56 protein-coding genes, 3 pseudogenes and 2 riboswitches (1 of these 61 running past the window's edge) are annotated in these 57,671 nt (G+C 38.2%); of the genes and pseudogenes, 28 read left to right on the forward strand and 31 right to left on the reverse strand.

The window, feature by feature from the left end; genetic code table 11:
- The first annotated feature begins 375 nt into the window (after positions 1-375).
- From GH754_RS02670 to GH754_RS02710, 9 genes are all read left to right on the forward strand, one after another.
- Entirely contained in the window at positions 376-1,578 is a 1,203-nt protein-coding gene (locus tag GH754_RS02670) for a M20/M25/M40 family metallo-hydrolase (RefSeq protein WP_323741863.1), read from the forward strand.
- 181 nt (positions 1,579-1,759) lie between these two features.
- A complete protein-coding gene (locus GH754_RS02675) occupies positions 1,760-2,818 on the forward strand; it encodes a zinc-dependent alcohol dehydrogenase (protein WP_153727203.1) in 1,059 nt (352 codons plus the stop codon).
- Positions 2,819-2,843: 25 nt separating this feature from the next.
- A complete protein-coding gene (locus GH754_RS02680; RefSeq protein ID WP_153727204.1) occupies positions 2,844-3,848 on the forward strand; it encodes a thiamine pyrophosphate-dependent dehydrogenase E1 component subunit alpha in 1,005 nt (334 codons plus the stop codon).
- Between the two features lie 14 nt (positions 3,849-3,862).
- A complete protein-coding gene (locus GH754_RS02685) occupies positions 3,863-4,846 on the forward strand; it encodes an alpha-ketoacid dehydrogenase subunit beta (RefSeq protein ID WP_153727205.1) in 984 nt (327 codons plus the stop codon).
- Between the two features lie 38 nt (positions 4,847-4,884).
- A complete protein-coding gene (locus GH754_RS02690) occupies positions 4,885-6,042 on the forward strand; it encodes a dihydrolipoamide acetyltransferase family protein (protein ID WP_153727206.1) in 1,158 nt (385 codons plus the stop codon).
- Positions 6,043-6,182: 140 nt separating this feature from the next.
- On the forward strand, positions 6,183-6,749 hold the full coding sequence (locus GH754_RS02695; protein ID WP_194841265.1) for a TetR/AcrR family transcriptional regulator: 567 nt from the start codon (positions 6,183-6,185) through the stop codon (positions 6,747-6,749).
- A gap of 95 nt (positions 6,750-6,844) precedes the next feature.
- The gene (locus GH754_RS02700; protein WP_153727208.1) at positions 6,845-7,168 is read left to right on the forward strand and encodes a DMT family transporter; all 324 of its coding nucleotides are present in this window, start codon (positions 6,845-6,847) and stop codon (positions 7,166-7,168) included.
- A 145-nt stretch (positions 7,169-7,313) separates the two neighbouring features.
- Positions 7,314-9,197, forward strand: coding sequence for a molecular chaperone HtpG (gene htpG / locus GH754_RS02705; RefSeq protein WP_153727209.1), 1,884 nt, complete (start codon positions 7,314-7,316; stop codon positions 9,195-9,197).
- A gap of 118 nt (positions 9,198-9,315) precedes the next feature.
- Entirely contained in the window at positions 9,316-9,981 is a 666-nt protein-coding gene (locus GH754_RS02710) for an NUDIX hydrolase (protein WP_153727210.1), read from the forward strand.
- Here the strand turns inward: GH754_RS02710 and GH754_RS02715 are convergent.
- The 3 genes from GH754_RS02715 to GH754_RS02725 form a co-directional block, all read right to left on the reverse strand.
- A complete protein-coding gene (locus tag GH754_RS02715; RefSeq protein WP_194841266.1) occupies positions 9,970-10,800 on the reverse strand; it encodes an MBL fold metallo-hydrolase in 831 nt (276 codons plus the stop codon). The two genes, GH754_RS02710 and GH754_RS02715, sit on opposite strands and share 12 nt — an antisense overlap.
- Before the next feature lie 106 nt (positions 10,801-10,906).
- On the reverse strand, positions 10,907-11,836 hold the full coding sequence (gene thpD / locus GH754_RS02720) for an ectoine hydroxylase (protein ID WP_153727212.1): 930 nt from the start codon (positions 11,834-11,836) through the stop codon (positions 10,907-10,909).
- Between the two features lie 261 nt (positions 11,837-12,097).
- On the reverse strand, positions 12,098-13,063 hold the full coding sequence (locus tag GH754_RS02725) for a S8 family peptidase (RefSeq protein WP_153727213.1): 966 nt from the start codon (positions 13,061-13,063) through the stop codon (positions 12,098-12,100).
- A 140-nt stretch (positions 13,064-13,203) separates the two neighbouring features.
- On the opposite strand from GH754_RS02725, the gene GH754_RS02730 reads away from it, so the two are divergent.
- The 3 genes from GH754_RS02730 (at position 13,204) to GH754_RS02740 (ending at position 15,479) form a co-directional block, all read left to right on the forward strand.
- Positions 13,204-13,764: a DEAD/DEAH box helicase family protein gene (locus GH754_RS02730; RefSeq protein WP_153727214.1), complete on the forward strand. Its 561-nt coding sequence runs from the start codon at positions 13,204-13,206 to the stop codon at positions 13,762-13,764.
- 119 nt (positions 13,765-13,883) lie between these two features.
- Positions 13,884-14,669, forward strand: a complete 786-nt coding sequence (fdhD, locus tag GH754_RS02735; protein WP_153727215.1) for a formate dehydrogenase accessory sulfurtransferase FdhD — start codon at positions 13,884-13,886, stop codon at positions 14,667-14,669.
- A 33-nt stretch (positions 14,670-14,702) separates the two neighbouring features.
- Entirely contained in the window at positions 14,703-15,479 is a 777-nt protein-coding gene (locus GH754_RS02740; RefSeq protein WP_267206648.1) for a formate/nitrite transporter family protein, read from the forward strand.
- Positions 15,480-15,528: 49 nt separating this feature from the next.
- Here GH754_RS02740 and GH754_RS02745 read toward each other — a convergent pair whose 3' ends face one another.
- The 4 genes from GH754_RS02745 to fdhF are packed head-to-tail and all read right to left on the reverse strand — an operon-like array spanning position 15,529 to position 19,378.
- The gene (locus GH754_RS02745; RefSeq protein WP_153727216.1) at positions 15,529-15,669 is read right to left on the reverse strand and encodes a hypothetical protein; all 141 of its coding nucleotides are present in this window, start codon (positions 15,667-15,669) and stop codon (positions 15,529-15,531) included.
- 14 nt (positions 15,670-15,683) lie between these two features.
- Positions 15,684-15,905 (reverse strand): heavy-metal-associated domain-containing protein, encoded by a 222-nt coding sequence (locus GH754_RS02750; protein ID WP_153727217.1) that lies wholly within the window; start codon positions 15,903-15,905, stop codon positions 15,684-15,686.
- A gap of 16 nt (positions 15,906-15,921) precedes the next feature.
- Positions 15,922-16,413 (reverse strand): DUF1641 domain-containing protein, encoded by a 492-nt coding sequence (locus GH754_RS02755; RefSeq protein ID WP_153727218.1) that lies wholly within the window; start codon positions 16,411-16,413, stop codon positions 15,922-15,924.
- Entirely contained in the window at positions 16,388-19,378 is a 2,991-nt protein-coding gene (gene fdhF, locus GH754_RS02760) for a formate dehydrogenase subunit alpha (protein ID WP_153727692.1), read from the reverse strand. Before fdhF ends, GH754_RS02755 begins: the two co-directional genes overlap by 26 nt.
- A 200-nt stretch (positions 19,379-19,578) precedes the next feature.
- A riboswitch (cyclic di-GMP riboswitch) is annotated at positions 19,579-19,675 on the forward strand.
- Between the two features lie 150 nt (positions 19,676-19,825).
- On the opposite strand from fdhF, the gene GH754_RS02765 reads away from it, so the two are divergent.
- From GH754_RS02765 to GH754_RS02800, 8 genes and pseudogenes are all read left to right on the forward strand, one after another.
- Positions 19,826-20,287, forward strand: a complete 462-nt coding sequence (locus tag GH754_RS02765; RefSeq protein ID WP_153727219.1) for a hypothetical protein — start codon at positions 19,826-19,828, stop codon at positions 20,285-20,287.
- A gap of 110 nt (positions 20,288-20,397) precedes the next feature.
- Complete coding sequence (locus GH754_RS02770; protein WP_153727220.1) at positions 20,398-21,216, forward strand: hypothetical protein; 819 nt, start codon at positions 20,398-20,400, stop codon at positions 21,214-21,216.
- Positions 21,213-22,412: a beta-ketoacyl synthase N-terminal-like domain-containing protein gene (locus GH754_RS02775; protein WP_153727221.1), complete on the forward strand. Its 1,200-nt coding sequence runs from the start codon at positions 21,213-21,215 to the stop codon at positions 22,410-22,412. Before GH754_RS02770 ends, GH754_RS02775 begins: the two co-directional genes overlap by 4 nt.
- Positions 22,413-22,415: 3 nt before the next feature.
- The gene (locus tag GH754_RS02780; RefSeq protein WP_153727222.1) at positions 22,416-23,864 is read left to right on the forward strand and encodes a sensor histidine kinase; all 1,449 of its coding nucleotides are present in this window, start codon (positions 22,416-22,418) and stop codon (positions 23,862-23,864) included.
- 24 nt (positions 23,865-23,888) lie between these two features.
- Entirely contained in the window at positions 23,889-24,434 is a 546-nt protein-coding gene (locus tag GH754_RS02785) for a DNA-binding transcriptional response regulator (protein ID WP_153727223.1), read from the forward strand.
- A 66-nt stretch (positions 24,435-24,500) separates the two neighbouring features.
- Positions 24,501-24,902, forward strand: a complete 402-nt coding sequence (locus GH754_RS02790) for a nucleotidyltransferase substrate binding protein (protein WP_153727224.1) — start codon at positions 24,501-24,503, stop codon at positions 24,900-24,902.
- Between the two features lie 322 nt (positions 24,903-25,224).
- Entirely contained in the window at positions 25,225-26,433 is a 1,209-nt protein-coding gene (locus GH754_RS02795) for a S8 family peptidase (protein WP_153727225.1), read from the forward strand.
- Between the two features lie 135 nt (positions 26,434-26,568).
- Positions 26,569-26,680: riboswitch (SAM riboswitch) on the forward strand.
- A 102-nt stretch (positions 26,681-26,782) separates the two neighbouring features.
- A pseudogene (locus GH754_RS02800) lies at positions 26,783-27,231 on the forward strand (OsmC family protein).
- 450 nt (positions 27,232-27,681) lie between these two features.
- On the opposite strand, the pseudogene GH754_RS02805 reads toward GH754_RS02800, so the two are convergent.
- The 3 genes and pseudogenes from GH754_RS02805 to GH754_RS02815 all read right to left on the reverse strand — a co-directional run.
- Positions 27,682-27,801 (reverse strand): annotated as a pseudogene (locus GH754_RS02805) (ATP-binding protein); the annotation flags it as partial.
- 475 nt (positions 27,802-28,276) lie between these two features.
- Complete coding sequence (locus tag GH754_RS02810) at positions 28,277-28,579, reverse strand: hypothetical protein (protein ID WP_153727226.1); 303 nt, start codon at positions 28,577-28,579, stop codon at positions 28,277-28,279.
- Between the two features lie 85 nt (positions 28,580-28,664).
- The gene (locus tag GH754_RS02815; RefSeq protein WP_153727227.1) at positions 28,665-28,979 is read right to left on the reverse strand and encodes a hypothetical protein; all 315 of its coding nucleotides are present in this window, start codon (positions 28,977-28,979) and stop codon (positions 28,665-28,667) included.
- Positions 28,980-29,125: 146 nt separating this feature from the next.
- Between GH754_RS02815 and GH754_RS02820 the strand changes: the two are divergent.
- The 3 genes and pseudogenes from GH754_RS02820 to GH754_RS02830 all read left to right on the forward strand — a co-directional run.
- Positions 29,126-29,668 (forward strand): annotated as a pseudogene (locus tag GH754_RS02820) (tyrosine-type recombinase/integrase); the annotation flags it as partial.
- 660 nt (positions 29,669-30,328) lie between these two features.
- Entirely contained in the window at positions 30,329-31,525 is a 1,197-nt protein-coding gene (locus tag GH754_RS02825; RefSeq protein WP_153727229.1) for an MFS transporter, read from the forward strand.
- Positions 31,526-31,720: 195 nt separating this feature from the next.
- Positions 31,721-33,667: an AMP-binding protein gene (locus GH754_RS02830; protein ID WP_323741824.1), complete on the forward strand. Its 1,947-nt coding sequence runs from the start codon at positions 31,721-31,723 to the stop codon at positions 33,665-33,667.
- Between the two features lie 55 nt (positions 33,668-33,722).
- Here the strand turns inward: GH754_RS02830 and GH754_RS02835 are convergent, their stop codons facing one another.
- The 13 genes from GH754_RS02835 to GH754_RS02895 form a co-directional block, all read right to left on the reverse strand.
- A complete protein-coding gene (locus GH754_RS02835) occupies positions 33,723-34,493 on the reverse strand; it encodes a class I SAM-dependent methyltransferase (RefSeq protein ID WP_153727230.1) in 771 nt (256 codons plus the stop codon).
- Positions 34,493-35,623: a GerAB/ArcD/ProY family transporter gene (locus GH754_RS02840; protein WP_153727231.1), complete on the reverse strand. Its 1,131-nt coding sequence runs from the start codon at positions 35,621-35,623 to the stop codon at positions 34,493-34,495. The genes GH754_RS02835 and GH754_RS02840 overlap by 1 nt, the downstream gene beginning before the upstream one ends.
- A 90-nt stretch (positions 35,624-35,713) precedes the next feature.
- On the reverse strand, positions 35,714-37,243 hold the full coding sequence (locus GH754_RS02845) for an acyl-CoA carboxylase subunit beta (RefSeq protein ID WP_153727232.1): 1,530 nt from the start codon (positions 37,241-37,243) through the stop codon (positions 35,714-35,716).
- 22 nt (positions 37,244-37,265) lie between these two features.
- Entirely contained in the window at positions 37,266-38,045 is a 780-nt protein-coding gene (locus tag GH754_RS02850; protein WP_153727233.1) for an enoyl-CoA hydratase, read from the reverse strand.
- 3 nt (positions 38,046-38,048) lie between these two features.
- Positions 38,049-38,954: a hydroxymethylglutaryl-CoA lyase gene (locus GH754_RS02855; protein WP_153727234.1), complete on the reverse strand. Its 906-nt coding sequence runs from the start codon at positions 38,952-38,954 to the stop codon at positions 38,049-38,051.
- 32 nt (positions 38,955-38,986) lie between these two features.
- The gene (locus tag GH754_RS02860; RefSeq protein ID WP_153727235.1) at positions 38,987-39,199 is read right to left on the reverse strand and encodes an acetyl-CoA carboxylase biotin carboxyl carrier protein subunit; all 213 of its coding nucleotides are present in this window, start codon (positions 39,197-39,199) and stop codon (positions 38,987-38,989) included.
- Positions 39,200-39,214: 15 nt separating this feature from the next.
- Positions 39,215-40,558: an acetyl-CoA carboxylase biotin carboxylase subunit gene (locus GH754_RS02865; RefSeq protein ID WP_228550116.1), complete on the reverse strand. Its 1,344-nt coding sequence runs from the start codon at positions 40,556-40,558 to the stop codon at positions 39,215-39,217.
- A 14-nt stretch (positions 40,559-40,572) separates the two neighbouring features.
- Positions 40,573-41,715 carry an acyl-CoA dehydrogenase gene (locus tag GH754_RS02870; RefSeq protein ID WP_153727237.1) on the reverse strand — a complete coding sequence of 381 codons (1,143 nt, stop codon included), beginning with the start codon at positions 41,713-41,715 and terminating at the stop codon, positions 40,573-40,575.
- Between the two features lie 89 nt (positions 41,716-41,804).
- Complete coding sequence (locus GH754_RS02875; RefSeq protein ID WP_153727238.1) at positions 41,805-42,416, reverse strand: TetR/AcrR family transcriptional regulator; 612 nt, start codon at positions 42,414-42,416, stop codon at positions 41,805-41,807.
- Between the two features lie 99 nt (positions 42,417-42,515).
- A complete protein-coding gene (gene fabI, locus GH754_RS02880) occupies positions 42,516-43,295 on the reverse strand; it encodes an enoyl-ACP reductase FabI (protein WP_153727239.1) in 780 nt (259 codons plus the stop codon).
- A gap of 167 nt (positions 43,296-43,462) precedes the next feature.
- A complete protein-coding gene (parC, locus tag GH754_RS02885) occupies positions 43,463-45,916 on the reverse strand; it encodes a DNA topoisomerase IV subunit A (RefSeq protein WP_153727240.1) in 2,454 nt (817 codons plus the stop codon).
- Positions 45,917-45,972: 56 nt separating this feature from the next.
- On the reverse strand, positions 45,973-47,925 hold the full coding sequence (parE, locus tag GH754_RS02890; RefSeq protein ID WP_407690648.1) for a DNA topoisomerase IV subunit B: 1,953 nt from the start codon (positions 47,923-47,925) through the stop codon (positions 45,973-45,975).
- A gap of 246 nt (positions 47,926-48,171) precedes the next feature.
- The gene (locus tag GH754_RS02895) at positions 48,172-48,585 is read right to left on the reverse strand and encodes a CoA-binding protein (RefSeq protein WP_153727242.1); all 414 of its coding nucleotides are present in this window, start codon (positions 48,583-48,585) and stop codon (positions 48,172-48,174) included.
- 275 nt (positions 48,586-48,860) lie between these two features.
- On the opposite strand from GH754_RS02895, the gene plsY reads away from it, so the two are divergent.
- The 4 genes from plsY to yidD all read left to right on the forward strand — a co-directional run bounded on the left by plsY (position 48,861) and on the right by yidD (position 51,984).
- Positions 48,861-49,442, forward strand: coding sequence for a glycerol-3-phosphate 1-O-acyltransferase PlsY (plsY, locus tag GH754_RS02900; protein WP_153727243.1), 582 nt, complete (start codon positions 48,861-48,863; stop codon positions 49,440-49,442).
- A 78-nt stretch (positions 49,443-49,520) separates the two neighbouring features.
- A complete protein-coding gene (locus tag GH754_RS02905; RefSeq protein WP_153727244.1) occupies positions 49,521-50,693 on the forward strand; it encodes a CapA family protein in 1,173 nt (390 codons plus the stop codon).
- 97 nt (positions 50,694-50,790) lie between these two features.
- Positions 50,791-51,720, forward strand: coding sequence for a GTP cyclohydrolase FolE2 (gene folE2, locus GH754_RS02910; RefSeq protein ID WP_153727245.1), 930 nt, complete (start codon positions 50,791-50,793; stop codon positions 51,718-51,720).
- 24 nt (positions 51,721-51,744) lie between these two features.
- Positions 51,745-51,984 (forward strand): membrane protein insertion efficiency factor YidD, encoded by a 240-nt coding sequence (gene yidD / locus GH754_RS02915; protein WP_153727246.1) that lies wholly within the window; start codon positions 51,745-51,747, stop codon positions 51,982-51,984.
- A gap of 56 nt (positions 51,985-52,040) precedes the next feature.
- Here the strand turns inward: yidD and GH754_RS02920 are convergent, their stop codons facing one another.
- The 7 genes from GH754_RS02920 to acnA all read right to left on the reverse strand — a co-directional run bounded on the left by GH754_RS02920 (position 52,041) and on the right by acnA (position 57,011).
- Positions 52,041-52,340 carry a hypothetical protein gene (locus GH754_RS02920; RefSeq protein ID WP_153727247.1) on the reverse strand — a complete coding sequence of 100 codons (300 nt, stop codon included), beginning with the start codon at positions 52,338-52,340 and terminating at the stop codon, positions 52,041-52,043.
- Positions 52,341-52,763: an acyl-CoA thioesterase gene (locus GH754_RS02925; RefSeq protein WP_323741825.1), complete on the reverse strand. Its 423-nt coding sequence runs from the start codon at positions 52,761-52,763 to the stop codon at positions 52,341-52,343.
- 117 nt (positions 52,764-52,880) lie between these two features.
- Positions 52,881-53,111: a small acid-soluble spore protein Tlp gene (gene tlp, locus GH754_RS02930; protein ID WP_153727248.1), complete on the reverse strand. Its 231-nt coding sequence runs from the start codon at positions 53,109-53,111 to the stop codon at positions 52,881-52,883.
- A 14-nt stretch (positions 53,112-53,125) separates the two neighbouring features.
- A complete protein-coding gene (gene sspN, locus GH754_RS02935) occupies positions 53,126-53,269 on the reverse strand; it encodes a small acid-soluble spore protein N (RefSeq protein ID WP_153727249.1) in 144 nt (47 codons plus the stop codon).
- Positions 53,270-53,379: 110 nt separating this feature from the next.
- Positions 53,380-53,529, reverse strand: a complete 150-nt coding sequence (locus GH754_RS02940; RefSeq protein WP_194841267.1) for an FbpB family small basic protein — start codon at positions 53,527-53,529, stop codon at positions 53,380-53,382.
- A gap of 51 nt (positions 53,530-53,580) precedes the next feature.
- A complete protein-coding gene (locus GH754_RS02945) occupies positions 53,581-54,189 on the reverse strand; it encodes a redoxin domain-containing protein (protein ID WP_153727251.1) in 609 nt (202 codons plus the stop codon).
- Positions 54,190-54,305: 116 nt separating this feature from the next.
- Positions 54,306-57,011: an aconitate hydratase AcnA gene (gene acnA, locus GH754_RS02950; protein ID WP_153727252.1), complete on the reverse strand. Its 2,706-nt coding sequence runs from the start codon at positions 57,009-57,011 to the stop codon at positions 54,306-54,308.
- A gap of 223 nt (positions 57,012-57,234) precedes the next feature.
- Between acnA and GH754_RS02955 the strand changes: the two genes are divergently transcribed.
- On the forward strand, positions 57,235-57,366 hold the full coding sequence (locus tag GH754_RS02955) for a small acid-soluble spore protein P (protein WP_153727253.1): 132 nt from the start codon (positions 57,235-57,237) through the stop codon (positions 57,364-57,366).
- On the opposite strand, the gene selA is transcribed toward GH754_RS02955, so the two are convergent.
- Positions 57,352-57,671, reverse strand: the 3' end of a protein-coding gene (selA, locus tag GH754_RS02960; RefSeq protein ID WP_153727254.1) for an L-seryl-tRNA(Sec) selenium transferase. 1,096 nt of this gene lie beyond the right edge of the window; only the last 320 of its 1,416 coding nucleotides appear in the window; its start codon lies beyond the right edge, outside the window — the gene reads right to left on this strand; its stop codon occupies positions 57,352-57,354. The two genes, GH754_RS02955 and selA, sit on opposite strands and share 15 nt — an antisense overlap.

Genomic DNA, 57,671 nt, shown 5'->3' on the forward strand with positions numbered 1-57,671 from the left:
TTTTTTGCCAATGATCCATATCCTATGTTGCCATCTAAATACTCGGTGACAAGCTTCATTTTAAATTCTTCACTATATTTTGCCATAAAAAAACACCCCCGAAAGTTAGATTATTACTCTAACTTTCGGGGGTCGGTACCTTATCGTGATAGGCGTTTTTTTACTTCTTTTCGTCAGTATCACCGCTTACAACACATTCACATTAACATCCAAACAACCAACACCATCACCTACTACTATTTCCATAAATGAAGAGGAAGTCGTGTCTCGATTTTTGAATCTTTAACCTATCAAACGATATCCTATCAAGATCGTAAAAAATTTAATTTTGATGAGTTTGACCGCTTTTTAGCCTTTTTAGAGGAAAGTTTCCCGATTGTCTACAGTCAACAAGAATTTGAAACTGTCAATGACTATGCGCTAGTTTACAAATGGACAGGGACAGATTCCAACCTGAAGCCAATTGGACTAACCAGTCATTATGATGTAGTTCCCGTATTAGAACGAACGGAATCTGATTGGGAACATGGTCCCTTTAGTGGTACCGTATCCGATGGTGTCATTTGGGGACGTGGAACATTAGATGACAAAATAGGTGTGATGGGAATTCTTGAAGCTGTTCAACACTTAGTCCAACAAGGCTTTGAACCCAAGAGAGACATGTACTTTATGTTCGGTTTTGATGAAGAAATTGGTGGGGCAGAAGGTGCAAAGGCAATTGTGGACCTGCTCGAACAACGCAACATCACTTTTGAATATGTTCTTGATGTAGGCGGGGCGATTGTCGAGGAAATGGTTCCAGGTGTTAGTCAACCAGTCGGTGTTGTTGGTGTATCTGAAAAAGGATCTGCCACAGCAGAGCTATCTATTGAAGGAAGTGGTGGACACTCCTCACAACCAAATGATCAAACCAATATTGGCCGCATCGCAAGTGCCATTTCCAAGCTAGAGGAGACACAATTTAAGGAGGATTTACAAGGTCCTGGTGAAGACTTGTTTGAGTTTGTTGCACCTGAAATGAGTTTCGGGATGAAGTATGTATTTGCTAATAAAACGGTTTTTGAACCGATTATTGAAGAAATTCTATTGGATCAACCTGCTTCTGCAGCTTTAATACGAACAACGATTGCACCTACCATTTTTCAGGCAGGGGAACAATACAATGCCTTACCAGAAAAAGCATCAGCCATTATTAATCTCCGTGTAATGCCTGGTGATTCTCTTAGAGACATTAAGCAATTCATTGTAAATACGATTGATGATCCTGACATTCAAGTTACAATTACCGGAAGTGAAGCTACTAAAGTTTCAGCTTCTGATAGTAACGCATTTCAAAATGTACAGCAAGCCGCACGCAACGTACACCACGACTCTATCATTGCTCCTTATTTAATGTTTGCCGGTTCAGATGCCAAGCACTATGAACGTATTTCAGAGGACACATATCGTTTCTTACCTGCTCTAATTACATCAGAGGATTTACAAAGAATGCATGGAACAAATGAACAAATCAGTGTGGAGAATTACGTAAATGCTATAAAGTTTTTCATTGAATTAATTCAAGAATCGAATCATTAAATTCACGAAAAACACTGTTTCCGAAGCAGTGTTTTTTAATTTCCTGTCTTGCTTAGTTCTAATATTTTCTGAATATTAATACTATTTACTAAACCGGTATACAAATATAAGGAATTTAGAGGAGGTGTATTCAAGTTTAACGATCATAGTAGGCTACTAGTTTTAACGGGGGGGTGAATAGATGTCAGAAAATATGAAGGTGGCCGTCTATTACGGTCCACGAGATTTACGAGTTGAGAGAATACCCATTCCCGAAATTGGACCTCATGATATATTGCTTAAAGTTAAATATTGTGGCATTTGTGGTTCGGATGTCCATAGCTACAAAACAGGGCTTTACATAAAAGAAGGCCAAATCATGGGGCATGAATTTTCTGGTGAAGTGGTTAAGGTTGGGGATCATGTAAAAGAGATTGAGGTTGGTGAGCGAGGTACAGGCTTTTATGCGGGAGTCTGCGGAACTTGTTATTGGTGTAAAAAGGAACAATACATGCTCTGTCCAAAGCTGTTTTCGAATTCTACTGGCTACGGTCTACCAGGTGCATTTGCGGAGTACGTCAAAATATCAGATGCTACTTCTGGTGTAAACTACCACCGCATTCCAGACGAAATAGATGATATTTCAGCTGCAACGATTGAGCCTGTTGCCGTAGCAGCATTAACAGCAGAGCTTTGTGAACCGAAAACAAAGGATCAGGTGGTGGTTATGGGAGCCGGCTTAATTGGAAATGCCGTTATGCAGGTTTTTAAGGCCAAGAAAGTAGATAAAGTAATCGTGACAGAAGTATCCGAAAATCGCTTGCGAGCCGCAATCGAATCAGGTGCAGATACGGTTGTTCATGCGTATAAGGAGAATGTGTTAAAGAGGCTACAGGATTTAGTAGGCGTTGGACCTTATCATTTTCATGAAGGAGCCATGGGCGATATCGTGGTGGAGGCTTCTGGTGCGCCTTCCGCAGTAGAGCAGTCCTTTGAAATTATTCGCAGTGGAGGAACCATTGCCTTTGTGGGACTTCCAGAGAGAAAAGCGACAATCGACACAACGAAAATTGTCCATAAAGCTCCAAAAATTATCGGTGCACTGGGGGGAGACTTTTTTCAATCAATCAAATTACTTAAAACAGGAAAGGTGAAAACAGCACCACTCGTTTCTCACTTGTTTCCTTTAGAACACGTGAGAGCAGCTTTTGAAACGCAAATGAATCCTCAAAAGGCCATGAAGGTGATGATTGAATTTTAAGAGATTTACATTAGGAGGGATTAAATTGGCTGAAGTTTATCAGAAAGATATTCAGTTAGACGACTATAGCAAGGAAGATTTAGTTACGTTTTATCGCGAAATGGTGAAAATTAGGAAATTTGATGAAAATTTAATTCGGTTGATGCACGAAGGTAAGGTTTCTGGTTTCTATCATTCCGGTATTGGGTCGGAAGGTTTATCGGTAGGGTCCATCGTGAAAAACCTGCGTGATGAAGACTATCTTTACTACAACCATCGTGGCTGTAACCAAAAAATTGCTAAAGGGGTGCCTTTATCTAAGCTATATGGCGATTTCCTTGGAACAGTGGAAGGTACGACTAGGGGATTAGGGGCAGGAATTGTTCATAGTGCAGATACCTCAAGAGGTGTTTTAGGGCAAGCAGGAACGATTGGCTCTCAATTTAATATCGCAGTTGGAAGCGCTTACTCAGCAAAGCTGCAAAATACAAACAGGGTTACGGTTGTCTATTTTGGTGATGGGGCTGCATCAAGAGAACCCCTTCACGGCTCACTTAACTGGGCTGGCTTATATAACCTGCCGATCATTTATATTTGTGAAAATAATGAATACGCGATTTCGTCTCGTTGGGATGAAACCCACTCGGTTAGAGAACACATTGCAGACTGGGCATGGGGGTATGGAATTTCAAACTGTGTAGTCGATGGTAATGACGTGTTATTAATGAATGAAGTCACAAAGGAAGCAGTTGATCGTGCAAAAAGAGGGGAGGGCCCTACCTTTATAGAGGCCAAAACCTTCCGTCACCGTGGACACTTTGAAGGTGATACGTATGATTATGTGGACCAAGAGGAGCTAAAGGACTGGAAGGAAAATCGTGATCCGATTAAAAACTTTAAGAATCTATTACTTGAAAACAATATTTGCGTTGAGAATGAGTTTACAAGAGTTGATGAAGAGGTAGATCAAGAGATTCTCGAAGCGATTGCGAAAGCAGAGTCTTCACCAATGCCAGATGAGAAGAGAATTTATGAAGGATTATTTGCTTAAAGGGGGGACCATTTATGAGAAAAATTACGATGAGAGAGGCTATTATCGAAGGGCTACACGAGGAAATGGAGCGTGATGATCAAAAGGTTCTGTTTGGGGAGGATGTAGGAAAATTCGGTGGTATTAACGCCATTACAAGAGGTTTATATGAAAGATTCGGTGGTGAAAGGGTCTTTGATACGCCAATCGCAGAATCCACAATTGTGGGTGCAGCGTTAGGAATGGCTATAACTGGACTACGGCCGATTCCTGAGCTCCAGTTTGGCGATTTTGTCGGTATTGCTTTTGATGAAGTTTTCAATAAATTGGGTAAGTGGAGATATATGCATGGGGGGACTATGGAGGTGCCTGTCACTTTACGAGCACCAATCGGCATGGCAGGGGGAGCTGGCCCTGAACATTCCCAAAGCCCACAAGCTCTATTCATGCATGCCCCTGGTGTTCATATCGCCATACCTTCTACACCATATGATGCAAAAGGACTTCTAAAGACTGCAATTCGCGATAACAACGCGGTACTCTTCTTTGAGCATAAACTCTTATATGATACGAAAGGAGAGGTTCCTGAAGCTGAAGATGAATACTTAATTCCTTTAGGGCAAGCGGATGTAAAGCGAGAGGGTTCGGATGTCACGATTATTGCTACTGCCTTGCAGGTACAAACCTCACTACAGGCTGCAGAGAAGTTAGCTAATGAGGGGATTGATGTGGAAGTCATTGACCCACGTACACTTGCTCCTTTAGATAAAGAAACCCTACTGTCTTCAGTTCAAAAAACAGGTCGAGTATTAATCGTCCATGAAGAATCCAAAACAGGTGGTTCAGGTGCCGAAATAGCAGCACAAATTTCAGAGGAAGCCTTATTTGACTTGGAAGCACCCGTTAAGCGGATTGGAAGTCCAGACGTGCCAATTGCACAAAGTCTACATTTAGAACCATATTATCGTCCTAGTGAAAAGCAAATCACTGATGCCGTTCATGAATTACTAGAATACTAATGTTAATCATAGAAGATTTGATGTGAGGAGGGATAACGTTGCACGAAGTATTTATGCCACGATTAGGCGTAACGATGCAAGAGGGGGCCGTTAGCTCCTGGTTAATGGAAGAAGGACAGTACGTAGAAAAAGGTGATTACCTCTTTGAAATGGAAACAGAAAAGTCCAACGTAGAAATTGAGGCTCAATCTTCTGGAGTCTTACGGAAAATCCTCGTTGAAGAAGGTGAAGAGGTCCCGGTTAATACGGTTTTAGCCATTTTAGCTGAGGAAGACGAAGATATCACTACCTATTTGGAACAGCGAACATCAACTAACAAGGAGGAATCTCCTGAGGAACCTGAAACGGCCAAAGCTTCAGTAGCAGTTAAAGAGGAACCTAGCCCACAACGAAAAGCAAGAGTAGCTCCTAAAGCTAGAAGACTAGCAAAACAGCTAGGAGTCGACCTCGAGATGGTAACGGGCACAGGTAAAAAAGGTCTAATTACGGTACAAGATGTAGAGAAAGCGAAAGCAAGCACACTAAACATTAAGGAAAGTATTCCTTTAAATCATGTCCAAAAAGCGATGTCTGCCAATATGCTAGATAGCTGGAGAGGGATTCCGCAGTTTACCCAAGTGGTCAGTGTAAACGCAGAGAATCTGTTATCTATAAAAAGAGAATTACATGAGGTAACGATAAATGACATTATTGTGAAAGCTGTTGCAAATGTAGCGGAGAATCATTTGATTATTAACAGTAGCTTACAAGAACAAACCATACAAATTTATGAAGATATCAATGTTTCTGTAGCGGTCAGTAGCGAGCATGGACTGGTGGTTCCTGTCGTCAAGCAAGCCCAACAAAAATCGGTTCGAGACATATCGGGTGAAATCAAGAGTCTTTCCGAAAAGGCTCATCAAAACAAGCTTTCACCAGCGGATTATGCAGATGGTACCATTACCGTGTCCAATTTAGGTAGTTTAGGAATTGAATCCGGAACACCTATCATTAATAAACCTCAGTCCACGATTATTTTCGTTGGAAGTATTGAACGTGTACCAGCTGTAAATAAATATAACCAAATCGAAGTAGCGCCAATGATGAAGCTTTCTATCGCTTATGATCATCGTTTTATCGATGGCGTTACCGCAGCCAACTTTACTAATGGATTAAAGACAGCCTTAGAAGAATTATCCATTCATGAAATAGATTAAATTAGGCAAACCAATCCATAATGGGGTTGGTTAGCTTTTTGTCTTCATTGACAGATAAGGTAATTACTATTAGAATAGAATTAGAAACTAAAAGTAATATTATAGTTTTTTCATTTTACAGCTACCAAAGGGGTTATATAGTGAAAGAGAGAATTTTAAAAGCAGTCGTAGAAGAAATACAAGAAAGTGGCATGCGATTTACTGTTGATGATATTACACACCGTATGGGAATTAGTAAAAAAACCATTTATGAGCATTTTGCCTCAAAGGAAGAAATTATTAAAACGATTGTAGAGCGGATGTTGGAAGAATCAGATCAAAAAACAAATCAAATTTTTACTGACCAGTCTTTATCGTTTGTAGAAAAGATAAAAAATTTAATGCTGGTTTTACCTGAATACTACCAAATTTATGATCGGCCTGTATTAGATGGAATGAAACGGTATTATCCAAACTTGTGGCAAAAAATCAATGATTCATTACAAGAGGATTGGAATGATCTTGAACAGCTTATCGAAGAAGGGATTCAAAAAGGAGAGATTGTAAGTCATTATTCTATGATTATCATTATGAAGGTATTAAAGGAAACATTTAATACGACCTTTGATCAAAGCTTTTTCTATAAAAATAACATAACGGTTAGGGAGGCACTATCCCAAATTGTTGATTTATTACTATATGGAATGATTCCAGAGAATAAAAGGTAAATCCCTTTTTATTCTTTTCTTTTCCCCAAAATAAACTATATAAACATTTTTAGTTTATTCATTTTATCTATTTAAACTGTTTAAGAGGAGGGGTTATGATGGCATATGTAATCTTAGCTATTGCAATTGCAAGTGAAGTATTGGGAAGTTCGATGTTAAAACTATCAGGAGGATTCTCAAAGCTTTTACCATCAGTACTTGCCCTGGTTAGTTATGGAGCTTCCTTTTACTTTTTGTCACAGGCTTTAAAGCTATTGCCACTAAGTGTTGCCTATGCCATATGGGCTGGGGTTGGCACGGCACTAACGGCACTGATTGGGGTACTCATCTGGAAGGATTCGTTTTCAATCCAAACGTTATTAGGTTTAACTGCGATAATTTGTGGAGTAGCGGTATTAAATATGCCAAAGTGGACATAATCTTATCCAACTCAGCATCATTGGATTGGATTTTTCTTCGCAACTGTAATTGACAGGTCATTGAATATATGGTATTTAATGAATGGTAGGATTAGCACTCTATAACAGACAGTGCTAATTTAGATATTAGAAAGGAGAGGTAGACATGGAGAAAAAGCAGTTTCAGGCTGAATCAAAAAGATTATTAGAAATGATGATTAACTCCATTTACTCTAATAAAGAGGTCTTTTTACGGGAGTTAATTTCCAACAGTAGTGATGCCATTGACAAAATTTATTACAAGACATTAACCGATGATAATCTAACCTTTGACCAGGACAACTATTACATAAAAGTGGGTGCCGACAAGGAAAACCGCACCTTAACCATTAAAGACACAGGCATAGGTATGACGAAGGAAGAATTAGAAAACAACCTTGGAATCATCGCTAAAAGTGGAACGCTTGCCTTTAAGAAGGAAACTGAAATTAAAGATGGACATGATATCATTGGACAATTTGGCGTTGGTTTCTATGCAGCGTTTATGGTCGCTGATGTCGTTACTGTGATTAGTAAAGCGTTAGACAGTGATCAAGCCTTCAAATGGCAATCAGAGGGTACAGAAGGATATACTATTGAGCCTCATGAAAAAGCGGATGTCGGTACAGAAATCACTTTAAAGATTAAAGAAAATACTGAGGATGAGTCTTATGATGAATTCCTTGAAGAATATCGGTTGAAAGAAATTATTAAGAAATACTCTGATTTTATCCGTTACCCAATTAAAATGGATATTACCGAAAAACGACCAAAAGATGATAACGAGGAGGAGCTCGTTGATCATACGGAAGAGCAAACGATTAATAGCATGGTGCCAATTTGGCGTAAAAATAAAACCGAATTAACTGATGAGGACTATGAAAACTTTTACACCGAAAAGCGTTACGGGTTCGACAAGCCCTTGCAGCATATGCACATTCAAGTAGATGGTACCATCCGCTTCCATGCACTGTTGTTCATACCTGAAAATATTCCATTTGACTATTATTCTAAGGAATATGAAAAAGGACTAGAGCTATACTCAAACGGCGTTTTAATCATGGATAAATGCGCTGATCTACTTCCAGATTACTTTAGTTTCGTAAAAGGGCTAGTAGATTCTGAGGATCTATCCTTAAACATCTCACGGGAGATGCTTCAACAGGATCGTCAGCTGAAGCTTATTTCCAAAAACATTAGCAAAAAAATTAAAAACGAACTGAAAAAGCTTCTTAAAAATGATCGTGAAAAGTACGAGAAATTCTTTGATGCCTTTGGTAGACAGTTGAAGTTTGGCGTATACAATGATTTTGGAGCGAACAAGGACATGCTACAGGACTTGTTATTATTCTACTCCTCCAAGGAAGAGAAAAACGTCACGTTAGACGAGTATGTTTCAAACATGCCAGAGGACCAAAAATATATTTACTATGCAACCGGCGAATCCATCGATCGAATCGAAAAGCTCCCACAAACAGAATTAGTTAAAGATAAAGGCTATGAAATCCTATACTTTACTGACGAAGTTGATGAATTTGCTATCAAAATGATGCGTACCTACAGTGAAAAAGAATTTAAATCTGTATCAAGCGGGGACTTAGGCATTGAATCTGATGATGATAAAAAGGAAACAGAATCAGAGGAAATAGAAAATAAGGAACTATTGGATAAAATGAAAGAAATCCTTGCAGGTAAGGTCAAGGATGTAAAAGTATCTAACCGTCTCAAAAGCCATCCTGTTTGCCTATCTGCGGACGGTGAGGTATCCATTGAGATGGAAAAGGTATTAAATCAAATGCCAGATAATCAAAATATCAAAGCGGACAAGATTTTAGAAGTTAATACAAATCACGATGTATTTAAGTCCTTACAATCTACTTTTGACAGTAACAACGAGGAACAACTGAAATTGTATACGAACCTATTATACAATCAGGCACTATTGATTGAAGGATTACCAATCCAAGATCCAGTCGAGTTTACAAACGACATTTGCAAGGTTATGGCTTAACAAATAAGCAACAGCTCATTCTTTGGGCTGTTGTTTTCGTTTTCTAAAGGGATAAGAAGTTCTTTAGCGAATACATATATAACGAAACCTTTTTAGTTATTTATAGGGAGTGAACATTTTGACTGCCATACCAAAACCCGCTGCAACGGTTGTATTAATGGATGATGAATCTAAGGTTTATTTAACCCAACGTCCTAAGACAATGAAATTTTTAGGAGGCTATTTTGTTTTTCCAGGGGGATCGATTGATGAAGAGGATTACTCTTTTCTTATAGACTATATAAAATATGACCCACCATCTAATCATATTTCACTTGAATATTACATTGCAGCAGCTAGAGAATTATTTGAAGAGGTAGGAGTACTGCTCATTGACACCGGCGGAGAACCTCCCGTATTTCAGCACCAATCAGCAGAAGAATACCGAATGCAATTGATAAATAATGAAATTTCCCTTCTGAATATGCTAGAGGCAGAGGACTTTCGGTTAGATTTACACGATCTGCAATATTTTGGTCATCGTATTACACCGAAAACGAGTCCCATTCGCTTTGACACACGCTTTTTCATTGCTAAGTTACCAAAGGGGCAATCCCCTAAGCCTGATCAAAATGAAATAACCGAAGCCTATTGGACCACCCCTGAGGATGCTTTGTATGCCTATGAAAAAGGGGAATTGTCTATGGTACCTCCGACCATTGTCTCTCTACGTACAATTGCAAACTATGTAAACAAGGGAGGCTCTTTAATGATGCCAGACCGTGAAAATGAATCAAGTATTTAATAAAGAATATTGACCATTCTTGTTTTGGACAAGCCCATCTTTTTGCAGCTTAACAAGATGGGCTTCGATTGTTTTTTTCGCCACTTCAAATACACTAGGGTGAATTTGATCCTTGTAAATCCATGTCGTCAACTGCTCCGAAGATAATGACTGTTTATCTTTTAGAAGCTCTTTGATTTGGCTTTCTCGTTTCAACCGTCTCTTCATCACAAAATCAATTTTTTCATAAGGATTAAGCACCCAATCACCATGACCAGGACCGATTTTTTTCATATCAAATTGCTTCAAACGATTTAAGGTTTGTAAATAGTCACGCATATCCCCATCTGGTGCACCAATCCAAGTGGTACCATCAGACACTATATTATCCCCAGATAACAATACCTTTTCAGATGGAATATATAGACTCAAGTGACCAGCTGTATGTCCAGGTCCATGAATGATCGTGATATTCACACCATCTATTTGAATGTTTTCACCATCATGAACTGTTTGGATGTGGGTCAACGGATGAATCGCTTCTTTAATTTGTTCTAGTTCTTTTTGATGACAAAGAACAGTAGGGGAGAAGTGCTGTAACTGTCGTACTCCAGGTGCATGATCAGGATGGTAATGGGTGAGTAAAATCCTTTTGGGCGCTACCATGTCATGATCCTGAATGGCCTTTTCTACCTCGCGTATTGTATCCACTTGGTCATAGCCTGCGTCAACTAGAAGGGATTCCTCTTCATTTCCTATAAGATAGGAATTTGTTTCCGTATTGGGATATAAAGTTGGGGTGCTAATAGGAATGCGGATTATTCTTATTTGATTCGACACCTTTCTCATCCTTCCTTTATGTACCTTTCTCTACTATATTCACCAACGATATGAAAAATCCTGCAAATACAAAAGGGGGAAGGTCTAAGACCTTCCCCTTTGTTCACTAAGATAAATGAACAAGCTTTTTCGATAAATCGAATGCTTGTGGTTGTATTGGTTTTACATTTTCACGGTTAGCTAAAAACTCAGGTCGAGGTGATAGCTCGGAAAATGGCTGCTCAAGCTTATTTTCGATACTATTGAAAACGAAAAATACATTACTGCGTGGGAATGGTGAAATGTTACCACTAGACCCATGCATAATATTAGATTCAAAGAACAGAACAGATCCAGCCGGTCCTGTTGCACGGTCTATTCGACCATTACTCTTGCCTACTAGCCATTTGAGGCTATTATGGTCAGGCGTACCAAATTCTTGTTTTTTCAATGATTGTTCAAAGTGACTATCAGGTGTTCCTGAAGCACACTGTACATAATAGTTCTGAGAACCTGGGATAAGCATTAATGGTCCATTATATTCATAGTTATCGGTTAAGATAATAGAGCAGCTAACCGCTCTCATCCGTGGCATTCCGTCTTCCACATGCCAGGTTTCAAAATCAGAATGCCAATAAAATTCTTTTCCTTTAAAACCAGGTTTGAAATTAATTCTGGATTGATTAATATAAACCTGACTACCTAATAGTTGTTGGGCAATGTTGACCAACTTTTCGTGGGCAGACAGCTTTTGGAAGAACTCTGTATTCTTGTGGACATCAAAAATGGAGCGAATTTCATCACTACCTTGTTCACGAACAACATGAGGTTTGTCGACGGACTTATGATCATCCATCGTACCATCTAATTTCTTCCGTAAAACATCTACCTCATCATCTGAAAACAGTTTTTCAAAGAATATGTAGCCATTCTGTTCGTAGAAATCTAGTTCTTGATGCTTTAATGGACCAGAATCCTTTGAACCATACAGACCTGGATCCTTTCTTTCCATGATTGAAGGTGTCGCGCTTATTCTAGAAGGATAGAAATCTGTCATGTATACCACTCTCCTCTAAAATAAATTTGAAGAACACTTTCAATGCCCATTTTATGAAGTTAGCAGCATACAATCAAGTCTGCTAACAGGGGATGAGAGCCCTCTATAAGCGAAATAACGAAATAGACCCTAAACAACAGATATTTATCTGAATTTTGCTCTTTTTATCACTTTTTACCTTACTATAGCTAACTTACCTTATGTAATCTGTACAAATTTGAAAAGGGCAAGGAGCAACTCCTTACCCTTTTCTCGCACCTATTACGTAGTTAATTGTACACGTGCTCTGACATCCTCGAATATCGTTTGCAATTCACCCAGTAGAGGTAAATAAATCATTCCATTTCCTTCTGTCTGAGGAGGATGACCCAACGGCACGGTTCGCCGAATAAGTTGAGCATACAGCTCCGCCTCTGAAAGCTGACGTTCAAAATGCTTAGAAGCTAAAGTTTTAATTAAAGCAAGTGCTCCGGAAACATGTGGAGCTGCCATAGATGTTCCGCTTAATTTCGCATATTTTCCCTCTAAATAGGTAGAGATGATCTGCTCACCTGGAGCCACCAAATCTATCTGGTTGTTTGAATTAGAGAATTCTGAGGAGCTTCTTTCCAAGTCAACGGCCCCGACACTTATGACTTCATTATAGGAGCCTGGATAGGCTAGTTCATCAGTTTGATGTTTACCATCACCCTCATTACCAGCAGCACAAACGACTGGAATATTATGTTGAATAACTGCCTGTTGAATGGCATCATGGAGATCAGATACATCATTAGGGCCACCGAGGGACATCTGGATGATATCTACCTGCTGCTCAATCGCGTAATGAATCGCATCAATAATCCAATCATATTGACCAGAGCCATCCTTACCTAATACCTTTAATATCAACAGCTTGGCATCAGGTGCCACACCTACTACTCCTTGCTCATTTTGTTTGGCAGCAATTGTACCTGCAACATGGGTGCCATGTCCATTGTAATCCATGATGATGTCAGGATTTCCTTGATCGTCATTTGTGAAATTCCGACCGCCAATAATGTTTTCGTTCAATTCCAGATGGTTCACATCACAACCAGTGTCAAGAATGGCAACCGTGATGTCACTGGCTGTTGCATCCTTCCAAATCTCAGGTGCACCTATCAAGTCTACACCTTTTGGAATTTCGTTTGCGACTTCAAGCTGCTCAATTAAATGATAGTGAATCAGTTGAACATTTTGGCTCATTTTAATCCTCCTCACTATTTTTGGTCAGCTCTAAGGTGTTATTGAAAATAATACCAAAAACAGGGTAAAATAAATAGATTCATAGGTTGTGAATTGGACAAGGTACTAAGACCTATTTAACAAGAGGAAAGGATGATAACATGAAGCTAATTCTAATATTCGGCCCCCAAGCTGTTGGAAAAATGACCGTTGGAAAAGAGCTTGAAAACATCACAGGATTAAAATTATTTCATAATCACATGACCATTGACTTAGTTCTGAAATTCTTTGACTTCGGAACAACTTCCTTTATGCGTTTAGTCAATTCTTTTCGGTTTCAAATTATGGAAGAGGTGGCGCAAAGCAATCAAGAAGGTCTTATTTTTACATATGTATGGGCATTTGATCAGCAGGAGGACTGGGATTTTGTTGATCACATTTCCTCGATTTTTGAACAGAATGGGGGAGAGGTGTATTATGTAGAGCTTGAAGCGGAGCTGAACGAAAGGCTAGGGAGAAACAAGAGCCCTTACCGACTCGAACAAAAGCCTACTAAAAGAGATGTTGATTTTTCAGAACGTGAACTAAAATCCTCCATGGATGAATACCGACTTAATTCGTTAGAGGGGGAACTGAAGAAAAAGAATTATCTCCGCATGGATAATACACTCTTATCCGCTAAAGAGGTCGCTGAAAAAATTAAACAGACGTTTGTTTTATAAATAATTAGTAGACGAGGTCAAATAAATCCTATTTGTTCCTCGTTTTTTTATGTCTTGAAAATCGACTTTTAAAAAATGAATGGAATGCAAATACTAACATCACTAAGGGGGATTAATATATGAATACCGAAAAAATTAATGTTGTCAAATATGATGGTGATGATTTCGATCATATTCAAGATACAGCAGCAATCGAAAACCCACTGACCATACAGCTTGATGGAGAAGAATTTGCAACCATGGTTTGCACCCCCGGATACTTGGAAGAACTGGTGATTGGCTTTTTAGGTTCTGAAGGTATCATACGTTCTGTAAAACAAATTGAATCCTTGCAAATCGATGCTGACACAGGGTTTGCTTATGTAAAGTTAGTTAATAAAGGCATTGAAACGAAAGATTATGTTTCCAAACGGTTCATCGGCTCTTGCTGTGGCAAAAGTCGTCAATTTTATTTTTATAATGATGCTAAAACAGCTAAAACGGTTATGAGCAAGCTACAAATGTCCGTATACCAATGTATAGATCTTATGAATGAGATGCAAATGCATTCAACAGAGTACAGGCTTACGGGCGGCTTTCACAATGCAGCCTTAGCTACCAAAGATGAGCTATTGCTTTGTCGGAATGACATTGGCAGACACAATGCCCTTGATAAAATTTTTGGTTATTGTCTGCAAAATCGGATCTCCTTATCCGATAAAGTGATTGTTTTTAGTGGCAGAATATCATCGGAAATCGTACTAAAGGTCGCAAAGATTGGCGCACCTATCCTTTTATCCAAATCTGCACCAACTACATTAGCCATTCAGCTCGCAAAAGATTTGGGGATAACATGTGTTGGTTTTATTCGGAATAATCGACTCAACGTATATACACATCCAGAGCGTATTCAACAGGTCCATTAGTTACATAAAAAGAATAAAGGTTAGGTGATATACTTGACTTTTCATCCACCTAAAGAAACAGCAAGACTAGCAATGGAACATGGTGAGAAAAAAGCACATCTTCCCATTACAACCCAACTTTTACTTGGATTTTTGGCTGGTGCTTTTATTGCTTTTGGATTTTTACTTGATATTCGAGTAGTTGGAAACCTTCCAGAAGAAATATGGGGGTCGATGTCTGCATTTATTGGGGGAGCTGTTTTCCCAGTTGGGCTCGTTTTTGTGTTACTGGCTGGTGGTGAGCTTTTAACCGGAAATATGATGGCAGTAGCAACAGCGAGATTTGCTGGAAGGATATCAACTGGCTATATTATAAAAAATTGGTCAATTATTGCCATTACCAATTTTGTAGGGTCTATTTTTGTTGCTTATTTCTTCGGCCATTTTTTGGGCTTAACCGAAACAGGTCCTTTTTTAGAAAAAACAGTTACCATTGCAGAAGGGAAGTTAGAGGATTCATTTTTACAGGCGTTTATTTCTGGAATTGGAGCGAATTGGTTAGTCTGTTTAGCGGTTTGGTTATGCTATGCAGCAGATGATGTTGCTGGTAAAATTTTATCAATCTGGTTTCCGATTATGGCGTTTGTAGCTATCGGTTTTCAGCACGTGGTAGCTAACATGTTTGTTATTCCAGCTGCTATCTTTGCAGGCTATTTTACCTGGATGGAATACCTCGAAAATTTCGTTGCTGTCTTTTTCGGAAATGCAGTAGGTGGAGCGATATTTGTTGGATGGTTTTACTGGGCAGCATACCTACGAGAAGACGTATAAAATAGAAAAAAGCACCCCAGGCTTTAATAAAGTTAAAGCCTGGGGATTCTTATTCTTCTAATTCCATATCTGATGAAGTGGGATAGATCAAATGATTGGTACATTCTGGGCAAACATCCAAAATATCATAGGGATGTGGTTGATCATCCACTTCCTCCACACGACCACAAACCTCACAGATTCTTGGCAACAGAAAAACCTCCTTCACAACTCATTTTCAGAAGCATTGACCTCAAAACCTAAATCCATAACGGCTTGCGTGAAATCCTCCAAAGAACCTGCATCTTCGTCATAGGAGATAATGGCCTCATTAGTTTGGGTGTTAATTTTCACATTACGAATTCCCCACACATCATGTAAGGCTTCACTAAGTTGTTTTTCATCCTCTTTTTTTAACTGCGGAATGGAAAGCTTATGTGTAATCATATTTTCACCATCCTGTTTAGTGAATCTCTTTATTATTTAGTCCATCACCCATACCCTCTAAAAAGCTAACCATAGTATTTAGAGAGGTTTTCACGCTTGGATTTTTCATCGATTTCATCAATCCCCACATTCCGAGCTGTTCTTGACTTTCCGTACTTTTGGCTGCTTTTTCCAAACCTTGATTGAGTCCGCCGAAGATAGCCTTTAACTGATCAGGGTTCATATTGGCTAAAAGGCCAATGGTGTTCATGCCATTTTTAATAATATTGTGCATTCCAGGCTGGTTAAGCTGCTCAATTGCGATGGTACCAACCTTTTCTCTTGTTCTTAGGAATCCCTTAAGCATATCAATCATACCTGCTTCATGTAGCTCCTGTAGAATAACCAGTGTATCCTGAATCACCTCTCGATTGTCAGCGATTTGATTTACAATCGCTGACAGATCCTCCGCGCGCTCTTCCTGTAGATTTTTTTGTTTTTTCTCAATTTGCGTAATTGCTTTTGCCATCTGAATCTCCCTCTCTTTTCAAGGCTTCAGGAATAGGTGTAAAGTCAGAACGGTTCCACTTTTTCTCGACCTCGACACCGATGTGTGGCTGAGGATTACCGAAACGATGGTTATGGTGAGGGAGTGGTGATTCACCCTCTTTTTCTAACAGCTCGAGTTTTACCTGCGTTTCCTTGTAATTTGGCGTATGAGTGTCCTTGTCATAATAGCTGCTCGTTAATTTGTTTACTGCCTTCTGATTTTCAGTTGTATTCATAGGTAAGTACAGTTCATTACCAGAAACCCGATTGGTCACTAGCACACGGACCTTCACTTTGCCATATGGAGAGGTCAGGCGAACGAGAGAGCCTGTCTCTAAATTGCGTTCTTTGGCTAATTCAGGTGAAACCTCTAACCATGGATTCGAAACCTTATGATTAATTCCCTCAGACTTATTCGTCATATTGCCTTCATGGAACTGCTCTAGTAAACGACCGTTGTTTAAATGAAGGTCATATTCATCTCCAGATTCAAATGGAGGTGTCCAATCGACAGGGAATAGACGTGCTTTCCCATCAACGAACTTAAATTTATCCTTATAAAGGAGTGGAGTACTTTCTCCATTTGGCTTCACAGGCCATACTTGACTATCCCATCCTTCTAAATGTTCATAGCTAACCCCAGCGAAGGTAGGAGCGAGTCTCGCTGCTTCGTCCATGATTTCAGATGGGTGAGAGTAGTTCCAATTGGCCCCAAGCTTATTGGCAAACTCCTGGAAAATTTCCCAATCAGGCTTACAGTCACCAAGCGGCTCAAACACTTTATAAAAACGTTGAATTCGCCTTTCTGTATTTGTAAAGGTTCCATCTTTTTCTAAGCTTGGTGCAGCAGGTAGCACAACATCCGCAAATTGAGCTGTTTTAGAAAAGAAGATATCTTGTACAACAAAAAAGTCCAGCTTTTCAAAGGCTTCATGAACGTAGTTAATATTGGAATCCACCAATGCCATTTCCTCGCCAAATAAATACATCCCGTTGACACGACCATCTGTAATGGCTTCAACAATTTGATGATTGTTTAAGCCTGGATGTTTCGGTAGCTTAGTACCCCATGCACCTTCATAGCGAGAACGAACTTCATCATTTTCAATAGGCTCGTATCCAGGTAAGAAATTTGGCATCGTACCAAAATCACTAGCTCCCTGAACATTGTTGTGGCCACGCAATGGGTAAGCACCTGCACCAGGTTTTCCAAAGTTACCTGTCACTAGAAGTAAATTAGCAATGGCTGTACTTGTATCTGTACCGCCGAGATGCTGGGTTACACCCATCGCCCATAAAATACATGTTCCCTTTGCCTCGTGAATCATCTCTGCCACTTTGATTAGCGTATCTTGGGAAAGACCAGTGACTTCCTCTGCATATTCAAGCGTAAACTTACTTAGTGATTGTTTATATTCCTCAATATTGTTTACGCGCTCTTGTAGGAAGGAAGAATCCTCCCAGCCTTGGTCTAAAATGTATTTTGTCACAGCTGAGATCCAAACTAGGTCTGTGCCCGGCTTTGGATGAATATATAAATCTGAGCGTTCAGCTAATTCGTTTTTACGCAAATCAGATACAATTAATTTCTGACCATGCAGTTTATTTGCTCGCTTAATTCTTGTGGCCAACACCGGATGGGATTCTGAGGCATTGGCACCGACGACAATCACTAAATCTGAGGTAGCAATATCCTCCATAGTGCCGGAGTCTCCACCAATACCAACTGTACGCATTAAACCAGTAGAGGCTGGAGTTTGACAATATCTTGAGCAATTATCAATATTGTTGGTTTGGAAAACGGACCGAGCTAGCTTTTGAAAAAGATAATTTTCTTCATTCGTACACTTAGAAGATGAAATAAAGCCAAGAGCATCAGGTCCTTGTTTGTCTTTAATCTCCTGGAACTTCTCTGCCATTAAATTTAAAGCTTCATCCCATGTTGCTTCATAAAACTTGTCACCTTTACGAATGAGGGGCTTCGTTAGTCTTTCCTCACTATTCACGAATTCCCAACCAAACTTCCCCTTAACACAAGTAGAAATGCCGTTTACGGGAGCATCACTTTGAGGTTGTATACGTAAAATATCCCGGCCTTTTGTCCAAACCTCGAAACTACAACCCACACCACAATACGTACAGACGGTTTTCGTTTTATTAATGCGATCTTCACGCATAGTGGCTTCTACGTTTGATATCGTAAATATTTCTTTATAGCCTGGCTCCACTTCCTTCGTTAAGTCAATCATTGGCTCTAACATATTTTTAGACATACCCGTCAGATAACCCGCTTCGCCAAGCATCGATTTCTCCATCAACGCATTACAAGGACAAACCGTCACACAATGCCCACAGGATACACAGGAGGATTCATCAATAGGAACATCATTATCCCAAATAACCCGGGGCTGTTCGCGTTCCCAATCAATACTCAACACTTCACTAACCTGAAGATCCTGACAGGCCTCGACACAAAGACCGCATAGAATGCATTGATCAGGTTCATAGCGATAGAAAGGGTGTGAATTATCGGGTGGGTAAGGCTTGGGTGTAAACTCATATTTTTGATGCTCCACCTCTAAATATTCAGCTGTGTTATGTACCACGCAGTTCCCATTGTTGTTATCACAAACTGTACAATAAAGCTCGTGGTTTTTAAGTATTCGCTGCATCCCTTCCAACTGCGCTTCCTTAGCAGAGTTGGAAACAGAGTTGACGGTCATGTTTGGTTCTGCTTTTGTCGAACACGCACGCTTTAACTCACCATTTACCTCTACATAACACGTATCACAGGTTTGAATCACTCCAATTCCTAAATCAGGTTGGGAGGAACAAATACCCGGAATATATACATTGTTTTCCAAAGCAGCCTCTAAAATAGATTGGCCATTTTTAGCTTTAATGTCAGTGTTATTGACCTTAAGAGAAAAAGTGTTTTCTTCCATCAAAAATGCACACCACCTCTTATTCGTAGTTATTATAAGTATTTACCAGTTAAGGAATTTGTATGAATAAATAAGGTAGATTTATTGCTTATCATATAATGAGCAAAATGTGTTGAGTTATGTCGAATATTGGTATATTATTAATATTATTGAATTAGGCAATATGACTTACATACCATACTATTCAAAATGATACTCTTAATTGAAAAAGGCAAACTACCCGAAAGGATAGGACGCAAAGCTTAGGGTCTAAATGCTAGGGGTGATACTCCTGCACACGATCGCCTGGTTACCAATGTATAATGATTATGTTTTTTTAATTCATGACCATACTAGGTAACCCTAGTATGGTCATTTTTGTGGGATTTTGTCGAAAAACGCAATTAGAAATGAAATACTAAAGCTTCGAAGAACAGTGCAATGAAACAGTAAAGGGGAAGAGATTAAGTGGAAAATACAATACCATTAATGATTATCATAAGTTCACTTCAATTGATTATAACTTTTATCATTCTTCTCATAATCTATGGTGCATTTAGAAAAAGAATGAACACCCTAGAGAAAAAGATAATCGGAACGGATGCCAAAAAGGTAAAAGAGCATCAAGAGAAAATAGAAAGATTATATTCTAGGATTAATCAAAACTATTTTAAAATCGAAAAAAATCAATCCGACCTTGTTGAAGAAATTAAAAACTTCACCGAAAGTAGTAAAAATTATAATTCCGCACAAAATCATATAGCATCTACCAATAATCAGCTTCATTTTATAGGTATCAAAATTGACGATCTTTTAAATGGAATGAACACCCTGAAAGATCGAAAGAGTATCCAAAACCAAAATAATGATTCTGACCTAACCTCGATGAAAAATAGTCTTTTCCGTGTAGAAAAAGACGTGCAAAAATAAGGAAAGAAGCGAACAAGAACAACTCTGGACATTCAGGAAAGGACAATCGTCTGACTCAAGAAATTATAGATGATGTGAAATATATAAAAACTACTATGGATGACTATTCTATGAACAGTTCAACCGCTAAGAATCAAATGCAGGTAAAAAATGGAATAGTAAGGAATATAAAATCGCTATTTGAAGATACGCAACATTTGAAGGACACTATGTATTCAAAGGATTCAGATTGGAATGAAACGCAAGTAAATGAGATGCTTACTAATTTATTAAGAAGTATTTCTGATATAGAGCAAAGAATAAATAACGATTTACATTTCCATAGCCAGAAATCAATAGTTTTAAGTGAAAGTTATCAAAATATGGAACACAAAATTATGGACATGAACGATGTGATCAAACAGATACAGTCCAAAAGTAATCATGATACGTATGAAATCAAAAAGGATTTATCCAATATTTCAAGTCTTGTATCTCCATTACAATCCACTGTAATGGGTACATTGAATGAATCAATAGAGGAATTGAAGGAACTTAGAAAAGACCTTATTAAAACAGGGAATCATCTATTAATTCAAGAATCGCTTGATGCTCTATCAGAATATATTAATATATCTCAAAAACAACTATTTAAGGTTTTAGCTTATCATAATGAAAAGTTAAATAATGTTGACAAAAACTTAGAAAAATCTTTAGAAGAAATAGAAGAACAGCTTAAAACATCTGAGAATAAGCTAGTTAATTATCTGTCATTCGTCTATCAATCTATGAATTCTAAATCCAATCACCATTCAATAGATATTGGGATTATAGCAAAAATAGATGAAATCAATAAAAAACTCGACAATAATACAGGGGAATCTAAAAGATACTTAACAACTATCTATAACAAACTAAATGAACCTAGAGAGAAGGAACAAAGTGTATGAATAAAATAGTGATTACGGGTTATGGCATAGCAGTACCTGGGAGTCATAATGGTAAACAATTTGAAAAACAGTTACGGAAAGGTATACATGGGATCAAATCTTTCAATGACGAGCACCTTCCACAGAACAAAACTTTATCATTAGGGTATTTAGACCCAATTGTTTTTGACAGAGAAGAGAAAAGTTATAAAAAATATCCTAGGGTTTCCAAAGTGCAAATTAACACTACAGATGAAGCGATCAAGATGTCTGGAATCGATTTAAGTAAAAAAAAAACTGGTGTTTTTATTGGTACCTCATTAGGGGGTACTGAAGGTTATGAAGCGAATATTCCGATTTCGAATAAAGGAGATTATAAATCTTTCCCGAATTCTGCAATTGGAGAAACAAACTTTCAGAGTACTGCTGCTGCCATTAATGGACACTTAAAATTAACTGGAATCGCAAAAACGATTGCAACAGGATGTACTGCAAGCATGGAAGCATTGGAAACAGCCTGTATTTACATAAAAAGCGGAATCATCGACACAGCCATTGTAGGTGGAGTCGACATCGCTAATACACCCGGCCTATTATATGCTTTTAGCAAGATAAGATCGCTACCCCTTGGACACGAACTTGAACAATCAGGGTTACCGTTTAGTAAAAATAGTAAAGGGTTTGTCGCTGCTGAGGGTTCTGCTAGTCTAGTCATTGAGAGGGAAGAGGATGCAGTTAAAAGGGGGGGAGTTATTTTAGCAGAAATTGATGACGTCCAAAGTAACAATGATGGCTTAGGTGTATTCGGCAGTGATCCCACTGGAAAGCATATGTTAAAATTATCTAAAGAAATTGTCGCTAACAAAAATCCTGACTACGTTAACAGCCAAGCATTGGGACTGCGGCCTAGTGATGAATTAGAGGCAAACAATCACAGGCTACTATTTGATAATCAAATTCCGATCACATCCATTAAGGGTATGGTTGGACACGCCTTTGGAGCATCTGGCTTAATTCAGGTGATTGCATCATTAATCGGGATGCAGGGGAACTTTATTCCTTATACCGCTAGAACCGATTATGTTGGTCATGAGACCTTGAACATTATGGATCGATTTCAGGAAAGAAAAGTTTCAGAAGTATTAATTACTTGTCACGGCTATGGAGGCAATAATTCCGTTGCTTATATAAAAAAACACAGTGTAAAGGGTGACTAAAATTTGATATTCTCCATTCTTATTTTTGTCATTGGGTTAATTCCCATTTCTTTAGGATATTCATTATTTTTCTTATATGAAAAAAGTAAACTAACTTTGTTAATCTTCTTATATATGTTATGTATAACCTTTTGGCAAATCGATATCGCTATTTTATATATCGTATCTCCCAACTTAAATGAAGGAATCACCCTATTCTTATTTAAACTGTTTAGACTAGGGCCTATGGTAGCACTTCCTTTACTTTTATACATTTGCTTTGAAGTTTATAAAAGTTCAGTTCCAAAAACAAACCGTTTTTTAGATAAAGTGGCTAAGCTGATTTTAAATAAAAAAATGATTTTTCTGTCTTTTATCAGTGCAGCAATTGTTTACGGAATTAATTGGACTAATTATGGAATCAAGGATTTAAGGTTATTAAATAATAGTCATTTGCATTTAGATTATTACTTTCCTGTTTACGGAATATTAAATTGGACATTTATCATCCATCTTGTCGCTTTCTTAATATTATTAGTAGCGTTAATCTTTGTAGGCAATAGTCTTGACCATGGTAAAATGAAATCTTTTCTTAAAACACTAGTAATATCTTCATTGATTTTATTTTTATTCGGTTGGACTAATTTTGTACCTAGTTATCAAATACTAGTAAGCAGTATTGCTGTGTTAATCTATTCTATTTTTATTTTGTTATCTTTTATTAAGATGTATAATGACTTTAATACAGAGTATCTAAATGTTGTCCAAAGACAAAATAAATTAGATTACATTGGAAATTTGACTGCTAGTTTAATCCATGAAGTTAAAAACTCATTATCCATTATCAAAGGATACTCTGAGATTATACCTTCTATTCAAAAACTTGAACCTCAAACAGAAAAAATAATGGGGCAGGTTATTACGTCTAGTAATCAATTATCAAAATTGGTAAATGCTTATAATCAATTTTTAAAAAATGATATTGAAATGGAGTTTGAGAGTAAAAATGTAGTGAATAGTATAAAAATGGCCGCTCAAATGATGGATAATATGTTGAAAGAGCAACAGGTGCATATTGAAATCACCCCCGAAAATAAAGGGGTCAATGCTTATATTAATAATACATATTTTACACAAGTATTTATTAATTTAATCAAAAACGCGATTGAGGCTACACCTTCTGACCGATTAGAGAGAGTGATCAAGTTCAATGTGATTGATTTCGATAATACTAAGGTCATCATTGACATGTATGATTGTGGATGTGGGATTTCAAGAGATAAGTGGGATAAAGTATTTTTACCATACAACAGTTCAAAATCAGAGGGTACTGGACTAGGGTTACCATTTTGTAGTAAGGTGATGTTTTCACATAGAGGTTTTATTGATATCGTGTCTAGTAATTCTGACGGTACTCATTTTAGGTTACAGATACCTAAGAATAAGTTTGTTGAAATTGATAAAGTTAGCTAAGTGAAACAGGAGGAATAAAGAGAGATGGAAAAGAAAAAAGTACTAGTTATTGAGGATATTAACCAAATGTTTCTATTATATAAATACTGTTTAGAATCTTATTTTGAGGTCGTACAGGCAAAAACGTTATCTGACCTTAAAAATTTCGAAAATAAAACTGACGTAGTAGCAACTATATTAGACTATCATATCCCAGGTGAAAATTTTGAGCATGTACTCGAATATGTGATTGAGAATTACATCAATTCTAAGAGGGTGATGATATCTGGACATGCAGACACTTTAGAACTAAAACAAAAATACGGCAGAAATTTAGATGAAGTTTTCTCAAAACCTTTAGATGATTATACGAAATTAGCTGAATACTTAATTGAGTTAGTTGGGTTAGATAATTTAAAAGGTGATCAAACAGAAACTACTGATGAACAAAAAAATGAAACATCAAACGAACAAACAGCGGCAAAAGAGCAAAAAGAAGAAGATAAAGAGATAACCGAAGAAGAAATTAGAAACGATTTATTAAACAGAGAGCTTAGCATGGATGAGATAAGCGCAATCATTAAAAAATAGTATAAATGGTACACCTAAGGTAATCAGAACACTTAAAGTTTCAACCTAGTCTGAAGGAGAATTTACATGAATGATAATGAAATTCGCTGGCGACAAATATTCGAGAATTATGAAAAAGCGTACAACGAGTTAAATAAACATAAGGACATGATATTTGAGACTAATCTTGAAAAAGCAGGATACATCCATTACTTTGAAATTGCAATGGATCTTGCGGAAAGAGTAATGCTAGCATATTTAGATGCAAAGGAAAAATCTGTTGATACGCCCCGCCAAGCTGTTAAAGAATTAGGTAAACTTAACATAATACAACATCACCAAATTTGGTTTAAGGCACAAAACCGCAAGAAACTACCTCTCTTTATACATAAAAATGAGAAGTTGTTTGATGAACTTGTCAATGACATTAATCAAACATACATAGGTGAGTTGGAATCATTTTGGGAGACGCTTATCAAAATTAAATAATTTTTCTCAAGACGAGATATGTAGTTAGATGCATAATCTCGTTTTTTAATAGTCAAAACGACTCTTGTAAAAAATAGTTTACTAAATTATGAAACTTACATCGTTTCCGCGTGACTATACCTTATTAGCTAATTCTAGAGAGAAATCACTGCGATATACGAACTATTCAACCTTCAAATGAACAACCAAAATACCTATACCAACTAAGAAATGTAGGGCTAAAGTGTATTCTATACATCTACAAAAGTTGATTCCTATTTCTCAAGGATTTCATTCCGTAATTTCAGAATATGTTAAGTATATTTTGAAAAGGAGGAATAGTATGAAGAAAATATTTTGGAATGCAGTAGCGTCCCTTTTTATTTTAACTGCCTTTCCGTTAGTAGGAGAGGCCGAGGAAAATTCAAATGCTCATATTAAGGACAAGCAACAGCCTGTTCAATCAACTGACGAAGCAGGCGAGTATGTGAAAGGGGAAGTAGTAGTCAAATTCAAGGAAAACGTTGCTAAAGGGAAACAGAAGAATGTGGTTAAGGGAGTTAAGGCGGAGGTAGTAAAGGATGAGGATATTGTCAAATCTCCAATTAAAGTTCTCAAAGTAGGAAATGTAGAAGCTGTCGTTAAGGCCCTCAATAATAATCCAAATGTCGAGTATGCGGAACCAAACTATAAGCTGAATGCGACGTGGACACCAAATGACACATATGCAAATACTTCCTACCAATATGGACTTTTTACAACTTATACAGACTATGCTTGGGATATTGCTCGCGGAAGCAGTAGCCAGGAAATTGCTGTTATTGATACGGGAGTAGATTATAATCATGAGGATCTAAATGATAAAACCATATTAGGCTATGATTTTGTTCAAAATGATTATGATCCTATGGACCGCAATGGACATGGAACACATGTAGCTGGAACTGCAGCAGCGGAAACCAATAATGGGATAGGTATCGCTGGGATGGCACCGGAAACAAATATATTAGCGGTACGTGTGCTTGATCCACGGGGAAGTGGTTCTTTAGCAGATATTGTAGATGGTATACGATATGCTGCTGATTATGGTGCAGAAGTTATTAACCTATCACTTGGATGTAATTGTGATACACAAGCCTTGGAAGATGCGGTAAACTACGCTTGGAACAAAGGGGCGGTAGTCATCGCTGCAGCCGGTAATGATGGAGTATCTACAACATTTGAACCTGCTTCCTATGAGAATGTGATTTCGGTTGCCGCAGTTGACAGCAACAATCGACTAGCTAGTTTCTCTAACTATGGTTCTTGGGTAGATGTCGCAGCACCTGGCGTAGACATAGCATCTACCATTCAACGAAATGGCTATGCCTATATGTCTGGTACGTCAATGGCATCCCCACACGTTGCTGGACTTGCCGGTCTATTAGCAGGACAAAACCGAAATAATGCTGAAATCCGTGCTGCAATTGAAAACACAGCATCCTCCATTAGCGGAACAGGCTATTATTTTGAACACGGACTTATTAATTCAAATGCTGCTGTAAGCTATTAAGTTAGCAAAGTCGCTTTCTCATTGCGGAAATACTAATTTCTTAAACCTAAGAAAAATTACAGGAATTGTATGAATATTTCGCTGACTATTTAATTTTATATGATAAGATATGGATTTAAATGAAATACAATTTTCTTCTTATCCAGAGAGAGGGAGGGACTGACCCTATGATCTCTCGGCAACCAGTTCTTTATTTTAAAGGGCCCGGTGCCAATTTCAGAGGCAGCATGTCTGCCGAAGATGAGGAGACGAGTCAAACAAAACATGTTTATTTTTATACCATGTTAACTAGACCCTTCTCTTCTAATAAGAGAAGGGTTTTTATTTTACAAAAAAGGAGAGGATTCGAATGGCAATTGAAACGTTTAGAGCATCAGCGGCATTGAAGGACAAATACTTGGTAGAGACAGAGGCAAGAGGTCATAAGCTTATTATTGATGAACCTGAAGAATTAGGGGGGACTGACCAAGGACAAAATCCTGTTGAAGCGGTTTATCAGCATTAGGTGCATGTCAATCGATTTTTGCTCGGACTTATGCGAAACAATTTGGTGTAAATCTTCATGATTTCCGAGTAGATCTTGAAGGTGATATCGATTTAGATGTTTTTTTTAATAAATCTAATGTAAGACCTGGATTCTCAGATATTCGCTACATTTTTCATATTGAAACCGATGCACCTGAAGACAAGGTAAATGAATTTAAAGAGTTTTTAGGAGCACACTGCCCAGTGGGTGATACTCTTGCTAACACGGTGAATTTGAAATCAAAGGTTATCATTGAAAGTGCAGTAAAATAACTTAACGGATAAGCTATTTCCAAACTGGATCTACTAAGATAAAGGTTTGTATTTAAATCGAAAGTATAATGAATTTAATCGAAAAACATTAAGAACAGAAGATATTCAAAACAGACAACACGCAAATACAATAGAAGCAGTTACAAAACGGAAGTTGGATTTTTTAATCATTTATGCATTGGTGAAATCTGTATCTAAAACATGTGAATATATAGGTATAAAAGACCAAACACATTACCAGTGGTTAAGAAAGGATTTAGCGTTTAAGAGGGATTTTTGTAAGATACAAAAAAATAGTAATGAGAATAATGAGTAAGTACTAACCGGTCAATAACGATCGGTTTTATTTTGTTTTGGATAAAAGGGAATCAATCTTCTGACGGGTGACACAAAAGTACTGAAAACCAAAACCTTGTTAAATCAGGGTTTTTATTTTTTTGTTCAGTGATTCCATTGACCAAACTGAAGATTGGTAGTAATGACAATACTTTTATTCTCATAACACATGGATATTACTTGGAATAGTAACTCCGCACCCTCTTTATGAAGCGGGATGTAACCCAACTCATCTTATGCAAAGAAAGTTATTATGCATCACGAATAGCACAACGCACAAAATCACAGCAGCTTTTATGGTAGGGTATGAACATTATTATTTGGAGTTTACAGCCGATGAAGATAAACAGATTAATGAATATGAAGAATTAGTCGTTTCGGATAAAGCTAAATTAGAATTACTTGAATTATTTGTTAAGATATGAAAGAGAGAATTAAATAAATAATTCTAGAAGAAATTATGAAAACAGCAAAAAGCCTATTTCCTTCCTTATAGGATGTGGCTTTTTGCTGTTTTCATAATCATATAAGTGAAGAGATAAAATGTTAATTATTATTGGCATTGAATAGACCATTAAAAGCAATCCGTCCGCCCCGTCCCCGAGAACAGGGGATGTAGAGTGGATTATAAAGTTGAAAATTATCTTCTGTCTTTTTATTCAATAAGTTCGTTGATGTCCTTAATTTTCTCTAACCATATTCGGTTAAACTATTTAAAAGTTTGTAATTCGACAAGTTTCCCATCTTCAATATAATATGAACTATACCATCCATTACTATCTTTATATTTGACAGCAACTTGATATCTTTTATTCTTATCCTTTAATTTGTCTATATAACGAGGTCTAATTTCTACTATTTCTTTATTTGGGTAATTTTCCTTAATCATTTCTTGAACTTGATTAACAACCTCTTTATGATACTCTTCATCGGGGATAATAACGGATTTAACATATAAATAACTTCCAAATAATATTAATAAAAATACAGCTAGCATTATATACTTTTTCATATCGCTCCTCCTCGTATATTATATTATATCAAAAAAAGACGTTATAAAAATAATAGATTCAGCCTAAATGGCTGAATCTATTATTTTATAGCCCGCCTTCAACTTTAGTTAGATAATAGTCATCTAAAATCCAATGAGGTGGAACGGAGTATTTAGTCAATGACAATTCACCTAAATTCACAACTCTACCTGTACCATAGTAGTAGGATTGCCACACAAATTTTGTGCAGTATTGTTCCATATAGTCCCCTGTTATAGGTGTCCAAACATCGTAGGCGGCATACTTATAATTGGAATAAAGTTCTTGTGCTTTAAAACCAGCATCCGATCCGCATGAGCTTGATTTCGAACGCCATACTTGAACATCATCATAAGTGTTAATAAAAGAGCTTACGGACATGTACTCTATTCCTGGGTCGCCTTTTCCGGGAGTGTGATACACATATCCATTTGGAGCAACTATAGCAACATGGCCCGTAAAAGCAGAAGTATTTATTTTACTAGTATATAAAACATCGCCTGGTTTTGCAGCCAGGTCAGAACCTGGATAAACAGCTCTCCAATTTTCATAAGAAAAACAGGGAAAGAGATACTGCTATCATATCTTTGATCTTAGGATCCGGACTTAGAATATCTGAAATCACTGGACTTGATTTAGATGACATTGATTGGCACAAGAATACAGTTCGAGTGATAAGAAAAGGCAATAAAGAACAGTACGTATATATTAGTGATCAAGCTGCGTTGGATTTAAAAGAATACTTAACGATTCGTAAAGAAAAGTATGGAATTAACAAAAGCAACAAGGCATTATTTGTTGCAACCACTATGGGCCCAAAAGGAACTTCAAGGAGGCTAACTGAACGATCTATTGAAAAGATAGTTGAAAAATATTCTGCAGCATTTGGGAAACCCTCATTATCAGTGCATAAACTAAGGCATTCATTTGCAACCAGATATCATTTCGAAAACAATAATGTACCTAAATTAAGGAGACAATTGGGGCATTCATCAATACAAACAACTATGATTTACACACATCTTACTAATGATGAGATGCATAAAGCAGTAAATAAGGCAGATAATTAAATAGCAATATTAATAGCTGTGGGAGATTTTAATACCCGCAGCTATTTTGTTTCAATACTTTTGAGTCACAATCGATCCAAATTAAGAAGAAATAGGGGATGTAGAACAAGATATTCAGTATATTTGTGTCACAAAACAGACGTAAAAATGAATAAATAAGGCTTACTAAAAATTATTAAGAAGATTTTTTTAATAACACGACAGAAATTAAACGAAGAAGAGGGGATTCAGTACTTTTGTGTCAATTCCTTAAGTACTTTTGTGTCACCCGTGATCTTCAATCAATACTTACTTAATGTAATTAGATACCAATCACTTGGTTTACATAATATATATTATAGGAAGTTATGCAAAATTAAAGATTCAGGTCTCATTAAGAAAGTAATCTTAGGATATTGAGACAAAATAAAAAAATCTACTCATAAATAATCATATCTTTTATAAACATCTTTATTAGTGAGTCTAACTCAATCAACCTATATTCATTTGCTCACAAATCATTTCATAACATTTCAGTATAAATTAATTTCATTTCAATCACTCTCGTAACCCAACATAAACTCACTCTAATTATTCGTACCTAATTCAGATTAGCCATTTCTTTTCTTCTTCCTCTCCTGTATAATATATTTCGAGTATCGAAGGAAAGGAACGACTTCCATGTCAGAAAAAACAAATACCGTAACGAGCCCCAATCCAGACAAAATTTGGACCCGTGATTTCGTCCTTATTTGTCTGGCTAATTTTTTCATTTTTCTCGGCTTTCAGATGACATTACCTACAATCCCCCTATTTGTTGAGCAATTAGGTGGAAGTGATCAGCTAATTGGAATGATTGTTGGTGTTTTTACCTTCTCTGCACTAGCATTAAGGCCATATGCTGGTCATGCACTTGAAGATAAAGGTCGTCAATTTGTCTATATGACAGGGCTTGCTATATTTGTTATTGCTGTCGGCTCGTATGCCTTTGCTGCAAGTATCGTGTTTCTGTTTATAATGCGGGTTCTTCAGGGGCTTGGCTGGGGATTTTCAACAACAGCAACAGGAACCATAGCAACAGATATTATCCCTCCAAAGCGTCGTGGTGAAGGAATGGGCTACTTTGGCTTGTCTGGAAACATCGCATTAGCCTTTGGACCATCCTTAGGGCTTACACTTGCTGGAATGATGTCATTTACCTATCTATTTCTGATTTGTGCTGCAATGGGGTTTATTGCATTCTTATTATCTTCTAGAATTCATTATAAAAAGGTTGAAAAATCACCGCACAAATCAACCACAGTAAAATTTGATATCTTTGAAAAAACTGCCTTACAGCCCGCCACTTTATTATTTTTTATTACGGTCACATTTGGAGGAATTGCTTCATTTCTCCCATTATATGCGGAACAAAAAGGAATCGAGGGTATTGAGCTTTACTTTCTAACCTTTGCAATCTTTTTAATGATTTCGAGAACCTTTGCTGGGAAAATCTATGATCAAAAAGGCCATTTGTACGTATTTTTACCAGGGACCAGCTGTATTTTCACTGCCATGATTTTATTATCATGGTTACCAAGTACTTTCGTGATGCTAGTAGCTGCAGGTTTATATGGTCTAGGCTTTGGCAGTGTTCAACCGGCCCTTCAAGCCTGGTCTGTTGAAAAAGCCCCTGATAACCGCAAAGGAATGGCCAATGCTACCTTTTTCTCTTTCTTTGATTTAGGGGTTGGAATTGGTGCCATTTTATTTGGACAGTTAGCCTTTATTTATAATTATGCTGTTATTTACTCTACAGCAGCAGGATCCGTCTTTATTTCCATGGCCCTATATGTGTTTTTATTATTTAAATCCCGAAAAAAGGCACCGATGGCTTAATCTAAGAGCCGTATTTACAGTATGTACTTCTGTAACTGCGGCTCTTATCCTGTGCGGTAGTTAACATAATATGATTATAATCTACCTAATACCTCTCTCTAATCAATATTGCATCTTCTGTTTCATCTTCTACTCTTTTATCATATAATAGAAGTGTAAATAATTTTTGCAATATTCATTAAAGGAGGTTCTTCTGTGACAAATGCAGTTTGGTTTCCAACCGAAAATTATAAAAAATCAACACGATTATACAATTGGATGAACTCGCTTGGCTATACAGATTATGATAGCTTTCATTCACAAACAGTTAATGACATTGGGTGGTTCTGGGATCAAGCCGTTAAGGAATTAAACGTAAAATGGTTTGCACCCTATACGAAAACACTAGATTTATCAAAAGGAATCATGTACCCGGAGTGGTTCGTCAATGGAAAAATGAATGTTACATATAATTGCGTGGATAAATGGGCAGAAAACGCCACTACTGCAAAGAAACAGGCCCTTATTTGGGAAGGTGATGACGGCGAAACTACGTCCTATACATTTGCAGAGCTCCAAAAAGAGATTAATAAGGTTGCTAATGGTTTAGAAAATCTAGGAATACGTCCAGGAGATGTCGTCGCTATTTATATGCCAATGCTTGCGGAAACAGTAATTGCTATGCTTGCTGTTGCGAAAATTGGTGCCATATTCTCCCCTGCTTTCTCGGGTTATAAAGCGGATGCTGTAGCTAAAAGACTAAATGCAGCACAAGCGAAATGGTTAATTACAGCAGATGGCTTTTTTCGCCGTGGTAAAGAGGTTTCCCTAAAGGCTGAGGCTGACAAAGCTGTTGCAAAGTCCCCTTCAGTTGAAAAAATTGTGGTTGTTAGGCGTACAAATAGTAATGTTTCATGGGATTCAAAGCGTGATATTGACTGGAAAGAAATTCGACAAAATGTAAGCGATTACAACACAATGCATACTAATGGAAATGACCCCTTTATGATTATTTACACTTCAGGAACAACTGGAAAGCCAAAGGGTGCGCTTCATACCCATAATGGATTTCCGATTAAATCGGCGTTTGATGCGGGTATATGTATGGATGTACAACAGGAGGATACACTGTTTTGGTACACGGATATGGGTTGGATGATGGGTCCCTTCCTTGTATTCGGCGGACTCATGAATGGTGCAAGAATTGTGTTATTTGAAGGTACCCCTGATTATCCAGAACCAGATCGAATTTGGCGAATGGTTGAGAATCATCGAGTCAGTCATTTAGGCATCTCCCCTACTCTAATTCGTTCATTGATGAGTAAAGGGGAAGATTGGTTTCAAACAAGAGATTTATCCACTTTAAAAATGATTGGTTCAACTGGCGAGCCTTGGAATCCAGAGCCATGGATGTGGCTGTATGATAAGGTTTGTAAAGGCAAGGTCCCTATTTTCAATTACTCTGGCGGAACGGAAATATCCGGGGGAATTTTTGGGAATGTACTTGTTAAACCGATAGCTCCGGTCAGCTTTAATGCTGCTCTTCCTGGCATGGATGTAGATGTGTTCGATCAGGAAGGACATCCCGTTGAAAATGAAGTTGGAGAACTGGTCATAAAACAGCCATGGGTTGGCATGACATACGGATTTTATAAGGAAAACGAGCGGTATGAGAACACCTATTGGAGCCGGTTTAATGATACTTGGGTACATGGTGACTGGGTGATCAAGGATACAGAAGGATTTTTCACGATTACAGGTCGCTCAGACGATACACTAAATGTAGCAGGAAAAAGAATTGGCCCTGCTGAAATCGAATCGGTTTTAGTTAAGCATGATGATGTTCTAGAAGCAGGTGTTATAGGGGTTCCTCACGAGGTAAAGGGAGAATCACCTGTTGCCTTCGTTGTATTAAATAAGGATTATTTGGATACCGAGATGGTAATAGAAGAAATCACAAAGCTTGCTATTGTTAAACTTGGTAAAGCAATTGCCCCTAAAGAAATTCATTTAGTGAGCGATTTGCCGAAAACCAGAAATGCAAAGGTTATGAGAAGAGCCATTAAATCCGCTTATTTAAACAGGGATGGTGGCGATCTATCAGCTTTAGAAAATCCTCTGTGTCTTAATGAAATAAGACAGCTAAAGCATCCGGCTAACTAATGCAAAAAAAAAGAGACTTTCCTCCTTCGCAAAACAGAGGAAAGTCTCTTTTATATTAAGAGTTCTTTTCACATAAAAACATGGATTCATCAATTTGCAAGGAATGTATACATTCACCTTGCTTTTTAATCTGAAAATAGTGAAGTTGTTCCTTCGACCCGCTTAGAATAAAATCTCGAACCTTTGATTGTTGTTCTTCCGTATCTGTTGTTCTATGTACCCAGCTATCATATTCATAGGTTTTCTTTCTGCATTCCTCTTTCTGCATGACTAAATCGTTGTCATCGAACAGTTGTTTCCACTCCCTTGTCGATAAGCATTTCACGTGGCTATAATCTCGCAATTGTTCAAATGTATTCATATAGCTTGCTAGATTTTCATCGTTTGGCGCAACATTATCAACAAGCATCATTTTCCCACCTGGCTTTAACACTCTTGATACCTCTGAAACAAACTTACTTGGATGCGGAAAATGGTGTGGCGCGATTCGACAAGTGACCGCATCAAAGGTGTGATTCAAAAAGGGTAATTCTTCCGCATCAGCTAAAACATAAAAAATGTTATCCAAATCCTTAAGATTTTTTGAGGTGTTTTCTAGCATTTCCTTAGTAAGGTCAGTAGAAAAAACCTGTTTCACATATGGAGATACATGCTTTGCGACATGTCCCCCACCAGTCGCAACATCGAGTACAACCCAACTTTGTTCTGGACTTAACCATTGAACAAGCTTTTCTAAGTCATCCGCTTTTGCATGAGTTATACTCTCTACATAGGATTGTGGATTTTTCGAAAATTGCGCTCTCACTTTAGCCTTCTCATCGTTCATTAAGCTTCCCCCTTATTTTTTGACCATTTTCTTTTCATTATAATAGTCAATAACGCAAGTATACCAGGAATGATAACTTGTAATGGAATATGAATATATGTTGGTACAACTTCAAGCCCAATTTGTATATGCTTAAGCCAATTCCCTGCGATTACCTTTGATAAAAACACCACAGAGATTGCAGCGATTATAATGATCGGCTTTTGATAGTTCGATGTAACGGTATACCTAATTCCTAAAAGACCGGCATAGAAAAAGATAATAATTTTAAAAAAACCACCGATGACCATAATTACAACTGCTATAGGGTCTATTCTTTCTAGAAAACCTCCAATAGAAACCTTCTCAATCGTGTCAAGCAGTGGGAAAAGTGTTCGATTTAGTTGATCAACACCTAACGTCATAATATTTATTGTCATCGTTAAGCTTAACACTAATCCACTAAATAAAATGGCCAATATTCCAGTCTTAAGAGTCCCCTTTTGTTTTTTTACATAAGGGAGTAGCATCGTAAAAACAATTAATTCCCCAAAAGGTATGGTAATGGTCTCGGGAAAGACGGTAGATAATACAGGGGCTAATCCATTTTCTAATGTAGGCTGTAAATTTTCTGGCTTTAAATCTACAGATATAAATATTAACACATATAAAATAAACGTAAACAGTCCTAGTATGTAAAATAAAATTTCCCCTGTCCGAGCGATAACCTCCAACCCTTTAAAGCAACCGTATACAATGACAATCATCATTAAAGAATTGACTACCATTATCGGGGTATCCTGTAATAAACCTGTTGTGATCAGCTCCCCAAAATCTCTTAACACTCTTGAAGATATATAAAAGAAATAACTTAGATAGATGAAGCCTAAAGTTTTCCCCAAGAATTTACCGACCACTTTCTCTAGGTATACTGAAAGTGGCGTTTCAGGGAATTTTTTATACATATAACCATAAAGTAAAAAGATGAAAATACCGATGAACATGCCAAGAAAAATGGCCATCCATGCATCCTGTTTCGCATCTGTACCAACACCGACTACAATGGCACTTCCTAATTCAAATGTGACCATTAAGACAAATAACTGCACCTGGCTAATTTTCATTGCTTTAACTAGACCTTTCTTATACATCCATTGGTTCAGTTAGTTTGCCCAAGATACGCAGGATTAATTAAACAGAAATATAAGAAGGGATGACGTGATGTGTCATCCCATGATTATTTATACTGGATATACCCCATGTTTTCTTTTTGTGAATTTCAAATTCTTGGTTTCATAGGCTTCAAGACGCTTGCCTAATTCATTACGTAATTCATCAGGTTGAACAATGTCATCCACAACCATTTCTGAAGCAAGTCGGTAAATGTCAATGTTCTCTTTGTATTCCTCTTGCTTTTCCTTTACAAATTGTGGGCGCTCTTCCTCAGGTAGCTCCGCAATTTTATTTGCATACACAGCATTAACAGCCGCTTCAGGCCCCATAACAGCAATTTGGGCCGATGGTAAAGCGAGACAGCAATCAGGTTCAAAGGCAGGTCCTGCCATAGCATAAAGTCCTGCTCCATATGCTTTCCTAACGATGACCGATATTTTTGTTACAGTAGCTTCACTCATAGCTGAGATCATTTTAGCCCCATGACGAATGATTCCGGCCCTTTCCACTTTGGTTCCAATCATAAAGCCAGGAATATCAGCTAAGAAAATAATCGGAATGTGGAACGCGTCACATAAGGTGATGAACTTGGCTGCTTTATCAGCTGAATCATGAAATAATACGCCACCCTTCATACGTGGTTGGTTAGCAATGATTCCTACAGAGCGTCCATCTATTCGTGCAAAACCTGTAATGAGCTCTTTTGCAAATTCACGCTTAATCTCACAGAATGAATCTTCATCAATCAGACGTTTGATCAATTCATACATGTCAAAAGGTGCATTTTGATTTTCTGGAATTAATTCAGATATACTCTTTTCAACCTTTTCCGTTTCCTTTTTTTCTAGTCTTTTCGGTGTTGATTTATAGTTTGCAGGAAAATACGTTAAGTATTTACGAGTATAGGTAATCGCTTCTTCTTCATTTGGAACAAGTACATCACCAACACCAGAGACAGAACAATGCATTCTTGCACCGCCCATTTCCTCTAGTGAAACCTTCTCCCCTATGACCTTTTCCGCCATTCGCGGGGAGCCTAAATACATAGAGGCATTCCCATCCACCATGACGACAATGTCACAAAAAGCAGGAATGTAGGCACCTCCAGCAGCTGATGGTCCAAACAACAAGCAAACCTGCGGAACACGTCCAGACAGCTTCACCTGATTATAAAAGATTCTTCCTGCCCCACGTCGACCTGGGAACATTTCCACTTGGTCTGTTATTCTAGCTCCTGCAGAGTCCACAAGATATAGCATCGGGACCTCTAGTTTTTCAGCTGTTTCTTGAATCCGGAGTATTTTTTCAACAGTTCGCGCACCCCAGGAACCTGCCTTTACAGTAGAGTCATTTGCCATCGCACAAACCGTTTGACCATGTATTTTCCCAATACCTGTGACAACACCGTCTGCTGGTAAACTTCCATCAACGCAATTTGCAAAGAAGGCATCCTCGATATTTATATCATCATCAAAAAGCTTTTCTAGACGCTCCCGTACAAATAATTTCCCTTTTTCCTGATTTTTAAGGTGATACTTCTCCGCCCCACCTCGTTTAATTTGCTCTGTCTGCTGTAATAATTTTTCATCGTATGTCATGCTATCACTCCTTTAACCACGATTACTTGCCCATATAATTTGGTTTTCTTTTCTCTTTAAAGGCTTTAATGCCTTCCATTCGATCCTCAGTCGGAATGGTTTCCTTATAGCACTTTTCTTCTATTTTTAATCCGCTTGAGAGGTCTGTATCAAGTCCTAGCCGTATAGCTTTTTTCGCCTGTTGTACGCCAATTGGCCCGTTACTAGCTATAGCTCTAGCAACCGATAACACCTCTTCTACTAATCTACCTCGTTCAACAAGCTGCTCGACAATACCATATTCATAGGCCTCTGTACTAGACAACCGGTTGGCAGTTAAAATCAAATAGTTTGCCTTCCCAGGTCCGATTAGACGAGGTAATCTTTGGGTTCCACCTGCTCCAGGGATGATGCCAAGTGAAGTTTCCGTAAGTCCCATCTTGGCCTCTGTACTCGCTATTCGAATATCACAGGCTAACGCTAACTCTAATCCGCCGCCAAATGCAGCACCCTTCATAGCTGCTATTGATGGTATAGATAACTGCTCTACGCGTGTGAGTGTTTGCTTAATTGAGCGAACGGCCTGAATCACTTCCGCATCTGACATTCCTTCCCGTTCCTTTAAATCTGCTCCAGCACAAAAAGCCTTTTCACCGCTCCCTTTGACCACCAGGACTCGGAGCTTTTTATTAGCCTCTACCTGGTCTAGTACTGTATTAAAGTCCTGTAGTAGCTTGCTGGAAAAAGCATTAGCTGCATAGGGGCGATTTAGCGTAATCAATCCAATATGCTGATCAATGACGTCAAATAAAACCGTACTCATTTCTTACTCCCTCCCTTGATTGAGAATTTGCATTTGGTGACTAGATAATGATTTTTTCATTTTGCTTTGAATGAAGGAGGCGGCTTGTAACAGTTTTTCACGGTCAATATTGGTTTCTATCCCCATTCCATTTAACATATAGAACAGGTCATCTGTTGCGAGATTTCCAGATGCACCTTTGGCATATGGACAACCGCCAAGACCTCCTAATGCGCTATCAAATGTATCAAATCCTAGTTCCATTGCTACTAAGCAATTGGCAAGGGCAGTTCCTCGGGTATCATGAAAATGAAGTGCGACCTTTTGCTCTGGTAAATGTTCTCGAAATTCAGTTAAAAAATGCTGAACTTGTAGTGGATTTGCCACCCCAATCGTGTCTCCAATCGATAGTTCATCTATCCCCATGTCAAATAAGGTTTTGGAAACCTGAATGACATCCTTCACGTCAATATCTCCTTCATAGGGACATCCAAATGCTGTGGAGACATATCCACGAACACTTTTTTGCTGTTTTTTCGCACCAAGCACAACCTCTTCTAGCACAGGATAAGTTTCTTCTATGGATTTATTTATATTTTTTCGATTATGGGATTCACTCGCTGACATAAAAACAGATATTTCATCTACATTAGCCTCCAACGCTCGCTCCAAGCCTTTTTTATTGGGCACAAGTGCAGCGTAGGTAATATCCTTTTCTCTCTCAATCCCCTTTGCAACTTCAATTGCATCTGCTAATTGAGAGATCCATTTGGGATGGACAAAGGATGTTATTTCAATATAAGATAGTCCTGTTTGAGACAAGAGATTGATCCAGTCAATTTTATCCTCCGTTCGAATCATGTCCGATTCATTCTGTAAGCCGTCTCTTGGTCCTACTTCTTTTATCGTAACGTGTTTAGGTAATGCCAATTGATAACCTCCTTTCTAACGACGAAAAGCTATTACTCTATTGTCGCAATCACATCTCCTTCATTCACAAAATCACCTTCAGCCACCTTGATTTCCTTTATAACCCCTTCAGCTTCAGCACTCACCGGGATTTCCATTTTCATCGATTCTAAAATCACAACGTCCTGACCATTCTCAACCGTATCTCCTTCTTGAACAACAATTTTCCATACACTACCTGCCATATTTGCAACGATTTGATTCATTATTGACCTCTCCTTTTATACTTGAATGGATTCTTGAATAAATGAAGTTCTTGTCATCCCACTTTGGAAAGTAGGGTCTTGCACAACCTTCTGTAGTAAAGGAATATTGGTTTTAATCCCTTCCACTTGGTAATTCTCCAATGCCTCTTGTAACCTTTCAATGACCTCTTTACGCGTCCCACCAGTGACAATTAATTTAGCGATCATTGGATCATAAAATGGTGTGACTTTACTTCCTTGTTCCACTGCTAGTTCATTACGAATGTGATTTCCTTCTGGTGGTTGAACAATAGTAATCGTCCCAGGTGAAGGAAAGAATGTTTTGGGATCCTCTGCATATATGCGAACCTCGATAGCATGGCCATTAATTGAAAGATCAGCCTGACTGATATTCAATGGTTTACCTGTTGCGATATCCAATTGTTCTTTGACTAAATCCAAACCCGTTATTTCTTCCGTGACAGGATGCTCGACCTGTAATCTCGTATTCATTTCTAAAAAGTAGAAATTTTGCTCCTCATCTACTAAAAACTCAATGGTTCCTGCATTTGCATACTGAATAGCCTTAGCAGCCTGAATAGATGCCTCTCCCATCTTACGTCTCGTCTCCTCTGTTAAGAGAGGGGATGGGGCTTCTTCTAATACTTTTTGATGCCTCCTTTGAATGGAGCATTCCCTTTCAAACAAGTAAATGGCATCTCCATGCTGATCTGCTAACAATTGAATTTCTACATGGTGAGCGTTTTCGATGACTTTTTCTAAAAACATCGTTCCATCACCAAAGAAATTTTTTGCACGCTGAGAGTTGCCTTCATAGGCCTTAATTAGTTCTTCCTCATTTTGAACAATTTGCATCCCGATGCCGCCTCCACCAGCAGAGGCCTTAAGCATAATCGGGTAACCTATTTCATTTGCCCTGACTTTGGCATCCTCAACATCTACAATTGGATCCTCTGTACCTGGAATAACGGGAACGCCTGCTTCTTTCATCGTTTTTCTCGCTTCAATTTTACTGCCCATTTTCTCAATACATTCAGCTGATGGACCGATAAAAGTAATCTGATTCACTTCGCATTGTTTAGCAAATAAAGGATTCTCACTTAAAAGTCCATATCCTGGATGAATCGCGTCCACATTTGTCTCTTTAGCTATTTCTATGATTCTATTTTTATTTAAATAACTTTCATTTACACGGTTTCCGCCAACACAGTAGCTTTCATCTGCCATTTTGACAAAAGGTGCTGACTCGTCAGCCTCTGAATAAATGGCGACGGTCTTTATATTGTATTTTTGGCAAGTTCGAATAATTCGAGCGGCAATCTCACCACGGTTAGCTACTAATATTTTTTGAAAACTCAAAAGGCATTCCTCCTCTAGCATCCTAGTTGTCTAGCAATGACCAGTCTCTGAATCTCAGAAGTTCCTTCTCCAATTTCTAATAGCTTGGCATCACGCAAGTAGCGTTCCACCTCATATTCCCGCATATAGCCATATCCTCCGTGAATCTGAATGGCTTGATTGGACGCTCGGAACGCAGTTTCTGTTGCATAAAGCTTGGCAAAGGCAGACTCCTTGGTAAATGGTTTATTTTGATCCTTTAACCACGCTGCCTTGTAAACCATGTTTCTCGCTAGCTCTACTTCCATAGCCATATCAGCTAGCTTAAACTGGATGGCTTGGAACTTTGAAATGGGCTTACCGAATTGTTTTCGCTCTTTAGCATAAGCTAATGCTTTTTCATAAGCAGCCTGTGCGATTCCAAGACCTAAAGCTGCAATGGAGATTCTACCTCCATCAAGTGTGTATAAAAACTGTTTAAACCCTTTTTCAGGATCTCCAAGTAGGTTCTCCTTTGGTACGCGCACATCTTCAAGAATAATTTCAGCCGTGTCCGAGCCACGAACACCCATTTTGTCATACGCACTGCGAATCGTTAGTCCTTCTGCATCTGTTGGTACAATAAGAGCTGAAATAATCTTTTTCCCTTTCTCATCCTTTCCTGTCACAGCCGTCACGGTTATCGTTTTCGCAAAACTGGCATTCGTGATAAAACATTTCTCTCCATTAATGACATACTCATCTCCTACAAGCTCTGCAGTTGTCTCTGTTCCACCTGCATCAGACCCTGCGTTCGGTTCCGTTAAACCAAAGGAGCCTAAGCCTTTCCCAGATGCGAGGGGGACAAGGAATTTCTGTTTTTGCTCTTCTGTACCAAAATAATAGATTGGAGATGCACCTAGTGATACGGCAGCAGCATAGCTTAATCCTGTGCTTCCACACACACGCCCAATTTCCTCAACGGCAATGGCATACATTAAGGTATCTCCACCAGAACCACCGTATTCTTCGGGAAAAGGAATCCCTAGCAACCCCAATTTTCCCAACTCATCAAATATGTCCTCTGGAAATTCAGCTTTTTGGTCAATCTCAATAGTTCTTGGCTTGATTACACTTTCCGCAAAATCTCTAACCATTTTCCGCGTCATTTCCTGCTCTTTAGTTAACTCAAAGTTCATCAAAATCCCCCTTATTTTGTTATAGACCGACTAGTTGGTCGGTTTAGCGCATAAATGTAAGCGCTTTTATTTAATTGCATAGATGAAACCTACAGAAATAAATGACGAAATTCTGGCTCCTGTTTCGCTTCCTCCGTTAATATTCCTTGTAGGACAATGTCTGTAAAAATGGCTGCAATCTCCTCGATGGTTTTACTTCCATCTTTTCGGTACCATTTGTACGTCCAGTTGACCATACCTAGAATGGACATTCCTGTTATTTCGCTAGGTAGCTGTTTCCGAAACTCGCCTAGCTCCTGACCATTTTCGATAACCTGGAATACAATTTGTTTAAATTGATCACGTTTCTTTTTGATAAGTTCTTCAAAATCTGGTTTTAAGTAAATGCTTTCTTGGTAGAATACAGAGATGTGAGGTTTATACAAGTCAAAGACTCGCACAAACGATTGGATAATTGCATGTAGCTGTAATGTAGGTCTTTGGTAGGTTGTTACGGCTTTATTTGCTTTATTTAACACATAAGTAATAAAGGTATCATGAATTCTAAACAATAGTTCATCCTTGGATTGGAAATGATGATAAAATCCACCCTTGGATGTCTGGCTGTGCTTTACAATATCACTGACGGTTACCCCATGAAAGCCATGTTTTTCAAAGAGTAATAAAGAGGATTCAATAATATTGTCTTTTAATTCACTCATGTATCAACTCCCTTTCCTATTTTATCATATCACAATTTTTTGAAAAGTTGCAATACAAAATAGCCCCGGGATGAATATCCCGAGACTAATATTTGGATCTTATAGTAGGTTAAATCCAGAGTCAACGTAAATAATTTCTCCAGTAACACCTCTCGATAAATGACTCATCATTGCCATGGTCATATCCCCTACTTCATCCTTGGTTACATTTTTACGAAGGGGGGCTCGCTCTTCAACATCCTTCAAGATATCATTAAAGGATGGAATACCCTTTGCTGCAAGGGTGCGAATTGGGCCAGCTGAAATAGCATTAACCCTAATATTTTCTTTTCCTAAGTCCTCTGCTAGATACTTGATTGAGGTTTCAAGAGCCGCTTTGGCAATCCCCATAACTTTGTACTCCGGAATAACCCGTTGTGCACCAAGGTAAGTCATGCCAATAATGGAGCCACCCTCTGTCATATAATTCTTAGCTTCTCTTGCTACAGCAATAATCGAGTAAGCACTTGTATCGTTGGCAAATGCATAACCCTCTCGAGACGTATCCACAAAGTCACCTTTTAAGTCCTCTGCATGAGCAAAGGCGACGGAGTGAACAAGACCATGTATGACCCCAACGCGATCGCCAATTTCCTTAAATGCCTCAGCTATACTTTCATCATTGTTAACATCACATTGTACGACTAGCTTTGCTTCAAAGTCATGTTTTTCTAATAGTTTATTGAGTTTCTTTTGGGATCTTTCTTGTCGGTATGTAAAAATAAGATTGGCGCCTGCACGATATAAGGATTGAGCGACACCCCAAGCAATACTTCTTTCGTTTGCTACACCCATAATCACAATATTTTTATCCTTTAGTTGTAATAAATCCACTTTCATCCTCCTAAAACAAATCCAAGAATTGTTATCTATCATTAGTACCTGGTTCTAATATACATGAAATGGACAGGAAGTTCAATTTTTTAGATAAAAAACCCCCTGTAGTCCATAAAAACTACTCTATAAAAACAACCTGTTTCCAATTTCGAAAACAGGTTGTCCTTTTATTAGTTTTCTTCATCCTTTGTAAATGGTTTTACATATTGCGGTTTCTTCCAGACTCTATTGACATCGCCGGTTAAATCCGTATCTACTACAAAGGAGCCATTGCTATAACGATCATGCTTCTTCAGTTCTAATGGATAGAGTTCATGAATTTCTCCATCATTTGTCTGATATTGAATAAAGTCGTGCTCATTTACCATAATTAAGCCTGCAACACGATGAGGCTTAGCCTTTAATTCCTTCAGCATAACCTGACCTCTTTTAGCACGGGAGGATTGTTCAAACTGAGACAATGCCATCCGTTTACATGCTCCTCTTTGAGTTAACAATACAACAGATGGTGATGATAATTCGTCAAAAACCTCACCACTTACGACATATTCATCCTCTTTGAGCTGAATAGCCTTCACACCCGCTGCACGCTGGCCTACCGTATTTACTTCTGACTCGTGATACCATAATCCATAGCCTTTATTAGACGCGACAAATAAGTCGTAGCTTCCATTGGTCTGGTGAACACTTACTACTTCGTCATCTTTTTTCACATTGATTGCTACAAGTGGTTTCGAACGACGTTGGGCATAGTATTGCTTTAATTCCGTTTTCTTCACCATCCCATTTTTCGTAAAAAACACAAGGTATTGATCCTCTTCAAACTCCCTTACCGGAATCGCCTTTATAATTTGCTCATCCTTATTAACAGGAACTAAGTTGGCTACATGCTGCCCAAGGTCCTTCCACCTAATATCTGGAAGTTCATGAACGTGAATATATAAATAATTTCCCTTATTTGTGAAAAGCAAAAGTTTATCTGTTGTATTAACCTCTTGCAGTGTTATGAGGTGATCCCCTTCTTTTACAGTCAAATCACTCTCATTTGAAGCGGCATATGATCTTAAACTTGTCCGTTTCACATACCCGTCCTTCGTTACGGAAACGAGGACATCCTCGCTTGCTACCATAACTTCAAGGTTAATTTTTAATTCTTCAATTTTATCCTCAATTTTTGTTAATCGCTCAGATTTATATTGTTTTTGAGTCGCTTTCAAGTCCTTTTTAATGACGTTTAAAAGCTTCTTTTCGCTGTTTAATATCGTCTCTAGTTCTGAGATTTGCTTTTGCAATTCTTCAGCTTCTTTTCGTAAATCAGTAACGTCGGTATTGGTTAAACGATATAGCTGCAACGTAACAATTGCTTCAGATTGCTTTTCAGTGAAATCATATTGCTCCATTAAGCGCCGTTTGGCATCCTGTTTATCATTGGAAGAGCGAATGGTTGCAATCACATCATCCAAAATAGAAATGGCTTTAATTAAGCCCTCAACAATATGGGCTCTATCCTTGGCCTTCTTTAGCTCATATTGGGACTGACGTGTGACAACCTCGCGCTGATGCTTAATATAGGCATCGATAATGGTAGGTAAACTCATCAGCTGTGGAGTCTTATTGTGAATAGCTACCATATTAAAATTATATGTAATTTGTAAATCGGTATTTTTATATAAATAATTTAAGATTCCTTCACTATCGGCATCCTTTTTTAATTCGATGGCAATACGCAATCCCGTACGATCCGTTTCATCACGTACTTCAACAATTCCCTCCACTTTACGATCCAATCGGTTTTCATCAAACTTTTTCACAAGATTGGCTTTATTAACCTCATAGGGTAGCTCTGTTATCACGATTTGCTCTCTACCATTACGCAGCTTCTCGATTTCTGCCTTTCCACGTAACACAACTTTACCTTTTCCAGTCTTATAGGCCTTCTTAATGCCCTCAACCCCTTGGATAATACCCCCTGTAGGGAAATCTGGGCCTTTTAAAACCGTCATGAGCTGATCAACATCAGCATCTGGTTGGTCAATTTTCATAATCACTGCGTTGATGACTTCATTTAGGTTGTGCGGCGGAATATCTGTTGCATATCCAGCTGAAATCCCTGTTGAACCATTTACCAATAGGTTTGGAAACTTAGCCGGTAACACTAATGGCTCGTTTTCGGTATCATCAAAGTTCGGAATAAAATCTACCGTTTCTTTCTCAATATCACGAAGAAGCTGAGAAGCGATACTTGATAGTCTCGCTTCTGTATAACGCATAGCAGCAGGTGGGTCCCCATCAATACTCCCATTATTTCCGTGCATCTCTACTAAACCATTACGTACCTTCCACGTTTGACTCATTCGAACTAGCGCATCATATACGGAAGAGTCACCATGGGGATGATAGTTTCCGATCACGGTACCTACCGTTTTCGCCGACTTACGAAAAGGCTTGTCATGTGTATTTTTCTCATGGTACATCGCATATAAAATACGACGTTGAACAGGCTTTAAACCGTCCCGAGCGTCAGGTAATGCACGCTCCTGTATAATATATTTACTATATCTTCCAAATCGATCTCCAATAACCTCTTCAAAGGGAAGATCTAAGTATTTCGCCTGGTCTGTCAATGGTTTTCCTCCTCTAAGAAATTCTAAAACTAGATTAAGCTCTAGCGCATATGTTGTTAATTATGAAGTTTATCGTTTTCTAAAATGTTATCTTCGTCGTCTAATGTGAAGGCTACATGGGATTCAATCCATTTTCTCCGAGGCTCAACCTTATCTCCCATTAAAGTAGTAATACGTCTCTCGGCCCGAGCTAAATCCTCAATCGTAACACGAATTAACGTTCGTGTTTCTGGATTCATCGTAGTCTCCCAAAGTTGGTCAGCATTCATCTCACCAAGACCTTTGTAACGCTGAATGCTATAACCATTTTTAAATTTAGACAAAATCTTTTTCAGCTCGTCCTCTTCCCAAGCATACTCCACTTGTTCCTTTTTTCCTTTTCCTTTAGACACTTTATAAAGGGGTGGAAGAGCAATATAAACTTTTCCAGCCTCAATCAATGGACGCATGTAACGATAGAAAAAGGTTAACAACAATACTTGGATATGGGCTCCATCCGTATCCGCATCAGTCATGATAATAATTTTATCATACCGAATATCATCAAGATTGAATTCTGGGCCAACATCGGCACCAATTGTATGAATAATAGTAGAAATTTCCTCATTTTTAAAGATATCGGCTATTTTCGCCTTCTCGGTGTTAATTACCTTGCCCCGAAGTGGTAATACAGCTTGGAATTTTCGATCTCGCCCCTGTTTTGCTGATCCACCTGCAGAATCACCCTCGACAAGGTATAGTTCATTTCGTTCAGGATTTTTGGATTGTGCTGGTGTCAACTTACCACTAAGTAAAGCATCACGCTTCTTTCGCTTCTTCCCATTACGGGCTTCCTCCCGCGCCTTACGAGCCGCTTCTCTGGCATCACGGGCGCGAATGGTCTTTTTAATCAGCATTGTTGCTGTTTCTGGATTTTCTTCTAGGAAAAAGGACAGATGCTCAGAAATGACAGAATCGACAGCTGAGCGTGCTTCTGAGGTTCCTAGCTTACTTTTCGTTTGACCTTCAAACTGTAACAGCTCTTCTGGAATTCGGACAGAAACAATAGCGGTAAAGCCCTCACGTATGTCACTGCCTTCAAGGTTTTTATCCTTATCCTTTAGTAAGTTATTTTTTCGTGCGTGATCGTTAATGCTTCGTGTTAGTGCTGTGCGTGCACCCGATTCATGGGTACCACCGTCCTTAGTTCGGACATTATTAACAAAAGACAGCATACTTTCTGAATAACCGTCGTTAAACTGAAAGGCAAAGTCCACTTCGATTCCATTGTTCTCCCCATCAAAGGCGACAACAGGGTGTAAGGTGTCCTTTTCCTCATTTAGGTAGGCGACAAAGGACTGTAGACCGTCTGGGTATTGATAGGTTTCGGAAAGTTCCTGAATCTCATCGACTAGCTCAATTTTAAGTCCCTTTAACAAGAAAGCCGCTTCTCTTAAACGTTCAGAAAGAATTTCAAATTGAAACGTTGTGGTTGAAAAGATGCTTGTATCAGGCTTGAAACGAATCATCGTTCCTGTTTTGCGGGTTTTCCCCTTTTCTTCTAAGGTTGTAACTGGATTACCACCATTCTCAAAGCGTTGATGATAAATGGTCTTATCCCGATAGATTGTAACCTCTAACCACTCTGATAAAGCATTCACAACAGAAGCACCTACACCGTGAAGACCTCCACTTGTTTTATATCCACCTTGGCCAAATTTACCGCCAGCATGAAGCACGGTAAGGATAACCTCTGGAGTCGGCTTACCTAATTTGTGCATTCCAGTCGGCATTCCTCGTCCTTGGTCGAGGATGGAAACACTTCCATCATTGTGAACAGTTACTTTTATTTCATTTCCAAATCCAGCAAGTGCCTCGTCTACAGCATTATCGACAACTTCAAACACGAGGTGATGTAGTCCCCGGTGGTCTGTACTTCCTATGTACATACCTGGTCTTTTTCTAACGGCTTCTAAGCCCTCTAACACTTGTATGGAATCATCATTATAGGACGACTGTTGACTCTTCAATGTTTGTTCCCCTTTCAACTCCATAGATACACCTACGTTTAATTATGGTGATCTACTTCATTCCCTATTCTATCATGTTCTCTAATCTGTTTGTATTTATTATAGAACAATTGTTCTTCTTTGCAACTAGAACCTTTTACATACTCTTTTCATTTTAGCGTTTTTTTTTATGTACGCAAATAACCTTTTTCAACAAAAAACAAAAAATCCCTGCCATAACAGGGATTTTTCTCGCTCACCAAGCATTTACTTTCCGATTGTAACAGAATGTGCGACTTTAATACAAATATCCATTAATACTGTAAAATCGTGCTCTTTTAAGTATTTATAAGCCTCTTCATTTTCAACACCTTGCTGTGCCCAGAAAATCTTGGCGTCGGTATTTACAGCTTCTTTAGCTATTTGAGGTAGAAATTCAGAGCGACGGAAAACATTAATAATATCAAATGGCACATCAACTTCCGCTAAAGATGGATAGGCTTTTTCGCCAAGTACCTCTTTAACAGCTGGGTTTACAGGGATAATGCGATAGCCTGCTTCCTGCATTACCTTTGATACTTGATAGGATGTACGTTCTGGATTGTTTGATAAGCCCACCACTGCAATTGTTTTAGCATCTTCTAAGATTTGCTTAATTTCTTCATTATTGGGATTTTGCATGATAGTCATCCTTTCATCTTTTCCTCTATCATATTAAAAAAATACGTATAATGAAAGAGAAGACAGTAAATTCTGGAATTTTTCACTCTTTTACTTTTCATAAAAAAATTGAGCTTTTTATCTTTTTTAGTAAAAAATCCTCAGAATTTGTCACTATTCATGATAGAATATACATTGATTGCTCATTTCGTTATGATTTTATCCTTAAAGGTCAATAATGTAAATGTTATGGATAGCAATGACCGGTTAGTAAAAGCAAGGGAGTAAATTAGAAGATGGAATTTGTTATTTTTGCACTTATAGCCTATATTCTTGGATCGATACCCTCAGCGTTAATCGTTGGAAAAATAGGGTTTAATATTGATATTCGCGAGCATGGAAGTGGAAATTTAGGTGGGACAAATACATTTAGAGTACTAGGTGTTAAAGCTGGTTTAATTGTAACCATTGCTGATATTTTAAAAGGTACCTTAGGGGCAGCTCTACCTATGCTATTTGATGCGAGCGTGAACCCTTTAGTAATTGGTTTATTCGCAGTTGTAGGTCATACATATCCTATTTTTGCGAAATTTAAGGGTGGTAAAGCTGTAGCTACTTCAGGTGGAGTCATTCTAGCTATTAGTCCTATTCTTTTCACAGCAATGATTCTAACATTTTTAATTGTCCTAAAAATTTCTAAATACGTTTCCCTGTCCTCCATGGTTACGGGTATTGTGGCTGTAATTATCTCTGCCTTTATGCAAAATGTTGGGTTAATTATCGTTACATCTGTACTCACCCTTTTTGTCATTTATAGACATTTGGCAAATATAAAAAGGATTATGAACAAAACAGAGCCTAAAATTAAATGGATGTAACACTTACAACACCTAGATCTTTTTTTGGTGTTGTTTTTTTACATTGACAAATAATACAGATGGAAAGGAGTGTTTTTAATGAAAAAATGGACCGTACCATTTATCCTTTTCTTTCTCTTTGGAGGGACTGTTATTGGTTATATTGTATCCACCCAGGAAGAAGCAAATGGACAAACAGAATATACCATACACAACCACAGCACTCTCCAGGATAGTAAAATTTCAAACAAAACATTTAAAACGGAAATTACCCTTGGTGCAATAGGAGATATTCTAATTCATGACTCGGTCTATCGAGATGCCAGAACATCGGACGGCTATGACTTCAAAGATATGTTTACCGAGGTAAAGGATTCAATGCTAAAGCAAGACCTGATGTTTGCCAACCAGGAAACCATTATTGGAGGAACAGATTTAGGGTTATCATCCTATCCGCAGTTTAACTCACCCTATGACGTAGCGGATGCTCTGAAGGAGTCTGGTGTAGATATAGTATCCATGGCAAATAATCATACCTTAGATGTCGGAGAAGAAGGCATTTTAAATGCAACAGACTATTATAAGAAAATAGGTATGCCATATGTGGGAGCATATCGTAGCAAGAAGGACCAGCAAAAGCCACGTATTTTAAAGGCTGAGGGCATTTCGGTCGGCTTTCTTGCTTATACGTACGGTACGAACGGATTGATAAGACCAGAAAATAAACCCTATCTCGTCCAATATATTGACGACAATACGATAATAGAGGATATCAAGGATTTAAAGCCTCAAGTTGACTTTGTTGTCGTCAGTCTTCATTTTGGATTAGAAAATCAACGTCTAGCTAACGATGTACAAAAGCTGTTAGCTGATGAGGTTAGTAAGGCAGGAGCAGATATCATTATTGGACATCATCCGCACGTCCTGCAGCCTGTTAATTGGATTACACAAGAAAATGGCCATAAAACACTTGTGGTATACTCTCTTGGGAACTTTCTCTCAGGTCAAGCAAAGCTTTATCAGAGAATTGGTGGAGTGATGCAAGTGCAATTGAGCAAAACAATTGATGAAAATAACAAATCACATTATAATCTTTCTAATGTAAAGGTTATGCCAACCTTTAATTATCGACCAGATTATCAAAATTATAAAATTGTACCACTTTATAAAGCAAATCAATATGGGCTCTCGGATGCCAAATCACTGTATGATGAAATTAGTGACCATATGAAGACCTATACTGATGATATTAAAACCGTTCCTAATTTATAAGGTTTATAAATTGAAGCTATTATAAAAAATCGTGTATAATTTCAGTAAGTGATTGTATTTATTTAGGTACTAGTAGGGGCTGAAAGGAGTCTTTAAAATGTTTGAAGCAAAAGAACAGAAGAAAAAGCTTCCCAATAAACAAGAACGTCATAAATTATTTGGTTCTGTACCCCCAGGACCCAAATCAAAACCAGTAGAAAAAGATAAGATGCCAGATCTTCAAAATACAAAAAAGGATTTTCTATTTACTTTAGATGCGGTAGGAATCCAGAACGTGAAGCATCCTGTCGTTATTAATAGCAAGCTAAAGCCATATAATCAAACAACAATTGGAACCTTTAGCTTCTCATCCAGCATTCATCAAGAAAGTAAAGGGACTAACATGAGCCGGTTTACTGAGCAATTAAACCGCTACTATGAGAATGGCTTTATCCTTGATTTTGACACTATGAAGAGCTTTACAAAGGAATTGGCGGGTCGCTTAAAACAAAATGATGCTTATTTGGAGGTTTCTTTCCCATGGTTCTTTGAACGAAAAGGGCCAGAATCACAGCTTGCTGGAATGAATCACGCGAATGCAAAGGTGAAGGTTTCCTACCACGTAGATACGGGCTTTGATGTTGAAGTTTCCTTAGAAGCAACGATTACAACCCTTTGCCCTTGTTCAAAGGAAATTAGTGAGTATAGCGCCCATAACCAGCGCGGGAATGTAAGTATGACCGCTACGTTAACAGATGATTTTGATGAAGATACCTCAGACTGGAAAGAAGTTCTACTTGAAGCAGCTGAAACTAATGCAAGTGCGCGAATACACCCTGTCTTAAAGCGACCAGATGAAAAAATGGTTACTGAAACAGCTTACGAAAATCCACGTTTTGTGGAGGATATGGTGCGTCTTGTCGCTGCTGATTTATATGAACTACCTTTCGTGCAAAAATTTGAAGTATCATGCGTGAATGAAGAATCTATACACTTACACGATGCGATGGCAACGATACGTTATGATAAGTCAAATGAAGAAGATTAAGTTGATGTATAGAAGGTCTTTATGATGAAACACATCTTTATTTATTTAATTAAGCTATATCGACAATATATTTCACCTATAAAACCACCCTCCTGTCGTTTTCAGCCAACCTGTTCAGAGTATGGTTTAGAGGCATACAAACGATTCGGAGCAATTAAAGGGACTTACTTAACGGTGAAAAGAGTTCTAAAGTGTCAGCCACTACACCCTGGTGGCTTTGACCCTGTACCAGAAAAGAAGAAATCTAAAGAAATCGAAAGCTAAAAAAGCTAAGTGTGAACCGGCATTGCCCGAGCACACTTAGCTTTTTTTCTTTCTTTTCAGATTCCAAAGCGATCCATTTGGTCAAATTGCTTCTCAGCTTTTAAAATCTCCTGTTGAAATTTCCCAAACAAATCAAAATGTGGATAACGCTCATCTCGATGTATCCATTCAGGCTTTAAACCGTATTTCTTTCCCCACTTTTCTAACTTTTTAACATCAGAACATCCAACCTTCGTAACAGAGGTGCTATTTGGAAATCGATTATCCAGCCAGTAATGCGTAATGAATGCAATTTGGCCCTCTTTAACAGCCTTCTTCCAGCTGACTAATTCATTTCTTTTCACTCCAAAAGCCAATTATAAGTCACCCTTTGCTTGTATATAAGCTTGATGTAATTCAGGGAATTTTTTACGTGTGGAGACAGGTCTAAAGCTGTCTTTTTTCACACACACATGAGAGGTTGTCCCTGTGACAGCTGTTTTGCCCTCCCCATCTACAATTTCATAGGCATATACAACCTTCAACCCATCATACTGATCAACCCAGGTTTTAATGACAACATCATCACCATAGCGAATTGGTGATTTAAACTGGAGATTGGCATCCACCACTGGAGATACAATACCCTCTTTCTCCATTTCCGCATATTTAAAACCAAGTGCTTCAAGAAATTCAGTTCGACCAATTTCAAACCAAACGAGGTAATTCCCATGATATACAACCCCCATTTGATCCGTTTCCTGGTATCTAACTTTAATATTTGCTTCCACAATTTTCACGTCTTTTCCCCCTAATATATGTATAACGCTTGCGTCAACTAATGGCTATTTTACCATATCCCTTTTTCCTTTGCTTAGTAGAAAACCTGCCAATGATGGCAGGTTTTCTACATCTTCTTAATGCTGCTGATTGCGTGCTTCATCCTTTATCTCATTGCGCATCGCATCAAGAGACTCCCTACGACGTTCGTTTTTCGCTTCTATATCTGCACGATCATGCCCTGATGCGTATTGAGCCGTTTCTTCTGCTTCTTCCATATTTTCAATTGTGTTATGCACCATTTGTTGCAGCTTTTCAACGTTATCGGAGCGATCATCAGGTTTCGGTTGATTTTGTCTGTGGCTCATTATGATACTCCCCCTTAATTTCCTTTAGGTTGAATCCATTGGGTTTGTTCCCGACCTTTTGTTTGATATTTACGTCCCTTATTACCATCGTAGCCCATACTCAATTTCCCATGCTTGTTAGGACGAAAGTGCTTAGTATCCTTTTTTGGGTTTCCCATAAATAAAAACTCCTTTGGTGAAGTTTTGCATCCTTATTTTTTGTTGTCATAAAAAAAGTATGTGCTAAAGAAAATGGAAGGTATAATAAGCAAAAGAAAAAGACAGCTGCTTAGGCGTCGTCAGCTGTCTCCATCATACCGGTAGATAGTCGGTCCTCAAGTTTTTCTTCGATTTTATCCATTAGTTCTGGGTTTTGTCTAATTTGCTCCCGCTCAAACTCCAACATTTCAGCAAAACTCATTTTACGCTTTTTATTCATTGGAAAATCTCTCCTTTTCATTATTAAAAGAGTTTCCAAAAAATAAAGATTTTATTCAAGCTGTTCCATTTTTTCTTTTAGCATCTCAAAATCCATTTCCCCGCCCTGATACGGCAGTTGAACATGGCCATCACGATTAATAAAATACGTGGTTGGCAAACCGAATGCCTTATATTGATCTAACGTTACAGAAAGATCTTTATCAATTATGATGGGAAAGGTTAACCCAAATTCATTAACAAATTTTTGTACACTTTCAACTGAACGCTCTGTACCTGTTGCGTTTACAGCTATGATGGCGACCTCATCCCCGTACTGTTCATGAAATGTCTGCATTTCAGGCATTTCTTTCCGACATGGATCACACCAAGTTGCCCAAAAGTTTAAGAAAATCTTTTTCCCCTTTAGTTCAGATAAAGAAAACTCCTCCCCATTTAACCTTTTCAATGAAAAATCTGGGGCTTGTTCACCAACTTCAACAGCCTGACTTGCTGTACTACTATTCCCTTCAGGCTTCGCAATGGCCACGCCGTTAAAATTTTCATCCTCTATTTCAGTTGGAATCTGTTCATTGGTATTAGAATTTTCCTGTGTAAAGTTAAAAACAACAATTCCAAACATCGTTAATAAGATCACTGGACCAATAAGACGTTTTAGCATGTATGTATCATCCTTTTAGTAACAATCACTTTCATACTACATTTTAGCACGTCCACCTCTAGAAAAAAACAAAAGCACCCCTATAAAAGGAGTGCTTTTGTGGCAATAAGCCGAACTTATTGTAGCTTATTACGTAATACCATTTGTAGGATACCACCATGACGATAGTAATCCACTTCAACATCACTATCAAAGCGAGCTACGACTTCGAATTCTTTCTTTTTACCTTCTTCATCTGTAGCAGTTACTTTAACTAAGTCATGTGGTTTCACCGATTCATCAACCTGAACATCAATGGTTTCTTTACCAGTTAGTCCAAGAGAATCAATGCTGTCACCGTCTTTAAATTGTAAAGGAAGAACACCCATCATAACTAGGTTAGAACGGTGAATACGCTCGAAACTTTCAGCAATTACGGTTTTAATCCCTAATAGGTTTGTACCTTTTGCCGCCCAGTCACGAGAGGATCCCATTCCGTAGTCCTTACCAGCAATAACAATTAAGCCAGTGTTATCCTCTTGATACTTCATAGCTGCATCGTAAATAGGCATAACTTCTTCTGTTGGCCAGTAAGTAGTATATCCACCCTCTGTACCTGCAGCGATTTCATTACGGATACGGATGTTTCCAAATGTACCACGCATCATGACTTCATGGTTACCACGGCGGGAACCATACGAGTTAAAGTTACGTGGTGAAACACCTTTATCCATTAGATATTTTCCTGCTGGCATATCCTTAGGAATCGCACCAGCTGGTGAAATGTGGTCAGTTGTGACAGAATCGCCAAACTTACCAACAACACGTAAGCCATTAAGAGGCTTCACCTCTTCTGGATCACGGGATAGACCTTCAAAGAATGGAGGATTTTGAATATAAGTAGAATCCTCATCCCATTCATAAAGTGGTTCATCAGTTGTGTTAATTTTGTTCCACTTTTCATTTGAATTGAATACATTTTCGTATTCTTTACGGAAGATTTCAGGTGTAACAACCTTAGAAATTTCCTCTTTAACCTCTTGACTAGAAGGCCAAATGTCGTTGAAGTAAACATCATTTCCATCTTTATCTTGACCAAGTGGCTCTTTAGTAAGGTCCACATCTACACTACCAGCTAAAGCATAAGCTACAACTAGTGGTGGTGAAGCTAAGTAGTTAGCCTTCACTAATGGATGGATACGACCTTCGAAGTTACGGTTACCTGATAGTACGGATGATACCGTTAAGTCGTTCTCTGCAATTGTTTCTTCAATTTCAGGAAGAAGTGGTCCAGAGTTACCAATACAAGTTGTACATCCATAACCAACTAGGTTAAATCCAAGCTTATTTAAATATGTCATAAGACCAGAGTCCTCAAGGTAACGTGTAACAACCTTTGAACCAGGTGCTAATGAAGTTTTCACATATGCAGGTACCTCTAAGCCTTTTTCAACGGCTTTTTTCGCAAGAAGACCGGCACCTAACATAACGTGTGGATTAGATGTGTTTGTACAAGATGTGATGGCTGCAATCGCTAGCGAACCTGTCTTCATTTCAACACTATCTCCGTTATTGAACTTGACCGTAGCACTCTTGTCTTTTTCACTTTCATCAAGCCCGAAACCTTGGTTACCTGCTGGTGCGGTTAAGGCTTGATTGAATGAATCCTTCATTTGAGATAGAGGAATCAAATCTTGTGGACGCTTTGGACCAGACAAGTTTGGCTCAAGCTCAGAAAGATCAATTTCAACAAGCTCAGTGAATTCTGGATCTTCTTGATCAGGTGTATAAAATAGTTCATTTTGTTTACAATAAGTTTCGACAAGTTTAACTTGTTCGTCAGTACGTCCAGTTAAACGTAAGTATTCAAGTGATTCTTCATCTACTGGGAAGAAACCACAAGTTGCACCATATTCAGGTGCCATGTTTGAAATGGTTGCACGGTCAGCAAGTGGCATTTCTTGTAATGCCGGACCAAAGAATTCGACGAATTTCCCTACAACCTTCTTCTCACGTAGAACTTGTGTTACTTTTAGCGCTAAGTCAGTAGCTGTTGTACCGTTTGGAAAGCTTCCTACTAATTTAACACCAATGACTTCTGGTGCTGGAAAATAGGAAGGTTGACCAAGCATTCCAGCTTCAGCTTCGATTCCACCAACACCCCAGCCAAGAATACCTAAACCGTTAATCATCGTTGTATGGGAGTCCGTACCAACTAATGAATCAGGGAATGCATCATACTCGCCATTTTCACCCTCTACCGAATGAACAACGTTTGCTAAGTACTCAAGGTTAACTTGGTGAACAATACCTGTAGCTGGTGGTACTGCACGGTAGTTATCAAATGCTTTTTGAGCCCAGTGAAGGAATTCATAGCGCTCTGCGTTACGTTCAAATTCAAGGTCCATATTTAGGTTTAATGCCTCTGCTGTCCCATATTTATCAACCTGTACAGAGTGGTCAATAACAAGGTCAACTGGAACCTCAGGATTAATTTGATCAGGACTACCTCCCATGTCAACCATGGCTTTACGTAATGAAGCTAAGTCAACAACAGCAGGAACACCAGTAAAGTCCTGGAGAATAACGCGGGATGGCTTGAACGGAACATCCACATCTCCCTCTTTTGTTCCCCATTTTGCTAGCTTTTCAACATGTTCATCTTTAATTACTTTTCCATCATGTTGTCTTAATACAGATTCTAGTAGAACACGGACTGAGAATGGTAGACGTGAAACTTTACCTAGACCAGCCTCTTCTAACGCTTTTAAATCATAGTAATTATACTTTTTACCGTTAACTTCAAATTGCTTTTTAGCATTGAAAGCGTTATTATCTGCCATATTACTTACCCCCTCTAGAATATTATGTAACGAAACTGATTCCCATATAGTGAAGTCCCTTTGGCAGTATGCACTATACATTTTAAAACAAAATCTTACATAAGTAAAACCTTTTCAAAAACTTTCATAAAACTTACATGCAATTATCATACCATCTCATTTTCTTAAAAAGGATAATTTCCCTCCTCTCTTCTCATACTACTTATGAAAGGAGGGTGAGAAGATGGGAGAACAAAAAAACTCTAAATTAAACCGTCAAGCGAAGCAGCCTTATGGCGAGCCGATGAAAGGTTCGAAAAAAGTAAAAAATCGGAATCACTCTAGACAGAAAAAAGGGGCCTCACATGACCTCTAATTTCTGATTTAATTCCAACAGCTGATTATATAAACAATCAATATCTCTAGGTGTTAATGTGCGAAAATCAAAGAATACCTGGTCATTAAGAAACCGACCAATCACTGGTGTAGAGAGTTTTCTTAACTGCCTTTCTAATTGTGACGGGGTCATTTTGTAACAATTTACAGTGACTCCATAGGTTTCCAATTGCTCATTTGGCATGGTCCCCCCACCAATTGTAGAAAAACTGCTTTGGACTTGGAAGCTGAATAACGAAAGGCCTTCAGCTCTCTCCAAAAACGACATAATTTGTGCTTTGATTT

It is taken from the genome of Salinibacillus xinjiangensis, assembly GCF_009649735.1.
Lineage (GTDB): Bacteria > Bacillota > Bacilli > Bacillales > Alkalibacillaceae > Salinibacillus > Salinibacillus xinjiangensis.

Excerpts from the sequence above, each read along its gene's own strand:
- GH754_RS02905 (WP_153727244.1), top strand. The coding sequence starts at position 49,521 with ATGAAAAAATGGACCGTACCATTTATCCTTTTCTTTCTCTTTGGAGGG.
- GH754_RS02955 (WP_153727253.1), top strand. The coding sequence starts at position 57,235 with ATGGGAGAACAAAAAAACTCTAAATTAAACCGTCAAGCGAAGCAGCCT.
- GH754_RS02825 (WP_153727229.1), top strand. The coding sequence starts at position 30,329 with ATGTCAGAAAAAACAAATACCGTAACGAGCCCCAATCCAGACAAAATT.
- GH754_RS02875 (WP_153727238.1), bottom strand. The coding sequence starts at position 42,416 with ATGAGTGAATTAAAAGACAATATTATTGAATCCTCTTTATTACTCTTT.
- sspN (WP_153727249.1), bottom strand. The coding sequence starts at position 53,269 with ATGGGAAACCCAAAAAAGGATACTAAGCACTTTCGTCCTAACAAGCAT.
- acnA (WP_153727252.1), bottom strand. The coding sequence starts at position 57,011 with ATGGCAGATAATAACGCTTTCAATGCTAAAAAGCAATTTGAAGTTAAC.
- yidD (WP_153727246.1), top strand. The coding sequence starts at position 51,745 with ATGAAACACATCTTTATTTATTTAATTAAGCTATATCGACAATATATT.
- htpG (WP_153727209.1), top strand. The coding sequence starts at position 7,314 with ATGGAGAAAAAGCAGTTTCAGGCTGAATCAAAAAGATTATTAGAAATG.
- GH754_RS02790 (WP_153727224.1), top strand. The coding sequence starts at position 24,501 with ATGAATGATAATGAAATTCGCTGGCGACAAATATTCGAGAATTATGAA.
- GH754_RS02730 (WP_153727214.1), top strand. The coding sequence starts at position 13,204 with ATGAAGCTAATTCTAATATTCGGCCCCCAAGCTGTTGGAAAAATGACC.
- GH754_RS02775 (WP_153727221.1), top strand. The coding sequence starts at position 21,213 with ATGAATAAAATAGTGATTACGGGTTATGGCATAGCAGTACCTGGGAGT.
- GH754_RS02795 (WP_153727225.1), top strand. The coding sequence starts at position 25,225 with ATGAAGAAAATATTTTGGAATGCAGTAGCGTCCCTTTTTATTTTAACT.
- GH754_RS02945 (WP_153727251.1), bottom strand. The coding sequence starts at position 54,189 with ATGCTAAAACGTCTTATTGGTCCAGTGATCTTATTAACGATGTTTGGA.
- fabI (WP_153727239.1), bottom strand. The coding sequence starts at position 43,295 with ATGAAAGTGGATTTATTACAACTAAAGGATAAAAATATTGTGATTATG.
- GH754_RS02840 (WP_153727231.1), bottom strand. The coding sequence starts at position 35,623 with ATGTATAAGAAAGGTCTAGTTAAAGCAATGAAAATTAGCCAGGTGCAG.
- plsY (WP_153727243.1), top strand. The coding sequence starts at position 48,861 with ATGGAATTTGTTATTTTTGCACTTATAGCCTATATTCTTGGATCGATA.
- GH754_RS02895 (WP_153727242.1), bottom strand. The coding sequence starts at position 48,585 with ATGCAAAATCCCAATAATGAAGAAATTAAGCAAATCTTAGAAGATGCT.
- GH754_RS02700 (WP_153727208.1), top strand. The coding sequence starts at position 6,845 with ATGATGGCATATGTAATCTTAGCTATTGCAATTGCAAGTGAAGTATTG.
- GH754_RS02675 (WP_153727203.1), top strand. The coding sequence starts at position 1,760 with ATGTCAGAAAATATGAAGGTGGCCGTCTATTACGGTCCACGAGATTTA.
- GH754_RS02845 (WP_153727232.1), bottom strand. The coding sequence starts at position 37,243 with ATGACATACGATGAAAAATTATTACAGCAGACAGAGCAAATTAAACGA.
- GH754_RS02860 (WP_153727235.1), bottom strand. The coding sequence starts at position 39,199 with ATGAATCAAATCGTTGCAAATATGGCAGGTAGTGTATGGAAAATTGTT.
- GH754_RS02850 (WP_153727233.1), bottom strand. The coding sequence starts at position 38,045 with ATGAGTACGGTTTTATTTGACGTCATTGATCAGCATATTGGATTGATT.
- GH754_RS02835 (WP_153727230.1), bottom strand. The coding sequence starts at position 34,493 with ATGAACGATGAGAAGGCTAAAGTGAGAGCGCAATTTTCGAAAAATCCA.
- GH754_RS02815 (WP_153727227.1), bottom strand. The coding sequence starts at position 28,979 with ATGTCCGTAAGCTCTTTTATTAACACTTATGATGATGTTCAAGTATGG.
- GH754_RS02770 (WP_153727220.1), top strand. The coding sequence starts at position 20,398 with ATGAACAGTTCAACCGCTAAGAATCAAATGCAGGTAAAAAATGGAATA.
- GH754_RS02685 (WP_153727205.1), top strand. The coding sequence starts at position 3,863 with ATGAGAAAAATTACGATGAGAGAGGCTATTATCGAAGGGCTACACGAG.
- GH754_RS02785 (WP_153727223.1), top strand. The coding sequence starts at position 23,889 with ATGGAAAAGAAAAAAGTACTAGTTATTGAGGATATTAACCAAATGTTT.
- GH754_RS02940 (WP_194841267.1), bottom strand. The coding sequence starts at position 53,529 with ATGAATAAAAAGCGTAAAATGAGTTTTGCTGAAATGTTGGAGTTTGAG.
- folE2 (WP_153727245.1), top strand. The coding sequence starts at position 50,791 with ATGTTTGAAGCAAAAGAACAGAAGAAAAAGCTTCCCAATAAACAAGAA.
- fdhD (WP_153727215.1), top strand. The coding sequence starts at position 13,884 with ATGAATACCGAAAAAATTAATGTTGTCAAATATGATGGTGATGATTTC.
- fdhF (WP_153727692.1), bottom strand. The coding sequence starts at position 19,378 with ATGGAAGAAAACACTTTTTCTCTTAAGGTCAATAACACTGACATTAAA.
- GH754_RS02755 (WP_153727218.1), bottom strand. The coding sequence starts at position 16,413 with ATGGCAAAAGCAATTACGCAAATTGAGAAAAAACAAAAAAATCTACAG.
- GH754_RS02725 (WP_153727213.1), bottom strand. The coding sequence starts at position 13,063 with ATGAGCCAAAATGTTCAACTGATTCACTATCATTTAATTGAGCAGCTT.
- tlp (WP_153727248.1), bottom strand. The coding sequence starts at position 53,111 with ATGAGCCACAGACAAAATCAACCGAAACCTGATGATCGCTCCGATAAC.
- GH754_RS02810 (WP_153727226.1), bottom strand. The coding sequence starts at position 28,579 with ATGAAAAAGTATATAATGCTAGCTGTATTTTTATTAATATTATTTGGA.
- thpD (WP_153727212.1), bottom strand. The coding sequence starts at position 11,836 with ATGACAGATTTCTATCCTTCTAGAATAAGCGCGACACCTTCAATCATG.
- GH754_RS02750 (WP_153727217.1), bottom strand. The coding sequence starts at position 15,905 with ATGATTACACATAAGCTTTCCATTCCGCAGTTAAAAAAAGAGGATGAA.
- GH754_RS02870 (WP_153727237.1), bottom strand. The coding sequence starts at position 41,715 with ATGAACTTTGAGTTAACTAAAGAGCAGGAAATGACGCGGAAAATGGTT.